Below are 57,671 nucleotides of genomic sequence, written 5' to 3' on the forward strand. Positions count from 1 at the left end.
CATCACCCCATCACCCCATCACCCCTAACGCCTACGGCGACGCTTCGCGAACACCCCATCACCCTGACAAAAAGCTACTCCCCGGACTGCCAGCGGCGATAGAGATCGGGGCGGCGCTGCTGGGTCCGCTCGATCTGCTGGGCCAGCCGCCAGCGGGCGATCTCAGCGTGGTTACCAGAGCGCAGCACGGCCGGTACAGGCCAGCCCCGAAACTCTGCCGGGCGAGTGTAGTGGGGATATTCCAGCAGGTCGCCTTCAAAGCTCTCAGCAGTCAGCGAGTCCGGCTTGCCCACGGTGCCGGGCAGCAGCCGCACGACGCCGTTCAGCAGCGCTAGGGCAGGAATCTCACCGCCTGTGAGGACAAAATCTCCCAGCGAAACTTCCCGCGTTGCCAGGTAGCGCACCCGCTCATCGACGCCTTCGTAATGCCCGCAGATCAGTACAATCTGATCGCACTGACTGGCTAACTCCCGAAACAGCGGCTGGTCCATCGGCCGGCCCTGAGGCGTCATGAGAATGGTTTGCTGCCGCGCTCCCTGGGGCAGCGACTCTACCGCTGCGTAAATCGGCTCTGGCTTCATCACCATGCCGACGCCACCGCCGTAAGGCTGATCGTCTACCTTGTGATGGCGATCGGTCGTGAAGTCGCGGGGATTGGTCACCTGCACGACGGCGATCCCACGCGCGAGCGCTTTGCCTAACAGGCCAGAGCGCAGGGGGGAAGCAAAAAAGTCGGGAAACAGGCTGATCAGGTCGAAGCGGAGGGCATCCATGGCAGGCCCGGAGGTGGCGGCGCTAAAGGGGAAAAACAGGTGAAATTAATTGGGCTGCGGCAGCAGATTGGACATAGCCCTGTGCTGACCGTCAGATTGAGCGGTATTCTAATCAGTTATAGCTACCGTTCGCTGATGGCTTACCCGCCATAACCAGTTTACCTGGCAGCTGATTGGCAGCTCGTCAGCCCTTAGCTGGCCTGGCCAAAAACGTCCGCAATACTGTCTATCATGCAACAATCGGAGACTCTGTTGATTGAAGAGAGGATGACGCCGGTTAAGAATCCCTCTGTTCTCGTCATTGGTGGTGCCGAAGATAAGGTCCAAGGACGAGAAATTTTGTCTGCCTTTTTTGAACGGTCGGGGGGAAGCCAAGCTCACATCGCGATTATTCCCTGCGCCTCCCGCGAACCGGAAGCGACGGCTGAGCGCTACCGGCGTATTTTTTACGATATGGGCGCAGCCGCGATTGACGTCTTAGATATTCGCGAGCGATCCCAGGGCGAAGATGCCGACTGGGAAAAGCAGATCGACCATTGTACCGGGGTGTTTATGACCGGCGGCGACCAGCTCAGGCTGTGCGGCCTGGTCGCCGACACGCCGCTGATCGAGCAGATTCGCCGCCGGGCGCAGCTGGGCGATCTCACCCTGGCCGGGACCAGTGCCGGAGCCGCTGCCATGGGTGAATATATGATTGCCGGGGGCGGCAGTGGGGAATCCCCCAACCGCGCCCTGGTGGATATGTCTACCGGGCTCGGGATCATCCCTGAAGTCGTGGTCGATCAGCATTTTCATAACCGCAATCGGATGGCCCGGCTGATTAGCGCGATCGCGATTCAGCCCGATCGCATCGGCATCGGCATCGATGAAGATACCTGCGCCCTGTTTACCGGCGATGGCTGCTTCAGCGTTTTAGGGAAGGGTGCGGTCACGGTAATTGACTCCAGTCAGATGACCTACACAAATCAGCCGATCGTAAGTGCGACCGACCCCGTGAGCGTCCATAATCTTAAGGTACATATCATGGTCCATGGGGATCGATATGATTTAAGACATCACCGCATTGCTGCCCCGATGGGCTAAGTTGCTTTCTCCATAGCCGCCTGCTTTTCACCCGCCAAACCGACTCTCCGAGCCGCTCTACCCGTCACCCACCGCCATGAGAATCCTCAAAACCCTAACGCTTCGAGGCCCCAACTACTGGAGTGTTCGCCATCCCCAGCTAATCGTGATTCGGCTTGATTTAGAGGTCTTTGCCGATCAGCGATCGGACCAGATTGACGGACTTGCCGAGGGGCTGGCCGAAATTTTGCCCAGCTTAAAAACGCCTGGCCCAAGCTATCGCCGGAGGTTCCTCGAACGGGTAGAGGAAGGTATTAGCCTGGCAGAGGTGGTTGAGCATGTCGCTTTAGAACTTCAGACCCTGGCGGATATGCCGGTCAGCTTCGGCCGCACCAAGGAAACGAAAACTGCCGGTATTCACCAGGTGGTTTTTGAATATGAGAATGAGCAATCCGGTCGCTACGCTGCCCGGGCTGCTGTCCGACTGGCTAACAGCCTGGCCAAAACTGGCGGCTACCCAGCGTCTGAGCTCAAGCAGGACCTGGCCGACCTCAGAGACTTGCAGGCCGAAGCCTCCCTGGGACCGAGTACTGAAACCATCATTCAAGAAGTCGAACGCCGCGGCATTCCCTGGATGCCGCTTCAGTCCAGAGCGATGATCCAGCTGGGGCACGGCGTCTATCAGCAGCGGCTGCAGGCGACCCTGAGCAGCCGCACCGGCATTTTAGGCGTAGAGCTGGCCTGTGATAAAGAGGGAACCAAGCAAATTCTCAAGAATGCCGGTGTGCCCGTCCCGCGCGGTACCGTCATTTACTACCTCGATGAGCTGGCAGACGCGATCGACCGGGTCGGCGGCTTTCCCATCGTGATCAAGCCCCTCGACGGCAATCACGGCCGCGGCATCACTATCGATATCAACGGCTGGGATCAGGCTGAAGCCGCCTATGAAGCCGCTAAAGACGTGTCTAAAGGCGTCATTGTTGAGCGCTTTTATCGGGGCCGCGACCATCGCATTTTGGTGATCAACGGGCGCGTCGTAGCGGTAGCCGAGCGCGTTCCCGCCCACGTCGTCGGCGATGGCCGCTCGACCATTGACGAGCTGATTGAGGAGGCCAACCGCGATCCCCGCCGGGGCGAGGGACATGCTAACGTGCTGACCCTGCTGACCGTAGACCGCACCACCTGGCAGCTGTTCGAAAATAAGGGCTACGACCTGGATACGGTGCTGCCCGACGGAGAGATCTGCTATTTGCGCTCGACCGCCAACCTGAGTACGGGCGGCATCGCCATTGACCGCACCGACGAAATTCATCCCCACAATGTCTGGCTGGCGCAGCGCATTGCTAAGCTGATCGGCCTGGACATCGCTGGCATCGACGTGGTCACCTCCGATATTTCCCAGCCGCTGCGACAGATTGACGGGGTGATTGTCGAGGTCAACGCCGCTCCGGGCTTCCGGATGCACTTCTCCCCCAGCGAGGGAATTCCGCGCAACGTGGCCGAACCGGTGATCGAAATGCTGTTCCCGCCGGGGCAGCCCAGCCGCATCCCGATTGTGGCGATCACGGGCACTAACGGCAAGACGACGACGACTCGGCTGACGGCGCACATTTTTCAGCAGACCCAAAAGGTCGTCGGCTACACCACGACCGACGGCATCTATATCAACGAACACCTGGTTGAACCGGGCGATACGACCGGACCGCAGAGTGCTCAGGTCGTCCTCCAGGACCCCACGGTAGAAATTGCCGTCTTAGAAACCGCCCGGGGCGGCATTCTCCGCTCGGGGATCGCCTTTGACGCCTGCGATGTTGGGGTTGTCTTGAACGTCGCGGCCGATCATCTGGGGCTTGGCGATATCGATACGGTTGAAGAGATGGCCCAGGTCAAGGGAGTGATTGCCGAAGTCACCCGACCCAAAGGCTATGCGGTGCTCAATGCCGACGATGAGCGGGTGGCGGCGATGGCCGAGCGGACTAAAGCCCAAATTGCCTATTTCTCAATGCAGCCCGACAGCGAGCTGGTCCAGCGCCACACCGAGGCCGGCGGACTGGCGGCGGTCTACGAAAATGGCTACCTGACGATTCTCAAAGGCGACTGGATATTGCGAATTGAGCAGGCAGTCCATCTGCCGCTGACCATGGGCGGTCGCGCCCCGTTTATGATTGCCAATGCCCTGGCCGCTAGTCTAGCGGCCTTTAGCCAGGGCGTCAGCATTGAAGAAATTCGGCTGGCGCTGCTAACCTTCCGAGCTTCCGCCGCCCAGACGCCGGGGCGAATGAACCTGTTTGACCTGGGCAATTTTCATGCCCTGGTTGACTATGCCCATAACCCGGCCAGCTACGAAGCGCTGGCCGGGTTTGTTCAGAACTGGCCGGGCCAGCGGATTGGGGTGATCGGCGGGCCCGGCGATCGCCGCGACGAGGACTTTATTACCCTGGGACGGCTTTCGGCCCAGATGTTTGACCGGGTGATTGTCAAAGAAGATGACGATACCCGCGGTCGGCCCCGGGGAGAAGCCGCCGATTATATTATCAAGGGCTTGGAAACGGTCGGCGATTGCCGCTATGAGTCGATTTTGCGGGAGAGCGAAGCCATTGAGGTAGCGCTGGATAGCGCCCCGGCTGGTAGCCTCGTCGTGATTTTACCCGAGAGCGTCCGCCAGGCTATTAAGCTGATCGAGGCTCGCAATCCGGTCCCGCAGGCCCCGCCTAGCCCAGCGGGCTCCCAGCCAATTGCCACGGCGCCGCGACCCACTGCTGCGGTCCATGCCGACCCTAGCAGCCCGGCCTAGGCGAGCGATTCCCAGTCCTACTGCTTTTTTTGGAGCGGTGCGGGTTCAGGTTGGCTGGCGCTGGGGCAGGCTGCTCAGGTCGAAATCGGCCTCTAGCAGGTCGTTAAGTTCTGACCCAAGGCCCAAGCCGGTTTCAGCGGCTGCGTCGGCCCACTCGTAGTCCAAATAGATCGCTCGAATGTCGTCTGGCAAAGCGGCTTCGAGGGCCTGGTAGGCCAGCTTGAGCTGCGATCGCACCTGGTGAGGCGCGATCGCGTCGCCTTCGGCCTGTAGGTAGGCGGCAATCCGGGTTTCACTCCAGTGAAAGGTCTGCGCCATCAGCACAATCAGCCGGTGCAGGGGCGCAAGCTGATCCAGGGCCTGGCTCACATAGCACCACAGTGGCGGTGACGCCTGGGTAATCGAGTAGTGAATCGACTCCACCTCGGGTAGCAGGGACTGATTGATGCAGGCTGCGGTGAGATTGATCAGCCAGCTCTGAAACCAGGGTCGAGCGGCACTGTCCTGCTCGGGCGGCGTTTCTGGCAGCTCTATTCCAGACAGCTCGTGCAAAATGTGCCGCCAGGTCAGCGCGAACAGATAGTCGGACTGAACCGGCGAGCGGGCCGAATGGCGAACCAGGGAGTAGACCACTGGGCTATAGCGGCAAAAGATTGCCGTGAAGTATCGGCCCGAGTCAGGCTGCTGCTGGAACTGTGTGATCAGCCCGTAGTCGCTGTAGTGAGAAAGCGACCCGACCAGCCGGTGGTCACATTCTGGAAAATTAGGAATCTGCACGGTCTAGCCAAATGAATACGATCAGGGCTAGCAGCGCTATCCGCCGGGACTGCTCCAGGCAAACGCTCTGCCTCCGGTAAATAGCTATCACTATACCCAGCAACTTGACAGATGCTCAAAATCTTTAAAGTCTGTGTTTTTAAATTTCTTTACGCCAAGCTGAAAGCGACCGGAAGAAAATTCCCCTGATAAACTAAGAAAAAGTTTGGCTTCTGCTGTATTTACTGTATTCATTAAAAATTTTGTAATCTTCCATGAGCTCTATTCTTCTGGATACCGGTCTTTTGAATACTGGCTTTGCCCCCCTGGTGGCTGGAATCTGGCAGGGGCTGCCGCTAGATAGCCTGTTTTCCACCCAGGGCGTGATGGTGATGCTGCTCGTCGCCTATGCCGGGGCGATGTGGATGTTCCTGACCAGCGCGCCCAAGGTGCATACGGTGATGGTGTCTGACCTGGAGCTGGCCCGGCGCTTCTATGAGGGCATGCTAGAGCTGCCCGCGGCCGACGTGCCGCTCCACTATTACTACAACTACGAGCAAAGCCTGGGGACGGCGGGCCTCGACCCGATGTATATGTCTACCCTGGGGCGGCCGACCGAAGCGGCCTACAGCAGTCCCGACGGGCTTTGGTATCAGCTTAGAAAGAACTACCAGCTGCATATTATTTCAGGAGCTAGCCTGGGCAATAAAAACCGCCAGCGCCATGTCTGCTTCGATCACGACTGTTTAGAATACCTATTGATGCAGGTCCAAACCCGCGGCATTCGCCACAAGCTGCGCCGCAATCGACCGCTCAATTTTCTGGTTGATGCAGGTCCAAACCCGCGGCATTCGCCACAAGCTGCGCCGCAATCGACCGCTCAATTTTCTGGTTAAGGACTACGACGGCGAGGTGATTGAGATGGCCGAGGTAGAGAATTAGCCAGTTGCTTGATTTATTGGCGGAACCCGCATCCCAGCGACATCTAGCGATCGCAGTTTAGAACCTACCCGGCAGATTGTCTCATCCCTGGCACAATAGCAGTAGCGGATTTAGACACAGGCGGTGAATAGTTTGATTGAGTTTATGGGGTCGTCAGCGGCCCTGCTGGGCCGGTTTCAGTCGCCGGGTGCTGAAATTGTCGATATTGGGCCGCTGACGCTGCGCTGGTATGGGCTGCTGATTGCCTCGGCGGTGCTAATTGGCGTCACGCTGTCACAATATCTGGCCAAAAAGCGCGGCGTCGATTCGGAACAGCTGGGCGATCTGGTGATCTGGCTGGTGGTCGGCGCGATCCCCTGCGCTCGGCTGTACTATGTGCTGTTTGAGTGGGAGTCCTATGCGGGCCGTCCTGCCGACATGATTGCCATTTGGAAAGGCGGAATTGCGATCCACGGGGCAATTTTGGGGGGCGCGATCGCGGCTTTGATTTTCGCCCGGCTGAATCGGCTGCGGTTCTGGCAGCTGGCTGACCTGGTGGCGCCGTCGCTGATTTTGGGGCAGGCGATTGGCCGCTGGGGCAATTTCTTTAACTCTGAAGCATTCGGCAGCCCAACCGACCTGCCCTGGAAGCTCTATATTCCGCTATCCCAGCGACCCGCTGGCTACCGGGCTTTTGAATATTTCCATCCCACCTTTCTCTATGAGTCGCTGTGGAACCTGGGCGTATTTGCGCTGCTGCTGACGCTCTTTTTCTGGGGACTGCGGCATCCTCAGAAACTGAAGACCGGCACCCTATTTCTCACCTACATGATCGCCTATAGCCTGGGCCGAGTTTGGATTGAAGGACTGCGCACCGACAGCCTGATGCTGGGGCCGCTGCGGGTGGCCCAGCTGGTTAGCCTGGCGGAGATCGGGCTGGGCAGCTTGGGGCTAGTCTGGCTCTATCTGCTCCGGCGACCGCTGCCAGACGTCGTGAAACAGCCGTCGAAGGCGACCTCAAATGCCCCGCAAACTCCTTCAGAGCGCAAACCCTATGACCCCTAAGACTGCTCCACTGGCACCAGCCGTCTATATCGTTGGCGCTGGCCCCGGCGACCCCAGCCTGCTGACCCTGCGAGCCCAAACCCTGCTTCAGCAGGCCGACGTGATACTCTACGCTAACTCTCTAGTGCCCCCGGCGGTTTTAGAGATGGCCAACCCGAAGGCAGAGAAGGTCGGGACGGCGAATATGACTTTAGAAACCATCCTGCCGCTGATGACTGAGCGGGTGCAGGCGGGGCAATCGGTGGTACGGCTGCATTCCGGCGATCCCAGCCTCTATAGCGCTATCCACGAGCAGATCCAGGCCCTCACTGCGGCAGCTATCCCCGTTGAAGTGGTGCCGGGGATCAGCGCCTTTCAGGCGGCAGCCGCCCGACTCCAGGCCGAGCTGACGATTCCAGAGCTGGTACAGACGATTATCCTGACTCGCATCAGCGGTCGCACCCAGGTGCCACCGACCGAGGAGCTGGCTTCTCTAGCGGCGCATCAGGCCAGCCTCTGCCTCTACCTCAGCGCCCGCCACGCAGCTGAGGCCCAGGCCGAGCTGCTGAAGCACTATCCCAGCGATACGCCAGTCGCCATCTGCTTCCGGGTCGGTTGGCCAGACGAAAAAATTCGACTGGTGCCACTCAGCCAGATGGCCGCCGTCACCGAGCAAGAAGACCTGATTCGAACTACGCTTTACTTAGTCAGCCCAGCGCTGATGGCTGACCCGGCGCGATCGCGTCTCTACAGTCCCAGCCACGACCACCTGTTTCGCCCCCCTGTTTCGACCTAGGATGCCCCTATCATGAGCTATCTCGTCGCTATCCTTGCCGACCGGATCAAAGCAGAGGCGGTCTACACCGCGCTAGAAGAGGCAAAGCTGCCTAAGGACCAGGTTTCGATTGTCGGCGCCGGCTACCAAACGGCTGAACAGGCTAACCTGTTGGACCCCAGACAGCAGACCTGGAGACAGATCAGGCTAATGGCGACCTGGCTGATCCCCTTTGGCTTTGCGGCGGGCATCGTCTTCGACACGATCACCGGGCTGGAGACGTTTCCCTGGGCGGGAACGCTGGGCAATCGGCTGATTGGGGGAGTTTTAGGGGCGGGCTCAGGCGCGCTGGGCGGCTTCTTCATGGGCAACGGTCCAAAGCTGCTGATCGGCGATAGCCTGCTGTCCTACCAGCGCTGTCTAGAGGCAGGGCAGTATCTGATTGTGGTGCGAGGGGCCGATGAGCTCGTGACCCAGGCCGCCCGCATTATTGGCCCTTTTCGCCCAGAGGAGCTGGAGGGCTACAGCGACCCCCTGTTCTAGACCAGTCCGGCGGGCTTTAAACGGCTAGGGCCGCAGCCTTGCTCCCCGGTAGCGCATCTCCGACCGCTGGCGCTGGGCGCGACGACTGAGGGGACGGGGAATATCGTCCTGGTGACCCATAATCATGACCGTATCTCCGGTCATCAGCGGCGTGGTCTGAGCGGGGTGAATCAGCGTCTCACCGGTTTCGCGCTGGAGCGCCACGATGATAAAGGTGCCGCGACCGCTGACTTCAATGTCGCCAATGGTGGCCCCGGACAGGGGCGAGTCGGCCGTAATCGGAATTTCTTTCATCTGAATGTCGATTTCCGCCAGCAGCTCGTTCAGAGTGACGCGGCCGTCGCTCTGGGAAAGAAAATCGACGGCGTAGGGATGGGTCAGCAGGTGGGCCATCCGGGCCGCGCCAATGGTCGCTGGCAAAACCACGTGGTCGGCGCCGGCCAGCCGCAGCTTTTTCTCGGTAGAGGGCATCTCTCCCCGGGCCAGAATCGTCAAATTGGGATTGAGCTCGCGGGCAGTGAGGGTGATAAACACGTTGGCGGCGTCGTCCGGCAGGACGATCGCGATCGCGCGCGCCCGCTGAATTCCCAGCGCCTCCAGGCTCTCCTCATCGGTGGCGCTGCCCAGATACATCAAGAAGCCGTGGGCCTCGCCATCGGCCACCCGCTCGGTGCTATTGTCGAGAATCACAAACGCCAGCTGGTCGCGCTTGAGCCGATGGGCAATCATCTGGCCAATCCGACCGTAGCCGCAGATGATGACATGGGATTCTAAACTGGCAATGGTCTGTGTCATCCGTTTAAGATTGAGCGCCTGGCGTATTTCTCCAGCCGCGACCGACTGCACAACGCCGCTGACGATGTAGGTCACCGACAGCACCCCAGCAATGATCACCAAAATGGTAAATATCTTGAGCGCTGGCGAATCGAGCGGCTTGACCTCGCCGTAGCCGACGCCAAAAATGGTAATCACCACCATGTATATCGCATCGAGCGGCGTCCACCCAGCCAGGATGTAGCCGCAGACCGCGATCGCAACGGTGGCCCCAAAGATGACCAGCCCGGTCGTAATGCGTTTCAAAAAACTGTCCCAAGGCGCATGACGATAGCTCTATCCTAGAGACAGTTGCGTTTGAAAACAGTATGGTAGCGTGCTGCCGGCTGAAGTCAGCATGGTTTCTGTCCCTGAAACAGATCCGATGGGCAGGCGCGACCGGCTATTGTCGCGGATTTATCGCTATGCTAGGACAAATAAAACTCGGAACGACTACGGATAAGAGTCGGAACGACTACGGGTAAGAGTCGCGAATTTCCTATTGAATAGAACGATCTGAATCACCGGCTCGGCGCGGTTTGCTCACAGCTTCATCATTGCCCCAGCTTTCTCCTCTGTTCCTCATCTCTGCTGACATTTATGACTCCTGCCAATGCCACTGCTCAGAAAACGATGAATCCCCTGCTGATTGGGTCGGGCCTGCCGCCCTTTGGCGACATCCGACCGGAGCACATCGAGCCGGGAATTGCCCAGCTGCTGAGCCAGCTGGAGTCGTCTCTGGAAAGCTTAGAAGCAACCGTTGAGCCGACCTGGGCGGGTCTGGTTGAAGCCCTCACCCAAATGAGCGAACGGCTGAGCTGGAGCTGGGGTATCATCGGCCATCTGATGGGGGTGAAAAACAGCCCCGAATTGCGCCAGGCCTACGAAGCCGTGCAGCCTCAGCTGGTGCAGTTTGCCAGCCGCCTAAGCCAGAGCCAGCCGCTCTACAAAGCCTTTAAAGCCCTGCGCCAGTCTGCCCAATGGGAAACCCTGGACCCGGCCCAGCAGCGGATTGTGACGGCGGCGATTCGCGATGCCGAACTTTCGGGCGTGGGTCTAGAGGGCGATCGCAAAGCGGACTTCAACCAGATGCAGCAGCAGCTGGCAGAGCTATCTACCCAGTTTTCCAACCATGTGCTAGACGCAACTAAGGCCTTTAGCCTGACCCTGACCCAGGCGGAAGAGGTGGCGGGGCTACCCCCCAGTCTGCTCAGCTTGGCGGCCCAGTCGGCCCGTGACGCTGGGGAAACCGAGGCAACAGCCGAGTCGGGTCCCTGGCGAATCACGCTGGATCGGCCCAGCTACCTGCCCTTTCTCAAGCACAGCCGACAGCGATCGCTGCGGGAACAGCTCTACCGCGCCTTCCTGACCCGAGCTTCCTCAGGCGAGCTGGACAATTCCCCCCTGATCGACCGCATCCTTCAGCTGCGGCAGCAGCAGGCTACAATTTTGGGCTTTGACAACTACGCCAAGGTCAGCCTGGCTCGCAAAATGGCGCCGACCGTCAAAGCGGTAGAAGCGCTGATGGAAGAGCTACGCAGCGCTAGCTACCCGGCGGCTGAGCAGGAGCTGGAAGACCTCAAAGCGTTTGCCCGAGAGCAGGGCGCAGCCGACGACCTGAAGCAGTGGGATGTAGCCTTCTGGGCTGAGCGCGTTAAGGAATCGCGGTTCGACCTCAAAGATGAGGCCCTGCGCCCCTATTTTGCCTTACCCAATGTGCTCTCGGGGCTGTTTGACCTGGCCCAGCGGCTGTTTGGCGTGCAGATTACGGCAGCTGACGGGCAGGCTCCGGTCTGGCATCCCGACGTTCGCTACTTTCAGATTGCCGATGAGACCGGTGAGCCAGTCGCCTTTTTCTACCTCGACCCCTACAGCCGACCGGCGGAAAAGCGCGGCGGTGCTTGGATGGATGAATGTATTATCCGCGCCAGGCTGACCGCCGAGCCGTCATCGGTGCGGCTGCCGGTGGCCTATCTGATTTGTAATCAGTCTCCGCCGGTAGATGGGGAGCCCAGCCTGATGACCTTTGGCGACGTTGAGGTGCTATTTCATGAATTTGGCCATGGGCTACAGCATATGCTGACCCAGGTAGACTACGCCGGAGCCGCTGGCATTAACAATATTGAGTGGGATGCAGTCGAGCTGCCTAGCCAGTTCATGGAAAACTGGTGCTATGACCGGGAGACCCTGTTCAGCCTAGCCCGACATTACCAAACTGGCGAGGCGCTGCCCGAGGCGGACTATCAAAAGCTGCTCGCTGCCCGTCACTTCATGACCGGCAACGCCATTCTGAGACAGGTTTACTTGGGCTGGCTCGACCTGGAGCTGCACGCTCACTATCAGCCCGGCGGCAGTGAAACCATCTGGGACGTGCGCGATCGCCTAGCCGCTAAAGCGACCGTCCTGCCGCCGCTGCCCGAAGATGCCTTTCTCTGTAGCTTTGGCCATATTTTTGCCGGGGGATACGCCGCGGGCTATTACAGCTACTTCTGGGCAGAGGTGCTCAGCGCTGACGCCTTTGCCGCCTTTGAGGAAGCCGGACTCGATCAGGACGCGCTGGTGGCTGATACGGGCCGCCGCTTCCGCGATACGGTGCTCGCCCTGGGCGGCAGCCGACATCCGATGGAGGTCTTCAAGTCCTTCCGCGGTCGGGAACCCAGCACGGAGGCGCTGCTCAGGCACCGGGGCCTGGTTGCGGTCTAGCCAGACCGGGACCCTATGCCTGCGAGACCTGCTTTGCTGACCTTCAGAAAGAAATTTTTGCAACACCGTAGCTTCATCATTTCAAGATCTCGGATACGTTTAGCGGTGAACCTGGGCCTCAATGGCTGTGGCCGCTGTCGGCAGGGCCGCCGTCAGGACTTCCGCTCCAGCTGCCGTGACCCGCACGTCATCCTCAATTCGGATGCCGCGCACATCGGCGAACTGGGCTAGCCGCTCCCAATTCACCATGTCCTCGTACTGACGGCGACGCTCTGGCTGATTTAGCAGCGCGGGCACCTGGTAGAAACCCGGCTCAATCGTAACGACCATGCCCGCCTCTAGCGGTCGGTCTAGCCTCAGAAAGCTAAGGCCAAAGCGATCGCTCCTTTCCCTGCCAGCGGCGTAGCCCGCCAGATCGCCCAGGTCTTCCATATCATGTACGTCCAGGCCCAGCAGGTGACCGACACCGTGGGGGAAGAACAGCGCATGGGCATCCTGCTCGACCAGGCTGTCGGGCTGCCCCTTGAGAATGCCCAGGTCTACCAGCCCTTCGGCAATGGTGCGGCAGGCCAGCAAATGCAGACTGCGATATTCAACGCCGGGCTTGACCTGATCGATGCAGGCGTCATGGGCCGCCAGCACTATCTCGTAGAGGTCGCGCTGGCTGCTCGAAAACTGACCGGAAACCGGCCAGGTGCGGGTGATGTCAGCTGCCCAGCCGGTCTCCGTCTCGGCCCCAACATCGGCCAGCAGCAGATCGCCAGGCTGAAGCGGATTATGGTAGTGATGATTGTGCAACACCTCACCGTGGACGGTGACGATACTGCCGTAGGCGCAGGCCATGTTATTCGCGGTAATCACCGCCTCCATCGCGGCTCGCACCTGGGCTTCGGTCTGGGCCTGGGCAGTCACAGCCATGCCCGCCTGATGGGCCTCAATCGAGACCTTCGCCGCCTGTCGGAGCTGCGCGATCGCGCCCTCATCCTGAATCATCCGCAGCTGCACAATGGCCTGTGCCAGCGCTAGATTATCGGCCACCTTACCGGCCAGCGCCTGGGCTAGGTCAACCTCCTGCGCTCGGAGCAGCGCCACCATTTGCTGAAAGGCCCCCATCTGCGCCCACAGTACCGCTGCCCCCTGCAGGCCAGCAGCCTGCGCCGCGAGGGGATAGGCCGCATCGGCGCCAATCTGCTCAGCCACCTGCTGCCGAGTCTGGCTGGGGCCATGCCACAGCGCTTCCGTCTCCGTCGCATCGTCCATAAACAGGGTGAGTCGGCCGGCCTCCAGGCGAATCGCTGCATTCGCTAGCGGCAGACCTGCAAAGTAGAGGAAGTGACTGCTGGCTCGGTAGGGATAGACGTTTGCCGGAAAGTTACGCGGCTGATCTCCCCCCGACCACAGCATGACTGGAAACGGCACCCGCTCTGCCAGCTGCTGCCGCCGCTGCCGTAGGGTTTCGGCCAGATTCTCTGCCAGAGTATCTGCTAAAGAAGGGGTTAAAGTCTGCATACGCTGTCCAGAAAAGCTTCTCTACATCTTAAGATCGACTCAACCTGTTTGCGCTTTCTCGTTGCGCCGTCTCTATGCTCACCGCTGACCAAGCCGAAGCCCTGATTTTCGATCTTGTCACCCCCTTACAGCCAACCCAGGATACTGAGGTCGTTGCCCTCACCGCCGCGCTAGGGCGCATCCTGGCCGTCCCCGTCAGTAGCTCGCTGGACTTTCCCCACTGGGACAATTCAGCGATGGACGGCTACGCGGTACGCCATCAGGACGTCCAGCAGGTGCCGACGACCCTTCAGATTGTAGAAAAAATTCCAGCAGGGCAAGCCCCCCAGCGCACGCTCCAGGCCGGGCAGGCAGCGCGAATTCTAACCGGGGCGATGATGCCGGACGGAGCCGATACGGTGGTGATGCAGGAAGAAACCCAGCGTCAGGGCGAGCAGGTGACGATCTTGAAAGCCCCGTCGCCGCAAAACTTCGTCCGCCAGCAGGGCAGCTATTATCAAGCCGGAGCGACGCTTTTGCCTGCGGGACAGGCGATCGCGCCGCCCGCAATTGCCGTCCTAGCCGCTGCCCAATGCCCCCAGGTGACCGTATTTCGCCGTCCCCGGGTAGCCATCCTCTCCACTGGAGACGAGCTGGTAGAACCCGATCAGCCGCTCCAGCCGGGGCAGATTGTTGACTCCAATCAGTACGCGCTGACGGCCCTAGTCGCCCAGGCCGGGGCGGAACCCCTGTCGCTGGGAATTGTGCCCGACCGGCCCGAAGCATTGAAAAGCGCGATCGCGACCGCCTTAGACCAGGCCGACTGGGTAATTTCCTCCGGTGGCGTGTCCGTAGGCGACTACGACTATGTCGATCGCATCCTCAGCCAGCTGGGGGCGACGCTGCATCTGCGGGCCGTCGCGGTGAAGCCGGGCAAGCCGCTGACGGTCGCCTCTTTGCCAAAAGGCGATCGAACTCAGCTCTATTTTGGCCTGCCGGGCAACCCGGTCTCAGCTCTGGTTAGCTACTGGCGCTTTGTGCAGCCTGCCCTGAGCAAGCTGTCAGGCCGGGCTGAGGGCTGGGGTCCCGCCTACGTGAGGGCAGAGACGACCCAGCCCCTGAAGGCTGGCGGTCAGCGGGAAACCTACCTCTGGGGTCGATTGGGTCTGACTGAGCAGGGCTATCGGTTTACCCCGGCGGCCGGGGGCCACAGCTCGGGCAACTTGATTAACCTGGCTCGGACAACGGGATTAGCCATCCTGCCCCAGGGCCAAACCCAGGTCGCAGCAGGCGAGCCGGTTCGAGTCATGACGCTGTAATATCGTTATTCAGCTGGCTTGAGAAGCATTCTATGAATCGCCACTCCCCATCCCGTGATTCCAGGCGTTCTGATCCGGCTGACTTGCCGAAAGACTATGATCGAAGCGGGCAACCATCTAGCCTAGATGCGCCACCCGAGAATACAGACCGTATGCGTAAGGAATCTAAACTAAACCGCTGGGGGCTGCGCTGGCTGAACAGCTGGCCATTTCTACTGCTGACCACGCTGGCGTTGATGAGCACCCTGTCAGTCGCGGCGGCGGTCAGCCTGTTTCGGATTCCCAATTTGCCTAACTGCCGAGCCATTTTCTGGCCTACTGCCTCAGCGGCAATGCGGCTCCAATGCGCCCAGTCCTACGCCGAGCAGGGTAGCGTCGAGAACCTGCTCGGTGCCATTAAACTGGTCGATGCGCTGGCGGATGATCACCCGCTGCGGGGCGAAATCAACAATCGGATCGAAGCCTGGGCGAACCAGATTCTAAATTTAGCCAGCAGCTCGTTCCAGCAGGGCGATTTGGACGGCGCGATCGCGACTGCCCGCCAGATTCCAGCCCAGACCACGGCGGCTCAGCAGATAGAAGAGCGCATTCAGCAGTGGCAGACGATTTGGTCTGAGGCCGAGGGCATTTTTGAGCAGGCCCGAAAAAAGCTGGAGGCCCACGACTTTCAGAGCGCCTTTAGCCTCTCAGTGCAGCTGCTCGATGTCAATAATGACTACTGGTCCCAAACAAAGTACAACCAGCTGACGCAGCTGATTGCCCAGGCCCGGGCCGACAGCAGCAAGCTGGCCAAGGCCAAAAGTCTGGCCCAGCAGGGTGGGATTGACGGCTATCGGGAAGCGATCGAGCTGCTGCGCTCGATTGAGTCAGACAGCGTTCTTTATAAAGAGGCGCGTAAGCTGCTGCGCCAAACCGCTAGGGCTATGCTCGATGCGGCTGAAAGCTATCTTCAGCGGCAGCAGCTCACCGATGCCCGCAGTCTGCTGAGAGCAATTCCTCGCAACGTGGGGCTGAATGAGGAAGTGGCCGACTTCCAGGTCTTTGTCGATGCCTATCAGCGGGCCTGGGCGGGCGATGCGCTGGGGCTAGACGGCGCGATTAATCGGCTACAGAGCATCGGCCGCGATCGCCCCCTCTACGCCCGCGCCCAGGCTCTGACGCAGCAGTGGCAGGACGAGCTGAGGGCGGTCAATCAGCTCGAAACGGCCCGCGCTCAGGCCGAAGCCGGGGGTATTGCTAACCTGAGAACCGCGATCGCGACCGCTGAGCAGGTCTCTCGCCGCAATCCGCGTTGGGATGAGGTGTCTGGCGAAATCGAGCGCTGGCGCACCCAGGCCGAAACGCTGGAAGACCGGCCAATCTTGGCGAAGGCCGACCGGCTAGCAGACCCGGGCCAGCCCGACGATCTCCGCGCCGCCATTCAGGAAGCCCGCAAGATCAGTTCAGGCCGCGCCCTTTTTGACGAGGCCCGCAGCCGCATCCAAGGCTGGACCCGCCGGATTCAGCAAATCGAAGATCGACCCATCCTAGAACGAGCTCGTCAGCTGGCGGCGATTGGCAACCTGAGCGACGCGATCGCGACCGCTGACCAAATCGGTGACGGTCGAGCCCTCTCTGACGAAGCCCAAGACCTGAGCCAGACCTGGCGCGACCAGCAGCTGGGCCAGGCGCGGCTGCGAGAGGCCCTCAGCGTGGCTGAAGGAGGATCGACAGAAGCACTGATATCGGCGATTGGGCTAGCCCAGCAGGTCCCCTCAGGTAGCCCCAACAGCTCCAGCGCCACCACCCAAATCGGGCGCTGGAGCTGGGAACTGCTCAGCCGGGCCGAGGCGGTTTCTAACCGTGACTTGGAGGAAGCCATTGATATCGCTGAGCGCATTCCTGCCCAGGCTGAGGCCTTCAACGCGGCCCGCCTGCGCCTGCGCGACTGGCGCGCCCAGCTGGAGCCAGCCCCGCTTGACGAGGAGCTGAACTCTTCAGAGGCGGGTGAATAAGCTGGCTTTAATGCGGCGCGAATCATGGCTTCTATCTGGGACTAAAGGATGAGGTCAGCGTGGGCTGAGACTATCCTACGAGCGAGTAAAAATCCGATTTGGTTGATTATCTTAAATAAGGAGGAGCTTTCTGCTGAGCGCGTGCAGGAAATCACCCAGTCGCTGCCCAAGGAAATGAAGCAGATCTGGGAGCAGTCCTAGCTGTCTGAAGCGCGATTAGCAACTGGCCAGGATTGAGCCCAGAAAGGGATCTAATGCCTGGAATAATCTGTCTGGACTAACCCCCAGCTCGCTGTTGCGATCGCTGGCATAGCGTCCGGCCTGAGCCTGCCACCAGACCGCAGCCAGGGCGGCCGCAGTGGCCGCAGAAATGACATCAGAGGAGTCTGAGTCAGGCTTTGAATCGAGCATTTTTTGCGCCAGCAGGCCGCCTAGCAAGCCGGTGAGCACATCGCCGCTGCCACCTCGAGCTAGGGCAGGCGTACTTTCTGGATTCACCCAGAGCCGCTGCGAGGTCGGACAGGCGATCGCGGTTTTGGCCCCTTTCAGCACCACTATCGCCTGACTCGCCTCAGCTGCCCGCTGAGCCTGCTCGCCCGGGTCGCCCTTAATTGCGGGAAACAGTCGCTTAAACTCGCCCGGATGCGGTGTCAGCACCGTCGGTGCGGTTCTTTGCTGGAGGGTCGCAACCGGATCCTGCTGGGCCAGCAGGTTTAACCCGTCGGCGTCGAGCAGGAGAGGACAGTCAGCCGCTAGAACGGATTTAAGTAAGGTGGGAACTGCGGTGGTCAGTCCTGGCCCCAAGGCGATCGCGTCGTACTTGGACAGGTCTTCAGGCAGATTGGCGATCGCGCCTGCCTCAGTCTCCGGGCAGCCCAGCAGCAGCGCCCCCGGCAGCGACGGCAGCAGCGCCAGCCGAATGGTCTCAGGAATCGCCAAGGTCAGCATGCCGACACCGCTGGCCACCGCCCCTTTAGCACTCAGCAATGCCGCCCCGGCATACTGCCGCGACCCGGCGATCAGCAGCAGATGGCCGACCTTATATTTATGGGCTGTGGCACTCCGAGGTAGAGGAAGCTGCGCGATCGCGACCTCGTCAGTCAGCCGCTGCACCGTTGGCGTCTCCCCCAGAACGGCCCGAATATCCGCCAGCGGCAGGCCAAAGTCAATGAGCTCTGGCTGCCCCAGATAGGCCAGGGCCGGAGCCTGAACAAAGGCTCGCTTCCACAGCCCTAAGCAGCCCGTCCGCTCAGCCCGGATGGCGATGCCCATCACCTGACCCGAGTCAGTGTGGATACCGGAGGGCAGGTCGATGCTGTAGACCGGACAGGCAAGCCGGTTGATCTGCTTGACGAGAGACGCCAGCTTTCCTTCAATCGGCCGTTCCAGCCCGAAGCCAAAGAGGCCGTCGATGATTAAGTCGCGATCGCGCCATTCCGCCACAGAGGGGACAAATGGAATGCCCAAATGCTGCGCATACCGAGCCTGGTCAGCGGTTAGCTGCTTAGCCTTGTCTAACGGCTGACAGATCTGCACCTGATATCCCTGAGAATGCAGCTCTCGGGCCACCACTAGCGCATCGCCACCGTTGTGCCCCGGCCCCACCAGCACGCCAACTCGGGCCGCCTGACTGACTGGATAATGCTCGCTGATCTGGCGTGCGATCAGACCCGATACCTTCTCCATCAGCGCCGAGACCGGCATCCCCGCTGCAAACACCCTGCCTTCAATCTGCTGCATCTGCTCGGCAGTGACTAAAAAACGGGGAATGTGTTGAGTTCGGTGCAGCATTTTGAATCTCGTTAAAATATCGGCCTTAGCCGCATTATGCCGACTTTACCTAGCCTCAGCATCTCCTGCTGGATACAAGGTCAGGGGCTAAAATTAGGGCTGGCTGACGGGGACAAGAATGTGTAGCTAACTGACCTAAAGATGGACTGCCATGAGTGACACCGCCCAACCCTTCGAATAGGCCATGCAAGTGTCAGAAGCCGATATCGATGTCTGCCTCGATGCCGACAGCCGCCGTCCCCAGCGCATCAGCCTGCAAATGATGGCTCACTTTCGCGAAGGCTAAGTGCATCTACTGAAACAGCCATGAGCCCTAAAAGAGCTGTCAAGTTGCAACATTTGTGGTAACATGAAAGCGGTAAGGGTTAACGAGTCCGCTGGACCAGGAAGTCAGTCATGCGCCTAAATATTAAAAAACGCGGTAATTCACTTAGCGTGATTGTTCCGAAGGAAATGGCGACGAGTATGAATGTGGACGATGGAGATAGTCTCTTTGCAACGAAAACACCTTCAGGCTACGAGATCTCAGCCTACGATCCTGATTTTGTAAAAAAAATCGAAGCGGCTCGGCGGGGCATGAAAAAATACCGCAATGCTTTAATCGAGTTAGCTAAATAAATGGCGCCTTGCTGGCTAGATATCCGTGACATCTGCGCTATCCATGATGAAATCCTGGCAGAGTCAGGGGGCACGTCAGGGATATTAAACGAAGGTGCGCTTGATTCAACCTTAAACAAGCCCCAAAATTTATATCACTATGGTGATGACGTCAGCCTATATGACTTAGCTGCCGCTTACGGATATGGGCTTGCGAAAAATCACTGTTTTGTAGACGGCAACAAAAGAATTGCTCTGATTGCTGTTTATACTTTTTTGTCAATTAACGGAATCGAGCTTGATGCTTCAGAGGTAGAGGCAGCCAGTTTTTTCCTAGAGTTAGCTGCCAGCACCGAACCACAAGCGGAAAGCATGAAGAAGCTGGCAAGCTGGCTACAGCAGAATAGCGAACCTATTTGAGCAGCGTAACCAGGGCAGGACTAGGTATTGAACGATAAAGGCCATACAGGACAGGTTGAATTTGATCATGAAGCCGGTATTTTTGATGGCGAAGTGATTGACCTGCGCGATGTCATAACGTTTCAGAGTAAAAGCGTTGATGAATTTGAACGGGCTTTTCGAGAATCCGTTGACGATTATCTCGCGTTTTGCGAAGAGCATGGGGAAGTGCCGGACAAGCCCTTCTCGGGCAGGCTGATGCTTCGGTTGCCGCCTGAGCTTCACCGTAAGGTTGATATGTCTTCCAAGCTAGAAGGTAAAAGCCTCCAGCGGGTTGCTGAGCGTCTCATGTGTGCCACCTAAGTGACGGATCTCATGCCTATCCATACCTGGTTTGAGCGACAGGGGTGGCAGCCGCTGTCCTTTCAGCGGGCAACCTGGGACGCCTATTTGGCGGGACAGAGCGGCTTGATTCAGGTGCCGACTGGCTCGGGAAAGACCTATGCGGCGGTGATGGGGCCGATGGCGGAGATGTTGGCCGCACCGGGGAAAGGGTTACAGCTGCTCTACCTGACACCGCTGCGGGCGCTATCTCGCGATATTGAGCTATCGATTCGCCGACCGATCGAAGAGATGGGCTGGCCGCTCCGAGTCGAGTCACGAACCGGTGATACCAGCTCTGCCCAAAAGGCTCGGCAGGTTAAAACCATGCCGGAAATTCTGATTACGACGCCTGAATCGCTTTCGGTGCTGCTGTCCTATAAAGATTCGCAAAGGCGGTTTGGCTCGCTGCGGGCGGTCATTCTGGACGAATGGCATGAGCTGATTAGCACCAAGCGCGGGACGCAGACCGAGCTGGGCCTGTCTCAGCTGCGCCAGCTCAGCCCCCAGCTGCGCACCTGGGCCGTCTCAGCGACCTTAGGTAACCTCGAGGAAGCCGCCCAAACTGCCGTTGGCTTGGGGACTCAGCCAGCGATCGTCCAGTCCAATCTGCGGCGGCAGACCGTGATCAAAAGCGTCCTACCGGAGTCGGTGGATAGCTTTCCCTGGGCCGGACATCTGGGGCTGCGGATGTTTGAGGAGCTGGTCGAAGCGCTGGATTTGCAAAAGTCTACGCTGGTCTTTACCAATACGCGATCGCAGGCCGAACGCTGGTTCCAGGCCCTAAACTTTGCCCTGCCCGACGCCGCTGATAAAATTGCCCTACACCACGGCTCGATTGACTTTAAGCAGCGGCAGGCAATCGAAGCGGGGCTCAAGGCCGGAGAGATTAAATGGGTGATTTGCACCTCTTCTCTCGACCTCGGCGTCGATTTTCAGCCGGTTGAGCGGGTGGTGCAGATCGGCAGTGCCAAAAACCTAGCTCGCCTGCTCCAGCGGGCGGGGCGCTCGGCTCACGTACCTGAAGGGACCTCGGAAGTCTTCTTTCTGCCGACCCATGCGCTGGAGCTGTTGGAAATCTCTGCCTTCCGCCGGGGACTAGCGGCGGGGATGATCGAGGCCCGCCATCCCCTAAGGCTGTCCTACGACGTGCTGCTCCAGCATCTGGTAACGCTGGCCTGCGGCGATGGCTTTGAGCCGCAGCAGACGCTGGCGACGGTTTGCGGTACCGTGGCCTTTCAAGATTGCCCAGATGAAGCATTTAGCTGGATTCTCAACTTTCTGGAGAAGGGGGGCAAATGTCTCCAGGCCTATCCGCGCTATCAGAAAATTGGGTGGGAGCGCGATCGCTACCGCATCTCCACCGCTCAAATTGCCCGGATGCACCGTATGAGCATCGGCACGATTACTTCCAGCTCCCAGATCCAGATTGCCTACGCCCAGCGCGGTCGAAAAATCGGCACGGTAGAAGAGAGCTTTGTCTCCCGGCTGAAAAAAGGCGACGTATTTTTCTTTGCGGGTCGCCAGCTAGAGTATTTCATGATCAAAGACATGACGCTCTACGTTAAAAATACCCGCAAGAAATCAACCGTGGTGCCCGTCTGGGGCGGCAGTAACCTGGCTATTTCGGGCTGCCTGAGCGAATTTCTGCGGCAGGAGATCACCCAGGTCAAGGCCGGTAACGTCAGCCCAGAAGTGGAGCGGATTATGCCGGTGCTGGCCGCCCAGGATCGGCTCTCACAGCTGCCCGCCGCCGATGAATTTTTAATCGAAACTTGCAAAACCCGGGAGGGCCAGCATCTCTATGTCTTTCCCTTCGAGGGTCGCTACGTTCACGAAGGGCTGGGCTATCTCTGGGCCTACCGTTTTGCTCGGGCCAAGTCGGCCACCTTCACCGTCTCAGTCAACGACTACGGGTTTGAAATTTTAGCGCCCAAAGCCTATCCCTTCGAGTCGCTGTTCTCCGAGCAGTTTTTTGAATTCACTCATTTGGCCACGGAGATTAAGTCCAGCTTGAATATCTCTGAGCTCATCCAGCGGCGGTTTCGCGGTATTGCCCAGGTGGCGGGGCTGGTCTTTCAGGGCTATCCCTCAGCTCGCAAAACGGCCAACCAGGTACAGGTCAGCGCCTCTCTGCTGTACGAGGTATTCACCAAGTACGAACCCGACAACCTGCTGCTCCAACAGGCGGAGCGAGAAGTGGTCGAAGTCCAGCTCGAAGCCCATCGGCTACGGGCCGCCCTTACCCGCCTGGCTCAGCAAAAACTGGTATGGCAAACGACTAAACGCCCCTCCCCCTTCGCCTTTCCGCTGCTAGTCGAACGGCTGAGCTCGCGACTCTCCAACGAAAGCCTGCTCGACCGGATCGAACGTCTAAAGCAGCAGTGGTCAAAGCGTTAGCCTTTTAAGCTCTGTTCTGAGCGGCTATCGAGCAGCGCTGCTGCTGTGATGGGTCATGTTTACTAGGCCAGCGTAGCCAGACTCTGCCGGTCTGCTTTGAGCAGGCGCTCAGCCGCATGGGCGGGTGATAGATTAGTAAGCTTGCAGTTATTTCTATATTTTACCGAAACAAGGAAATTCGGTAGCGGTACAGTTTGTCCTTCGGGAATATAACGTGCCTGATACAACTTTTCCCAGAGGAATGACTCATCTTCTATCGTAAGTGGTCGAATGATACAGTCCATTCTGTCTAGTTTGCCTCAATGCTGGACCCTGCGATCGCAGGGCATCACTTTTGGCCTGAAAGCTATAACTGGTCAGTGGTTCAGGCGCTAATTTCAAGGAGCGATCGCCGCCTCGCCGACCTGCTAGAGCTGACCCGCCGCTACGGCTCTGGAATCATCTGCAAGGTTCATTGCCGAAGACGACGCTGCTAACACATCTAGCCGAATCGCAAGCCGCTTAAACTTAAGCAGGAAATCTAATAGCTTAAATCAGCGGTCGCAAATAATCTCGAATTCTGAACCAGCGGCTTTCGTCCATCCGCTAGGTTTGAATGATGAGACCGAACCTCAGTAGTCATCTTGCTCTACTTTAAAGCCTCAATTTTAACAGTACCGCCCTCAATCGTCTCGATCTGAAGCTTAAAACCATACAGCAAACCCATTCCTACTAACGGATCTGCATCGGAAGCCGCCACATCGACAATCTGGTTCTGACCGTCCCATATCACACTTGCCTTATATATTTCAAAAACGGCTTCACTGCCGTCGCCTAACATACCAACGTTGCGGTAATGCCAAGGCAAGCCTAGTGCATCGTCAAAACTTAATTTTAGGGTAGATAGAAGTGAGCTTACAGCGGGCATCATCAACCTTCATTTGCCAATCAACTCCGCGCTGTGTGTTGTTGATGTCAGTTGACCAAGCCCGGGTTCCGGCTTGCAGTGTGTCGATGTCGCCAAAGCGCCTACCCTCCATACACTGGCGGGTCATCGCACTCAACTCGTTCTCGGCGATGTTAAGCCAACTCCCATGCTTTGGGGTGTAGCAGAACTCAATACGCTGCACCAGCTGACGCGCTCGCTCTGGTTCAAAAGCTTCGTAGAAAGCGCCTTTGGTATGTGTGTTGCGGTCTACCGCTGCTGCCGCCGTCTTGATGGAGTTTGATGAAACGATTGCCTTCTTCTTCTTCAGTTGATATGGATACGCTCAAGACTAGCGCCGTCACATCCTTTGAACCCGTCTGTGCCGAACTACCGGCGGACGATCTGTCTACACCGGAGCGATTGGACCAGCTGCAAATGGTGGTAGATTCGAGTTCAGCCGCGATCGCGCAGGTCCGCCCCGCCTTTGACACCTTCTACGCATCCCTAACCGAGGCTCAGCAGCAAGCGCTCAATCGCTCCATTTCTCAGTGGCAAGACCAACGCCATGGCAGTTTAGAGTAAAATGCAGCTCTCGGCAGCAAATTATCTCTTAGTCCAACAGCGCCTCTATGACGGATTTGGCCAGGTGCTTGGGCCGATTGAAATGGGATCATTACTCAGCGTGATTGGATTCACCTTCCTGGTGAGAAAACGTGGTTTAGTTTGCCGATTAGGCGCTGCTGCGTCTGTGTGCATAACAGCGGCCCTGGTAATCTGGCAGCTACACAACGGCCCAGTCAATGCAGCAGTCAATACCTGGACGATCGGCTCGATACCAACAAACTGGATGACCTATCGCGATCGCTGGGAATATGCTCACGCTGCGCGGGCTGGGCTTTACACACTCGGCTTCACGGCCCTGGTTCTGGCAGTTTTGTCGTTGTCTCGGCCAAGGCGGGAGTCTATCGGCTCTAAGTGAATGCTGCTAGCTCTGCCGCTAGCGTTTCTACCGTCTCTCGAATTTGTTCAGGCATATGGAGAGCGGTGATGAAAAAGCGCACTCGGGCGGCGTGTTGAGAGACCGAGGGGTAGACCATCGGCTGGGCGTTGATGTCTCTCTGGAAAAGAGTTTGGGAAAGCTGTACGGCTTTTTCGGTGGGGCCGACGATAATTGGGATGATCGGGGAGTCTTGACTGGCTCCGGTATTCAAGCCGCTTTCCTGAGCAAGCTGGAGAAAGAGCCGCGATCGCGCTTGCAGCTCGGCCACTCGCTCGGGTTCAGCCTCCAGCAGGCGCAGTGCGGCTAGGGCCGCAGCGGTATTGGCCGGAGACATGCCGACGCTAAAGACAAAGCCAGGGGCGGTGTACTTGAGATATTCGATCAGGGCGGCGCTGCCTGCGATATAGCCGCCGCAGCTGGCGAGGGACTTGCTCAGTGTCCCCATCCACAGGTCAACTGCGCTGGCGGGGAGGTTGAAATGTTCGCCGACGCCGCGACCGTGGGAGCCTAGAACACCCAGAGAATGGGCTTCATCGACCAGCAAAAAGGCGCGATGGGTGGTTTTAACCCGGACAATTTCGGGTAGGGGGGGCAGGTCGCCATCGGCGCTATAGATGCCTTCAACCGCGACAAGGACTTTTTGATAGTGGCGGCGATGCTGATGCAGCAGCCGGTCGAGGGCCTGCCAGTCATTGTGGGGAAACGCGATCGCGGTTGCCTCCGAGAGCTGACAGCCTTCTCGAATACTGTTGTGGCTCAGCGCGTCATAGAGAATCAGATCTTTCTCTTGAAACAGATGGCCGATTGTGGTCACGTTAGTCGCATGACCACCGACGAACAGCAGGCAGTCCTCAGTTCCTAAAAAGTGCGCCAGGGCCTGCTCCAGCTCCCGATGCAGAGCCCGCTCTCCCGACACAATGCGGCTGGCTGAAACTGAGGTGCCATACTGGTCGATGGCGGCTTGCGCAGCGGCAGAGACGCGCGGATCGCCGGAGAGTCCCAAATAGTTGTAGTTGGCATAGTTAATCAGCGATCGCCCCTGGCGCTGAATTATGTTGCTGGCAATCCCCTCATAGACGGTAAAGAAAGGATTGCGCGCACTGGCCTGTTCAATCTGGTCGCGCAGGCGGCGATATTCAGGCATCAGCTGAAACTGATAGTATTCGGGCGGAATCACAGGCTGAGAACAATCAGCCGTCGTCGAGTCTCGTAAGCTGTCCTGCAAGTTTGCGCCATGCCCTGAAGTCGGCTCATGGGCTATCGTTTCGGCTAGGGATTGGGAAGCGGATTGAAGCAATGGTTCTGAGGTTTGCAAAGACTCATCAGCCAGCTCAGGCGTCAGCTGTTCGGACAGATAAGCCGCTAGGGCGTCAACTGTGGGATGGTCAAAGATCAGCGCCTGCGAGATAGGATAGTCCAGCTGGGTTTGGAGCTGGCTGCTCAGCTCTACCGCCATCAGCGAATCCATGCCTAAATCACCGAAGGATTCAGCTGGGTCGATCAGGTCGGGGCTGCTAAAGCCCATGACCCGCGACAGCAGGGTTTGGATATCCGCGGCGAGCAGAGCCGCGCGGTGTTCTGCAGAGGCAGTTGCTAGCCGCTGTCTTAATAGCGCAGGAGTTTGCCTGTTCTCTCTGTATTTCTCATTCTGCTCGTGCTGTCCGTTTTTACCATTCTGCCCGTCTTGCCCATGCTCGCTAATGGCCTGGACAGGTTGTTCATAACCGTTCTGTTGACTTTCAAAGTCAGTCTTCCGACCGCTGTTTGCGCCGTTAAGGCGATGCTGGATTTTGTCCTGTTCCTGGGCTGATTTTAGGTTCGTTAGAACCGGATCCATCGCTGCCAGCTGTGGGAAAAACCTAGCCCAGTCGATATCCATCACGCCAACTTGGACTCCAGGCTGGCGCATCAGGTCCGACAGCATTTGCAGTCCCCGCTCTGGCTCAATCGGGTTCAGCCCCTGGGCGATGAACTGCTCAGTCAGCCGCGCCGCCATCCCAACGGCCCAAGGTCCCCAGTTGAGGCTCAGTCCCGGCAGACCCAGACTGCGGCGATGGTGGGCTAGCGCATCGAGAAAGGCGTTCGCGGCGGCGTAGTTGCCCTGTCCTGGCGAGCCCAGTAGGGAAGCGATGGAAGAGAAACAGACAAAGTGATCCAGGTCTCGCGATCGCGTCAGCTGATGCAGATTCCAGGCTCCCGTAAGCTTGGGTGCTAGCACGGGGGCAAAGCGTGCCCAGGTCTGGTTCGTCAACAGGCCATCGTCCAGGCATCCGGCCAGATGAAAGACCCCTTTTAGCGGATAGGGCAGCGTGGCCTCCGAAAGGGCAGCTTCCAACGCAGTCAGGTCGGCCACATCAGCTGCTACCGTCCGCACAGTGACGTCACTCTGCTCCATTTGCTGGAGAAAGGGCTGAACTGCTGGCTTCATCGTGCGACCGATCAGCACAAGATGTTTTGCGCCCTGAGCCACCAGCCACCGGGCGACGAGCTGCCCCAGCGCGCCGAACCCGCCCGTAACAGCATAGGTCGCCCCGGCCCGAATTAGGGACTGCTGCGGGGCTACCGGCGGCAGCGTGAGTACCACTTTGCCGATATGCCTGGCCTGGGCCATATAGCGAAAAGCCTGCGGGGCAGCTTCGATTGGGAATACGGCCTTCGGCAATGGACGGAGTGACCCGGCCTGGAACTGGGCTAGCAGCTGGCTGAGTAGAGCTGAGATCAGGTCGGGCTGGGCCTGGGAGACTTCCAACAGATCGAAGGGAAAGTATTCAACATCTGGTCGGTGTTCGTGGATTTGTTCGGCCTGCCAGATGCCGATTTTGCCAATTTCAACAAACTTTCCGTTCGCTGCTAGCGCCCGCAGATTTTGCGGAATGGCTTCCCCATTCAAGCTGTTGAAAACAACGTCCACGCCCTGGCCATCGGTCGCGGCCAGAATATCGTCGGCGAAGTCGAAGGTGCGCGAGTTCATCACCTGCTGAATGCCGAGTCCGTGCAAAAAGTCCCATTTGCCGGGGCTGGCGGTTGCGAAGATTTCGGCCCCGCACTGCTGGGCAATTTGGACTGCGGCCTGGCCAACCCCACCAGCGGCAGCGTGGATGAGAACGCGATCGCCTTTTTGAAGCTGGGCCAGATGGATCAGGCCATAGTAAGCCGTCAAGAAGGTCGTGGGCAAAGTCGCCGCTTCAGCGTCAGTTAGGCCGGAGGGCTTGGGAACAACAAAGGCCGCCGGTACTGTGACAAACTGGGCCAGACTGCCCAACGCCTGGGCCGCAATCACCGAATCGCCCACCTGCAGACCGGTGACGCCGCTGCCTACTGCCGTAATCACCCCGGCGCATTCCCCCCCGAAGGGCACCTGAGTCGCGTCGGTGAAGCCCATTTCTTCCAGAACCGGCTTGAGTAAGCCAAGCGCGTTGAGCACGTCGCGGAAGTTGATTCCTGCCGCCCTGACCTGAATTTGCACCTCGTTTGACTGGGGCGCTCGCCACTGACTCGGGAGCAGGGTGAGCTGATCGAGGTTGCCATAGCGAGCCATACCTAGCCGATAGGCTGCCGTTTCCGGCAATGGGAGAAAGTCAGCTGTTTGGGAAGACAGCCGAGCCACGTAGCGATCGCGCCGTCGGTAGGCAATCTGAGTTTCGTCGGAGCCCGCATAAAGCTCATTCAGCAGCGCTTCCCGGCTCTCTGGGCTGGCGGCGCGATCGAGATCTATACAGGTGCATTTGAGCTGGGGCTGCTCCTGTCGCAGGCTGCGAGCCAGTCCCCACAGCGGCGCTTGTTGGAGCTGTACCGGCACAGAGCGCTCAACCGCCTGGGCCGCCTGGGTTATCAGCCAGAGCCGTGCCTTCAGAGCAGACTGTTTGAGCATAGCCTGGACGAGGTGGAGCAGGCTGCCACAGCTGCGCAGCTGGCTGTCAGGCTGACCATCGGCAGGCGTATCGAGGCTCCATAGATGTAAAATGTCGCAGGTCGTTTTCCCTAATGCCTCTAGCGACGCAGCGAGCTCAGTTAGCAGCTGCTGGAAGTTCTCGGGGCAGGCGGGATTGAGAATGTAATGGTCGGGGGCCGCGATCGCAAATTCTTGCCCAGGCTCTACCCTAATGCAGCGATCGCCCCTGGCCTGTAGCGACGCTACAAGTTTCGGACTGACAGAAGTATCGGCAAACACCAGCCAGGTTCGCGGCTGTAAACCTTGAGCTACCGTCGGCAGCGGCTGAGCCTGCCAGGCGAGATGGTAAAAGGCCTGGGTCGATTCGGTCTGGCCCAGCAGGCGGCGCAGTGAAGCGGGGCTGACGGACTGGAGCGTCATGCCGATGATCTGGGTCGCGATCGCGCCTGCCGCATCCCAAATCGTAATATCGGCCTTGAGGGTTGATGAGGACTCCAAATCCGCGGTCTGCGACGGATGTAGGCTTACCCCGCACCAACCGCTGCCCGAGATTGTCCGATAAAACTGGAGGCTTTCCAGGCCAACGGGAAGATAGGTATGCTGAGCCGCCGATGTATCCAGAGCGGCTCCAATGCTCTGCAAGCAGGCATCGAGCAGGGCCGGATGGAGGTGATAGCCATCGCTCGTCAGGTCAGCGGGCAGCTGGATCTGGCTGAGGGCGCGGCGGTCGCCCGGCCAGAGCTGCTGAATGGCTTGGAAACTGGGGCCATAATTAAAGCCTTGTTCGGCCAAACTTTGGTAGTAGGCGACCGGGTCAGCGGGGGGATGTGGAAAGGCCGATTGAAAGTCTGTAAGGGAAACTTGTGGGGCTGCTGCTGTCAGGTCAGAGAGCCGACCTACGGCGTGGCGCGTAAATTCGGCAGCCTGATCTGACTGACTGAAGATTTGGATCTGGACCGTGCCATCGACCTGGGGAGACCACACCGTCTGTAGTACCGTTTCCCTATCCGACAGCAGCAGCGGCTGCTCGATCGAGGTCGCAGACAGCGTAAAAGAGCCTTGCTGTGCTTGTTGGCCAGCCGCGGTAAGCGAAGCCATGCCGCAGGCTATCGCGATTTCAAAAAAGGCGGCGGCAGGCAGCAGGGCCTGGGATAAAATCTGATGATCGGCCAGGTAGGCCAGTCGTGAGGTATTTAGTGAAACCTGAAAGCGCTGCTCAGTCGTGCCTGCCAGTGGCAGCGGCTGTCCCAGCAGCGGATGCCCTGAGTCTGTTGGCTGCTTCGGATTGGCGGGAGCCAGCTTGGATACTTCAGCACCAGGCCACCAGTAGCGCTGCCGCTGGAAAGGATAGGTCGGCAGCGAGATTGGTATAGCCGGTTCCGAGACCGCGTCCCAGTCTACCGGAAAGCCTTGGACATAGAGCGCTGCCAGACTCTGGAGCGTTACCCTCCGACCAGAGCGTTCGGGCTGGAGGCTGGGCAGCCATTGGTGCCCACGATTCGCTAAACAAGTTCGTCCCAACCCTAAAAGAATCGGCTTTGGCCCAATTTCTAAAAAGGTCAGATTGGCTTCACCCAGCGCTGTCATCGCGTCTAGGAAGCGAACCGGCTCGCAGACATGCCGCACCCAGTAATCCGCCGTCGCGATGTCGGCGGTGGCCATGGCTCCCGTTAGGGTGGAGACGATGGGCAGCGTCGGCGGGGAGTAGGTCACCCCCTGGGCAATCTGGCGAAACTCGGCCAGCATCGGCGCCATCAGCGGCGAATGGAAAGCATGGGAGACGTTGAGTCGCTGATGTTGGATGGATTGGCTTTCCAAGTGAGACTGTAATTCTGCGATCGCGGTTTCCCGGCCTGAAATTACGGTACTCTCAGTGCCGTTTAAAGCCGCGATCGCGATCTCACTCTCGTAGGGCGAAAGCATCGGCTGAAGCTGTGCCTGACTGGCCCGTATGGACAGCATCGCGCCGTCAGGCGGCAGAGCCTGCATCAGGCGACCCCGAGCGGCAATCAGCGCTAGCCCGGCTTCCAGGCTGAAAACGCCTGCCAGGCAAGCCGCCACATATTCCCCAACGCTGTGCCCCAGCAGTCGGGTGGGACGCAGACCCCAGGCGAGCCAGAGCTGGGCCAGGGCGTATTCGAGGGCAAACAGGGCAGGCTGCGTGTAGGCCGTCTGGTCGAGCAGGGACGCATCATCAGCAAAGAGCACTGCGGTCAGCGCCGGCTGGAGGTGGGCCGCTAGAATCGTCTGGCAGCGGTTCAGGGCCTGACGAAAAATCGGCTGCTGCTCGTACAGCTCGCGGCCCATGCCCACAAACTGAGCCCCTTGGCCAGTGAATAGCCAGACCAGCTGCCGCTCGGCTTGGATAGAGCCAGCTAGGGTTCCAACCGGTGTGCTTCCTGCTGCCCAGTCCCGGAGCTGTCCCCGAAGCTGCCCTGCCGAATCCGCAACGCAGGCTAGCCGATGGGAAAAGTGCGATCGCCGCGTATTTGCCGTGGTGCAGATATCGGCCAGCGGTAGCTCTGGATTCGCAGCTAGAAAGGTTTGATAGCGCTGGGCCAGGGCTTTGAGCGCGGGCTGGCTTTTGGCGGACAGGGTGAGGAGCTGGGTCTGATTGGGGCTAGACGACTCGACGGGGCGTACCGGCGCTTCCTCCAAGACCACATGGGCATTGGTGCCGCCGAAGCCAAAGGAGTTGACGCCGACATAGGCGGGGTGCGATCGCGCCGCTAAAGGAGCCAGCCGGGTCTGCACCTGAAGCCGCAGTCCGGCGAAGTCAATGTTCGGATTGAGCGGGTGGCAGTGTAGGCTCGGCGGCAGCTCTCGATGCTTGAGGACGAGGGCCGCCTTAATTAACCCGGCAATGCCCGCTGCCGCTTCGGTATGGCCAATGTTGCTCTTGACTGAGCCAATGGCGCAGGGATCGTCTGCGGCCCGTCCGGCTGAGAAGACTTCTCCTAGGGCCTGAGCCTCAACCGGGTCGCCCAGCTTCGTGCCGGTGCCATGGGCCTCGACATACTGCACCTCAGCCGGGTTTACTCCGGCCTGCTGGTAAGCGGCTCGCAGAACGGCGGTTTGCGCTTTGGGATTGGGCGCAGCGATGCCATGACCAAACCCGTCCTGATTGACCGCGCTGCCCCGGATGATGGTATAAATTGGGTCGCGGTCGGCCAGTGCCTGGGCTAGGGGTTTGAGAACAACGGCACCGGCCCCCTCGCTGCGGACGTAGCCATCGGCGGCGGCGGCGAAGCTGCGGCAGCGTCCGCTGCTGGACATGAATCCGCCCTGGGCAAACCCAGCGGTGATATTGGGGACTAGCAGGATGTTGACGCCAGCCGCGATCGCCAGGCTAGACTCGCCGGTGTATAGACTCTGACAGGCCAGGTGTACGGCGACTAGCGAAGACGAGCAGGCGGTATCGATGGCCAGGCTCGGCCCCTTGAAGTCAAAAGCATAGGAAATTCGGTTGGCGGCAATGCAGTTCCCCGTCCCCGTCGTCGCGTAGGGATTATCGACCGGCTGCTGCCACAACATGACCGAGTAGTCGTGGGTACTGATGCCGACAAAGACGCCGGTTTTCGAACCCCGCAGCCGGTCGGATCGCTGCCCGGCATCTTCCAGCGCTTCCCAGGCGACTTCCAGCAGCAGCCGCTGCTGAGGGTCCATCGTTATCGCTTCGCAGGGCGCAATCCCAAAAAACTGTGGATCAAACTGGTCGATCTGCTCTAAAAAACCGCCCCGGCGCAGATGGGCCAGCTTTGGATCAAGTCCATTTTCCCAACGACTGGCAGGAACTTCAGTCACGCCGTCCAAGCCGCTGCGGAGCATCTGCCAGAACGCAGCGGGATGGCCTGCACCCGGATACCGACACCCTATCCCAATAATCGCAATCGGCTCAGCTGGCAAGGCTTCTGTCATATGACTGAGGAAAGGCGGCTCTAAACTAACTTGAATACGACTGAGTTGTACACCGTTCTATATGTCTCAAGCCATCCAAGCAATTCAGTTTGCTGATCGGCCTCTAGATAGATTCGGTTAGAGATTGCTCGTTGTCAACATACCTGCTGATTCTATTACCGCATGGTTATGGAACATGGCTTTGGCCAAAAGCAAGCTTGTCTAAGGCTTCCCGAGGATACCTCGATAGCTTTGGATAGGAAGGCGTTTGCCTATCTCATATCTATTTCAGGGGTTTCTGCCACTTCAACACTAGCGCCAACAGAATCACGGGCAGCCCTGTCCCCAGGCATAAAAGTCCTTGAGTCCAGCTCAGCGGCACGGTATTGAAGAGTCGATTGAGCAAGGGCAGCTGGCTGAATAGAATTTGCAAAACAACAACGCAGGCAATGCCAATCGCGGGAGCATAGGCCAGCGGCTGCGGCTGCTGGCGCAGCTTTGCCCAAAGCGACGGCAGAAAGCGACTAATGCAGAGCAAATAAAAGATTTCTGCGGATACCAGGGTTTGCACCGCCATCGTGCGAGCCAGCGCTTCATTCCCGGTTCTCGACGTGATCCATTCAAACATGCCAAAGGTGACGGCCCAGTTGAATAGGGAAATTAGACCGATCCGCCAAAGAATGTGGCCTGACAGCAGCGGCTGGTTTTGACGACGGGGCGGGGTCTGCATAATTCCGTCTGGCTGGGGCTCAAACGCTAGGGGAATAGACAGGGAGCTGGAACTCACCATATTGATCCAGAGAATTTGCAGCGGCAGAATCGGCAAAGCCGTATTCAACAATACGCTGGCAAGAATCGTTAGCGACTCGCCGCCGTTCACGGGCAGGATAAAGGCGATCGCTTTTTTCAGGTTGAGATAAACCGTGCGCCCCTCTTCAACCGCCGACTCAATCGAGGCAAAGTTATCATCCGTCAGGATAATATCCGAAGCTTCCTTGGCCACTTCGGTCCCCATCTGGCCCATCGCGATCCCAATATCGGCCTGCTTCAGGGCTGGGGCATCATTTACCCCATCTCCGGTCATGGCGACGACATGGCCGAGTGCTTGGAGGGCTTCGATCAGCCGTAGCTTTTGTTCTGGCGCGACCCTAGCGAAGACGGCGGTATCGTCCATGCGGTTTCTCAAATCTTCGTCACTCATCTGAGCGATGTCTCGTCCCGAGAGAATGGGCGTTTTTTCGTGCGGGCTGAGGTGCATCATATGGGCGATCGCGCTGGCCGTCACAGCGTGATCGCCGGTCACCATCTTGACCTGGATACCTGCCTCCTGACAGGCATCGACCGCTCGAATCGCTTCCTCTCGGGGAGGGTCAATCATGCCCTGGAGTCCCAAAAAGACTAGGCCCGACTCAATTTGCTCGCGCTCTAACGTATCAAAATCAGCCCCTACCGGCTTTTGGGCAAAGGCCAGCACCCGTAGGCCCTGTTCTGCAAAGGCTTCGACGGTCTGTTCAATTTCGCTGATGTTCAGATCGGCGGTCTCTGCTTTGTCGGTCTGACTAACATCGTTTCCACGGGCTGGCTTTCGAGCCTCACATTTGCTCAATATGGCCTCTGCCGAACCCTTGACATAGATGATTCGCCCCTGCTCCTCCCGATCGTGAAGCGTCGCCATGTACTGGTATTCTGACTCAAAGGGAATGCTATCCCGTCGGGGCAGCTTTTCCTCTAAGTCTGGCCGCTTCAGCCCGGCCTTGTGCGCCACCACAATCAGGGCCCCCTCGGTCGGGTCGCCTTCGACAGTCAGCTGTCCCTCTTCCTCCTGCAGCTCTGAGTCATTGCACAGCAGCCCGCACTGCAAGCAGTCCCGCAGCGTTGGCGCTTGAGCCAGATCAACTGGCTGCTCCTGCTGGAGAATTTCGCCCTCGGTGCTGTAGCCCGCGCCGCTGAGATGGTAGCGCTGGCCACCCGCATAGATCTGCTCAACCGTCATCTGATTTTCAGTCAGCGTTCCAGTTTTATCCGAACAAATCACCGTCGCGCTACCCAGGGTTTCTACCGCGGGCAGCTTACGGATAATCGCGTTTCGCCTAGCCATTCGGGAAACGCCGATTGCCAGGGCAATCGTTACCAGGGGCGGCAGTTCTTCAGGAATGCCACTGACGGTCAGCGCCACGGCCGTTTGAAACACGGCCAGCCAGGACTTTCCCTGCCCCAGCCCAATCGCAAAGGTCAGGGCGGCCAGCCCCAAGATGATATAGAGCAGCTGCCAGCTAAATTTTTCTAGCTTGCGGGTTAGGGGTGTGCTCAGATTGGTTCGCTGCTCTACCAGTTCTGAGATTTGCCCGGTTTGGGTGGCTTCTGCGATCGCAATTACCAAACCTCGACCGTTACCAGACGTGATGACCGTTCCCGCAAAGGCCATATTGGCGCGATCGGCGAGGGGAAGATCGGCGTCGAGGGGCTGGGTTTGCTTATCAACGGGGACAGATTCGCCCGTGAGGGCGGACTCATCAATGCGCAGATTTTTGATTTCAACTAGCCGCAGGTCAGCGGGAACTTTGTCTCCCGCTTCGAGATAGACCAGATCCCCCGGCACGAGCCGATCGGCGGGGAGCTGCTGCCGCTTCCCCCGGCGGATTACCGCAGCTTCGGTGACAATCGATTCGGCTAGAGCTTCCATAGCCTGCTCTGCCTTGGCTTCCTGGACATAGCCGACGATAGCATTGACCAAAACCACCGCGAAGATTACCCCCGCATCGACCCAGTCCTGCAGAAACAGGGTGATCACTCCGGCAGCTAGCAAAATATAGAGCAGCGGCTGGTTAAACTGCTGCAAAAACCGGACCCAGGGGCTGGTCTGCTTTTTGGGAGTGAGCCGGTTGGGGCCAAACTGCTCCTGGCGCTGAGTCACTTCGTCCGCTGCTAAGCCCTGATCGGGGTGGCTCTTGAGCTGTTTGACAGTCTCCTGCACTGACAGATGATGCCAGGACCGGTCGAGGGACTCTGCATTCAGAGATACGGACATTAAAGGGCCTCAAAACGCCAGGACAAGGACACCGTCTAGAATCATGCCTTCCGCGTGTCCCTGTACTGCCATCTTAGTAAGGCAGGGCACTGTTACCCGTCTGACCCCGGACGGATCTACTTCCAGCGGCGATGTCTAAAACCCTCTTGCAACCCCAGTCATGTCTCCAGTCATGTCTGGGGTTCGCCTGCCCTGATCAAACCTCTGGCAAGAGAAGGAGTCGGCTCCAGAATGAAGTCCGCCTAAAGACGGGTTTACCCATAGTCCTATTCCACCATCCTAAAGATCAGGTGGCATCGTGGTTGCCATCGCTGGATTTTCTGGGGCATCAAGCTCATGACGCAGACTAAAAGTGCTACGGCCATTCGCCAGGCAGACTGGGTCGAACACTATCGCCAAAAGCATCCTGCCGCAGAGCGCTGGGCCGTGGGCTACGGGCAATTGGGGAGCCACGTTAACCTCCATAGGGCTGGCGGCCTGGCGGAGGGCGGCTACCTCGGTTTTGTACAGCTGCAGTACATGCACATGCCGCTCCCGGGGGAAAGCCTGATTACTTTTCTCAGCGACGGGGCTTTTGAGGAGCAGCGGGGCAGCGATTGGGCTCCCCGCTGGTGGCGTCAGAAAGACTGTGGCGATATCCTGCCGATCATGATCAACAACGGCCGCCGTATTGACCAGCGCAGCACAATGGCTCAGAAAGGCGGGACTGACTGGCTTGTGCGCCACCTGCGGTTAAATAGCTTTGACCCAATCGTGATTGACGGTACGGACCCTGCCGCCTTTGTCTGGCTGATCTTTGATGGAGCAGCGGCTCCATGCCGCCGGCACAGTCGCAGAGGAGGGAGACGACGGCTATCCCGTTTCCCTCCCCTATGGCATTGCCGTTTCTGAAAAGGGCGCGGGCTTCGTCAACGCTGGCACCAATCTAGCCCATGACCTGCCCCTCGATGTCAGTCCTCAAAAAGACATCGAAAGGGTGAAACTGTTTAACGAATGGGCGCGGAAACTCTGGGTGCCACCGGCGGAAATGCGAGCCGCGATCGCGACTGGCACAAATTTCCAAGGGGCAAACTTGGTTCAGGCAGACCTCAGCCAAGCCGATCTGACCGATGCCAACTTGTCGGGAGCAGATCTAAATCAGGCACAGTTTCAAAGAACAAAACTAAGTCGGGTCAATCTTAAACAAGTCGATTTGAGGATGGCAGATTTAAGTGAAGCTGTTTTGACTGATGCCATCATGCCTGATAATTCAGCAAGGATTTAAATGCACTAGGTCAGGGAAAAACACAGATAAGTAGGTCAGCAAAATTATTTTCCAAATGTTGAGGCTCCCTGAGTCCTCCCATACTGGCGGTGGCTGAATTCAAAGCCCCCAGGATTGGGGGTTGGGGGCCTACGCGAGCAATCAAACTTGCTATTTGTTTTTGTAACCGATTAAGTTGATCTACTTAACGAGCGTCAAGCGTTGAGATGAGCAGGACCAAAAATGCTGTTTAGAGATCGAACTGAAGCAGGACAGAGGCTGGCTCAGAAATGAGCAGCCTATGCCAATCGTCAGGATGTCATCGTGCTGGGGTTGCCTCGGGGAGGTGTACCTGTAGCATTTGAAGTGGCCATGGCACTCAATGCGCCGCTCGATGTTTTCCTAGTGCGTAAGCTAGGGGTTCCCGAGCACGAAGAATGGGCCATGGGAGCTATTGCCAGCGGCGGCGTTCGGATCCTGAATCAGGAAGTCGTCGAAAGGCTAGACCTATCCGAGGTTGCCATTGACCAGGTAGCCGCTGCCGAGCAGCAGGAGCTAGAACGCCGCGAGCAAGCCTATCGGGGTAATCGTCCGCCCCTGAACTTGAGTGACCTCAGCGTAATTTTAGTTGATGATGGCCTGGCAACCGGTGCGACGATGCGCGCTGCTGCCGTCGCCATCAGGCAGCAGCAGCCCAAACAAACTATCGCTGCTGTACCCGTGTCTGCCCCTGAAATCTGCGATGAGTTCCAGGTCGAGGTAGACAAAATTATTTGTGCTGAAACACCAAGACCTTTTTTTGCGGTTGGCCTGTGGTACGAACAGTTTTCACAAACAACCGATGATGAAGTCCGAAACTTACTCCAACAGGCTGCTGAGCGAGAGACGATAGCTACGCGACAGAATTAAGAGACTGAACAATGGCACAGACTAAAACGATTCCAGCGGCCCTGCGCCAGGCAGCCCACCCCCTCACAGGAGAAGCGACCGATTACGATCCCTTGATGGAGCTGATTGGCGACGCTCGTTTTGTTCTAATTGGCGAAGCGTCCCACGGTACTCACGAGTTTTATCGAGAGCGGGCCGAAATTACTAAGCGGCTCATCCAGGAGAAAGGCTTTACCGCCGTAGCCGTCGAAGCAGACTGGCCGGATGCTTACCGGGTAAACCGCTATGTCCGGGCTGCCAGATAAACGGGCAGGTTGTAAAAAGGCGATTCACCTATCGTTCTCAGATAGTCGGGAACTGAGTCAGATGAGCCGATGGGTTGACTGGCCTGACTTAGGCAGCTTTGGGGTGGTACGACTGGACCCGCATTGTATCGATAGAAGTCATTCAAATTAAGTAACAGGCTGCGATATCGAATCCGCTCAGGAGCGGCTAAGCGTTCTGCATAACGCACTTTTAAGAAGCCTTCCTGTCGCCATTCAGTGAAGTTACCCTCAGGCAGCTCTTCAGGAGTGGAGTGATTGCTCGTTAATCGCTCCACCGCCTGCCCGGTGACGGTGTTGTTGTTTACTCTGCCGGTCACGCAAAGGCTAGACCCTTCATAGGGATAGTAGTAATCGCCAACGATTTCATCTCCCTGCTTGCGAAAACGAAAACAGACTCCAGAGACCCGATCGATGCCCTCAGCCTGATCGCTGCAAAAGCGATAGTTCGCATCGGGTAGACTTTCGATGGTGAACTGGCGGTTAGCCGGTCCGCCGATAACCTGGGCCGCCTGGGCTGGGAGACTGGCGATCGCAGCTGCCATAGCTGGAATGGTAAAAAGTGAAAGCGTTTTCATCATTGGATTACAGCCTTTCTCAATCCAGTGAGATACATCCATGCCTAAACTCGATCCCCCCAAATGCTACCTATATTGGTTCTAAAAGGTTTCCCCCCTTTTCAAGGGGGGCAGGGGGGATCAAACCCGTACCTCAATTGATTAGGAACCACTATATTCGAAGGTTCTGGCAGTCCTGGGGGGCCAAAATTCGACCGGCATTGTAGCGATAGAAGTCTCCTATCCAGGCGTTTGTAGCTAGCACACCCAGGCTGTTAGGCCAAATATTTGGTCAATACCTCCACGTATTCTTCGTAGGACTTTTTGCCAACTAAGGTTTCGGCCACTTCCCCTTGCTTGAAGAACATTACAGCAGGAATACTCCGAATCTGGTAGCGATTAGCAATCTCTCGATTTGCATCCAGATCCAATTTTAAGACCTTGGCGCGATCGCTGTACTCATCGGCCAGCTGATCGATCAACGGTGCTACCAGCTTGCAAGGACCACACCACGCTGCCGTGCAATCGATTACCAACAATGACTCGGAACTGAGCAGCTCATCAAACTCACCCTCGTTTTGAATATAGGCAGCAGCCATTGAATGTCCTCAGAATCGGATAGACTCATTATCCCACACAGGGGATTGCTCGCATAGGAAATTGCTGATCGCCGTCAGCCCAGCCGATACGAGAAAACCCAAAAAATTCATACTCATAGCTGTGGTGATTACTTCCGCAGAAAGTGCCGTAGCGATCGCGGCTGCTATCTTGCTCCTAAAGAGATCTACTTCCTTCAGAGCAATCTCCTTGCAAATTCCAGATTTTCGCCATACGATGCTGGGCGACAACGGCTTTCATTGTTGAAGATCTACAATCCGGCCTCTGCCTAGCTTCAGCGCCGAGAGCTGGCTATCCCAGTCATTTAACTCATTCCCTTAAAATTTTTCGTCTACCTGCGGATCCGGCGTTTGAGAAAAGATACGCTGCCCCGCAAAGCCGCCCACCTCGCTGTCATGGGCAATCCCATGAACGCAGATTCCGCGCTCACTATAGGGCTCAAAAAACTGTCCAACAATCTCATCGCCCTGTTTTCGGAATAAAAAGCAAAGTCCTCTCATTCGCCCGTCCTCAGACTGAGGCTCACTACAGACACGATGATTGGCATTGCGAAAGGAATCGAGCGAGCCGACCTGAGCGCTCTGATCTTGAGCAACCAAGGCAGCGTGATTAAGTAGATGAGCAAAATTATTTTCCAGATGTTGAGGCTCCCTGAGTCCTCCCATACTATTGCAGGCTGAATTCAAAGCCCCCAAAATATAGCCCAAGGGGCATTCAAGAAAGGGGGTTTGGGGGCCTGCGCGAGCAATCCAACTTGCTACTTGTTTTTGTAAACGATTAAGTTGACCTACTTATTATGGACAGCTTGGAGTATTGTAGCTGGTTAGGTTAGATAGGCTGCAAGCTTGGAGTATATCTAGCTGATTTTTGGGTAGATATACTGTAAGAGTAGATCTAATCAGTAGTTATGTGCCAAATTTCTTCTCATTGCGAGCAATGCCAGTGAAGTCAAAAGAACCTTGCGTGATAGTGGGTGCGGGTCCAACGGGACTGGCTGCAGCACTACTGTTGGCAAAGCGCGGTACTAAGTCCCGCATTGTGGAAAAGCGTCTTGAACCGTCAGCGCATTCCAAGGCATTCGGTGTCAATCCACGAACACTCGAACTGCTCGAGGGCACTGGAGTGACTGAGCGTTTATTAGAACACGGTCGTCGTATGCAAGCCTTAAACCTCTGGCGCAAAGGCGATCGTCTGTTTCACCTAGATTTATCGAAGGTAAGACACCGCTTCCCATTCATGCTCATTTATTCACAGGCTAAGACAGAGGCATTACTTGCCGAAACGTTAACTGACCTGGGCGGCGAGGTAGAACGAGGTGTCGAGTTTCTGTCACTGAATGACGAACAAACACGCTGTCTCAGCCGCCTTCGACACGCCAATGGCAGAGAAGAAGAGATAACAACCTCAGTCATTCTCGGTGCCGATGGTCCCAGTAGCACCGTCCGCAAAACGCTCGACATCCCATTTGATGGGTCCGACTATGATAACGATTGGTACCTATACGATGTGGAGCTTGAAACATCGCTGAATGCGGATGAAGCCCACGTCTTTTTGCTGAACGATGGTGCAATGTTTATGGTCCGTATAGAGGACAACGTTTGGCGTGTCCTCGGCAATGTTTCAGAACTGCTCGGACGGCTACCACGAGGCTCGAGTCCTGGTAACGTGGTATGGGAGTCTGATTTCAATATCGCGCATCGCATTGCGCAAAGGTTCCAGCAAGGTTGCGCTTATCTGGGTGGTGATGCTGCGCATATCCATTCCGGTCTGGGCGCACGCGGTATGAATCTGGGTATCGAAGACGCATACGTATTCGCAGAACTTACCGCAGTAGATCAGCTGAGTCGCTACCATGACCTGCGCCACGGTACAGATTATCGTGTGCTGCGACAGGTTCAACGCATGACCGAAGTGCCAAAAGGTAAATCCGCATTCTCCCAAGTTGTGCGTCGAGTTGCTCCACTCATAGCACCTTTCCTTCCTCTCGGTGCTAGCAAGATGCGTAAGTGGATTCTGGGCTTGGAGCATGAGGTAATCGCCACAAATGGCTCATAACCACACAGTGGAGCGGATAGCATAAGGTCTCCTCGCGTCGTTTTAGTCATGTTTGCCGCCGCTCACTTTAGCCATTAGCTGGCTCCGCACAAAGATCTTGCACTCATTCTTCAAGGGTATCGGTAAGTGCGAAAACATTCAGAAGGTGATGTCTTAAAGCACTCAGCCATAGGCTGGGTTGACGGCAGAAAACCCAATCACTTTTTAGTAACTACTCAGGCTGAGGGAGAAGAGAGGGAGCACTATAGTGGACCCCAAAAACTGGACAGGTAGCTAAGCTCCGAATCACTCAAAAAATGATAGGAGTTATTCATGAGCAGAAAACGCAGACAGTATAGTCCAGAGTTCAAAGCAAAAATTGCGATTGCAGCTCTCCGAGGCGACAAAACCGTCGCTGAGCTAGCTAGCCAGTATGAGATCCATCCGACGATGCTGAATACATGGAAGCGTCAGCTGCTAGAGAACGCTAGCGAGCTGTTTGACAATGGGAAGACAGCCAGCAAGGCTCAATTGTTAAATGTCAAGGCCGTAGCGGTGACGTGACAGTCAGTTGACAGCAGAGCCAAACACCCCAGTTCAAATTTCTGGACTGCCGCCTGGAATACTGACGGAAGCAGAGGAACCGGTATTTCAAGCCCCTTGGCAGGCCCATGCCTTTGCCCTTGTGAATCAGCTAACAGCAGCAAAACAGTGTAGCTGGGCTGAGTGGACAGACTATCTGGCCAACGAAATCTCTGCGACAGAGCAGGTATCCCCAGGGTCAAAAAGCTACTACGAGCAGTGGGTCGGTGCCTGTGAGAAGCTGCTTGTGGCAAAGGGGCTGCTCGACCCGACAGCAATCGACCAGAAGATGACGGACCTGCTGGCTGAGCGTGAAGGGGAACATCAGCATTAGGATGGGATAGAGGCAGAAGCCGCTACGGCCTGACTCGAAGCAGACAGGGCTTCGATAAATTCCTGATGGATCAGTCGCGACTCCCGCTGCAAATATTCCATAGACTTGAGGGCAGCCCAGTGGGCCTCCCAGTCTGACCCCATGCAGCAGTCTTCAATCACGAAAAAGTGATAGTCGTGTTGATGGGCATCAACGGCGGTGTAGTGGATACATACATTAGTCAACGAGCCCATAATCACTAACATTTTGACCCCCAGCCCGCGCAGCAACAGATCTAGGTCGGTAGCAAAGAAAGCGCTGTAGCGGCGCTTGGCGATGGTGAATTCGCCATCGCGGGGGTAGAAGTCGGAATGGAAATCGGTACCGGGCCAGCTTTCAAGACAGTGAACCGGTTCGGTGCCGTCTAGCTCCCGGCCAAAGTCTACCATTTCTTTCCGATGGACTTCCTTGGTATGGATAATCGGCATTCCAGCTGCCCTAGCGGCGGCTAATGTTTTCTTAGCCAGCGGCAGCACCTGTGCCGAGCCCACAATGGGCAGGGGACCATCGTCAAAATTATCGGCTTGAAAGTCAACAATCAATAGAGCGGTTGCACTCACGTCAAACGCTGAAACCATACAGGCGTCATCCTTACGATGGGTCTACCGGCAAGCGATCTCTCCCAGGCAGAAGGGAAAATTACAATCTACATCTAATTCAAACATTAGATTAGCGAATTAGCAATGAATGTCCTTGCAATTGCTTTTCTGGCAGTCAAATTGGAAATTAATTTGCTTATTCTGTGTATAAAACTACAAAAGGTCTCGATCGGATGACCTAGTCTATAAGACATTAGCGATCTGTTATCTCTAGCTCCCTCCGATCAACCTGCTTAACTGTCGTCGGCGTAGGATTCAGTCATGTGGTTTCAAAAGTCTATCACCCTGTTTTTGATCAGTGCGGCGATCGCCTCATGTAGCTCCACTGAACCGGAAACCTCTGCAACATCGCCATCTGAAGCTGACTCGGCTGAAGCGCAAGAGCTGATTCCGGTTAAGGCCGGACATCTGGTTGCGCTGGATATGGCTCCTCTGTTTGTTGGCGTCGAGTCTGGTTGCTTTGAAGAAAACGGGCTGGCGGTGGAGACCGTATTTTTCACCAATCCAGGCGACAACAATTCGGCCTTAGCGGGCGGATCTATCGACTTCAGCACCAATCCGTTTACCCTGCCCTTCTTTGCCGCCAGCAGCGGCGTGCCGATTAAAACTATTGCTGCTGCGGGGGGATGGGGCGTGATGCAGGTGATCGCCAAAAGCGAATATGAGATTGCTTCCGTTGCCGATTTGGCGGCCTATATTGAGGCCAATCCCGATCAGCAACTGCGCATCGCTACCCTGCGGGGAGACACGCTGGAGCTGATCTTGCTGGATGCCTTTGAGCAGGCAGGAATTTCAGCTGACGATGTTGAAATGGTCTATTTTGACGATCTGCTGGCCATGGTCGATGCCTTTAGACTGGGTGAGGTTGACCTGCTGAGCCATATCAAGCCCTATACGACCCAGTTTGTAGAGAACGGTGAGGCGACAGTGGTTACCGATAATGCCGAGATCTGGTCCCCCACCACGCCGAACACGGTGGTGAGTGTTCTAGAACAAACGCTAACGGAGCGGCCTGAGGTGGTAGAGGCTTACCTGAAGGGGCTCCAGTGCGCGGCCGAGATGATCAACGAGACGCCAGAAGACGCGATCGCGCTCCTACAGGGCGGCAACTACTATCGGGTTGAAGATGACGTCATGCTAGAGGCGTTTACGTCTCAACCGTCCCCCATCACCTTTACGCCGGACCTGAAAGCGGTTCAGGGCGTGGTCGATCAGATGGTCGCGCTGGACTATATCAAGGCTGACGTCCCCGCGAGTGAGATCTTCGATACTTCCACGATTAAAAAGCTAGAGCAGTGATGTCAGCGGTCGGTTTCGCCATGTTTAATCCCAAGTTTGATCAGAGTTGGAAACGGTCGGTCTTGTCAGTCACCTGTGGGCTGATTTCCTGCATCGTGTTGATTCTGCTGTGGGAATGGATGGGCTCAAGCCCTGAAAATCCGGTCACGCAGGTGCTGCCGCCGCCCTCTAGATTCTTGCCGGTGCTGTTTGAAAGCGATTTCAAAATTGGCCTGGGCTCCCAGTCTGCCTCGATCTATCAGTCGATTTTTGTCACCCTGCTGCGCGTGCTCACCGGCATGACGCTGGCCTTTGTGGGCTCGGTGCTCTGCGGGATGCTGATTAGCCTTTCCAAATGGTCTGAGCTTTTTATCCTGCCGATTTTAGGGCTGATTGCGCCGATTGCGCCCATTGCCTGGGTGCCGCTGGCTCTAGTTGTCTTTGGGATTAGCAACCTGACGGCGGTATTTATCGTATTTATGGGGGTCTTTTTTACCCTGACGATTGCAACGGTAGCCGAGATCAAGCGCATCCCTGACAATCTCCTGATCACCGCTAAGAACCTGGGCGGTCAAGAGTTTAACGTTTGGCGAATGGTAATTTTACCCTCAGTTCTGCCGGGGGTGTTCACGCTGCTGCGGCTCAACTTCATTGCCGCCTGGATGGCTGTACTGGCGGCTGAGATGACCGGCCTGCGAGACGGGCTGGGCGCGGTGGTGATGACCGGCCGCAATTTATTCAACAGCAATCTGATTCTACTGGGGATCTGCGTCATTGGGATTACGGGCTTTGCCGTCGATCGGCTGCTGCTGCTGATCCAGAAAAAGTTCTTCTGGTGGCAGGTGTAGGCGGATGAGTCAGGTCCCTTCTGCGGTGTTATCCTGCCATAACCTCGGCAAAAGCTTTGGGCGCGATCGCAGGCGCGATACCGTGCTGGCCGACATCAATCTCAGCCTTCAACAGGGAGATTTTGTCACCATTCTGGGCCAGTCCGGAGGGGGTAAGTCTACCCTGCTGAAGCTAATGGGCGGCTTTCTGGCCCCCTCGTCGGGCAGCGTTTCCTTTCACGGCCAGCCCCTAAAGGGGATTACGCCGAAGATTGGCATGGTCTTTCAGGAGCATAGCCTGTATCCCTGGATGACCGTCGAGCAGAACATTGGGTTTGGCTTCAAAGTCAGGGGCGAGCTGCCCCAAAGCTACCGAAATCGGGTTCAGAACATGATCGAGCAGGTAGAACTTGACGATGCCCGCAAGCGCTATCCGCATCAGCTGTCGGGTGGGATGAAGCAGCGAGTCGCGATCGCCCGCTCGCTGGTGGTCAAGCCCGATGTGCTGCTGCTGGATGAGCCCTTTTCAGCCCTAGATGTTCAGCTCAGGCGGCAGCTCCAGGCTTTTTTGCTAGCGATCTGGCGAGAAACCTCCACCCCCATGCTATTGGTCACCCACAATGTGGAAGAAGCCATTTTGCTGGGTCAACGGCTGATCGTTGTAGGCGATCGGCCTGGGCAAATTATTGCAGAAGTCTCCACCGCTGCGGCTGAGTTCCGGGGTCGGTATCATCCCAAGTTTTTGAAGCTTCAGCGCCATTTAGAGTCTGTACTCGAATACAACTCAGCCACCGCTGACCTTGAGTACCATCCAGAGGAAACGGCGTCGGCCTGGCAAAACTAGCCCGTTCAACAAGGCAACACATTTGGAGTAAAACAAAACTATGACTTTAGCCGAATCGGGTACTGGGCCTTATGAATTTTAAGAATAGTTCTGGAGTGAATTTTGACAATCTCTGACTTGCCTTTCATCCAGTTAATAAAATCTATCAGGTCATCGTTATCTTCATAAACGTATTCCATCATGATGTTAAATTCTCCGGTCACAGAGGCGATGTAGCTTACCTTTCTGATCTCGACCAGTGCATGCAGCGTGGATTCAAAAAACAATGGGCTAACATCAAGCTCAAGATAGGCAACATTTTCATACTTCAGCTTGCCCGTATCAATAAATGCGCTAATTCTAATGATTTCTTCATCTAGCAGCCGCTTCACCCGATATCGCACCGTCGCTTCTGGAACGCCAATCTCGCGGGCGATATAGCTATAGGAAATGCGGCCATCGGCCTGGAGGTATTCGGTAATTTGTAAGTCAAGCCGATCGATTTCATGATCTTGAATGCTAACGGTATCCTTATGATTTGACTCAGACACTCCCGCTCTCCTGGCTAGTATGGCTCCCTTTAGTGTAATCGAAATATAAAAACGGTTAGATATCAACAATGCCTGTCTCAAAAGCTGCACCATCAATGAAAAAACCTCAGGAGGCCAGCATATCGATTACCGGACTCGCTAAACGGTTTGAAAAGAGCCCGCTATACCAGAATTTTTCGCTTGAGATCCCCGGCGGTCAAATCACCTGTATCTTTGGCCCCAACGGCTGCGGTAAATCGACCCTGCTGAACATGATTGCGGGGCTGATTCCCCTCGACTCGGGCCAGGTCCGGTTTGGCGGCAGGGCTTTGAAAGATATCAAAATTGGCTATGTCTTTCAAAACTACCGCGATGCGCTGTTTCCCTGGCTGCGGGCCATCGACAACATCAAGTATCCCCTCTCCAGCACGGGCGTATCCAGCCGTCAGTGCCGCCTGCGAGCAGAAGAGCTGATTCATCAGTTCGACGTTGGGTTTGACTTAAATCGCTATCCCTACGAGCTGTCAGGCGGACAGCAGCAGCTGGTTTCGATTATGCGATCGCTAGCCACAAAGCCAAAGATTTTATTTTTAGACGAGCCTTTTTCGGCGCTGGACTATGAGTCAACGCTGTCTATTCGAGACAAGCTTCAGGACGTGTTTATCTCTACGGGGGTCACAATCGTGATGGTTAGCCATGATTTGGAGGAAGCGGTTTATCTGGCCGACAATATTGTGCTGCTGACCAAGCGACCCACTCAAATTGCTGAGGTGATTACCTTCAACGCCGGACGCCCCCGGACGCCCAATATCCTATCGGACCCTGAGTTTGTTCGGCTCAAAGCCTATAGTCTAGATGTCTTTCGCAGAGAGGCCAATCGGTCATGAGCAGTAGCTCTTTAAATCGCCTTTCAAAAGCTGCAACTTCCCTTTTGTCAGTTAATATTGGCACCCTGATTCTCCTAGCAATTTGGTGGATTGCAGCCGCCCTAGAGCTGATCGACCGGGTGCTCTTACCCACCCCAGCGGAAACTTTCGTGAGCCTCTGGAATGCCTTAATCTCTGGAGACATCCTCCAAGATTTTGGCCTGACGCTCTACCGCAGCCTCTATGCCTTTATGATTGCCCTGGTGATTGGCGTACCCATCGGCATTATTCTAGGCTCCAGTGAAAAGATTTATCAGTCATTTGAGTTCCTAATCGATTTCTTTCGCTCCACTCCGGCCACGGCCATGTTCCCGCTGTTTCTAATTGTTTTTGGGATTGGGGATTTCGCCAAAGTCGCCGTAGCGGCGTTTGCAGGAGCGCTGATCATTTTCTTTAATACCGCTTACGGGGTGATGAATGCTCGCAAGACTCGGATTATGGCGGCCAAGGTGATGGGGGTACCCCGCTGGAGAGTGTTTCGGGACGTGATTTTTTTCGAGTCCCTACCGCAGACGTTCATCGGCCTGAGAACCTCGATATCCCTAACGCTGGTGGTGATCATTGTGGCCGAAATGTTTGTCGGCTCTACCAACGGCATGGGTCAGCGGATTATCGACGCTCAGCAGGTGTTTGATATGCCCCAGATGTACGCCTCAATTATTGCCACGGGAGTGATGGGCTATGGCCTCAATCAAATCTTTTTAATTACCGAAAACAAGTTTGTCCATTGGAAAGGAAGGTAATCATGTCAATGTTTAACCGTCGTCAGTTTATCCAGTACGGTGCCCTGGCAGCGGGGTCAGGCGCGATCGCGGCCTGTAGCGGCAGTCAGACTGCGCCCAGTAGCGACAGTTCCAGCAGCCCTGAAGTCATCGTCAAAAAGGAGAAGGTCGTTGCATCCTGGCTGCCGATTATGCAGACGACCGCCTACTACGTCGCTCTTAAGGAAGGTCTGTTTGAACAGGCGGATATCGAAATAGAGTCCGTCAAATTTGAGAACCCCAATCAAATCATTGATTCGCTGGTCTCCAGTCGGGCTGACTTTGGTCCTCCAGGCGCGGCAGCCGGTATCACCGTCCTGGCTGAGGCGAAAGCGCCGGGTACGTTTAAGGTGTACGGCTTGCAGGGCGGGGGAATTAAGAGCGGCTTTATCAACGATGGGCTAATTGTCAAACCGGATTCTTCAATTCAGTCTTTCAAAGACTTGAAAGGGCTCAAAGTGGGTACGATTCCAGGAGTGCAGTGGGAAACCATCCTAACCTACATTCTCCATAAGAACGGTCTAGAGCCAGGCTCAGATGTCACTATCGAGCAGATGGCGGTTGGTTTACAGCTGCCCTCGGTAGTTTCGGGGGCAGTCAATGCGACCCTTTCGCTGGAACCGGTCGGTTCGATTGCCGAGGCGACCCAGCAGGCCAAAAGGGCGATGACGAATCCAGTAGCGATGTTTATCGCCGATCCCTTTTATTCAGGGGCGGCGGTGCTGACCACGAAGTTTTTGCAAGATCGTCCGGAGACAGCAGCCAAAGTGGTTCAGGTGATTGATGAAGCGACCCGGCTAGCCAATCAAAACTTTGACCAATATCGCCCCGTGATCTCTGAATATACGGCCCTCAAGTCTGAGCAGGCCAGCTATGTCGCTCAGCCCCGGCTGCGCAGCTTTAGCGAGCTGGATTCAACCGATATTGACTCTTACCAAAAATTTGTCGATGTGTTCTATGAGGAAGGGGTGTTAGATCAGCAGATGGACGTGACGGAAATCATGCTTGATAAATCGGAACTGGCCTGATGCGATGCCCTTGGCCTCATCCTAAATCCTTCTCCCAAAACTGTGAGAAGGATTTAGGATGAGGGCCAAACACGAACAGGGCAGGGGTTTCAGAGGTCGTGTATACACGGTAGCCCCTGGGAGAAGGGGAGCCATCAAACCCATCGTTTGTTTTGTCACTGTTTAGCTGCACCGACTCACAGCTCCCGCTGTTCATTCGATAGAGGACTCTAGCATTTACGCATGGTAAAACCTCAGTTTCGAGCGTCCATTGTTCAAACCCTGGCTGCGCTAGGAGATTTACAGCACAATATCCGGCTGCTTGAGAAATATACGTCACAGGCGGTACAGCAGGGAGCTGAGCTGATCGTATTTCCAGAATGTATGAACACCGGCTATCTATTCGATAGCCCTGAGCACTGCTTGGAACTCGCGGAATCCCTTCAGGGAGAGTTCGTCAAAGCCATGGCGCGCCTGTGTCAAAAGCACGGTATCTATCTCGCCAGCGGCTTTACTGAAAAGTCAGCGACCGATGCCAAAGTCTATAACAGCGCCATTTTACTAGACCGCTCGGGAAACCTTATCCTGCACTACCAAAAGCAGTTTCTGGCGACCCACGATCACAACTGGTTTGAATGCGGCACCAAGGGCTGTCCCGTTGTCGAAACAGACCTGGGCCGGATCGGCGCGATGATCTGCTTTGATGGGCGGATTCCAGAAATCGTGCGCTGCCTGAAGCTGAACGGGGCGGACGTCATTCTCGATATGGCAAACTTCTTCGCCATGGACCAGGCGGAACTCTGGGTGCCTGCCCGCGCCCTGGAGAATCAGGTGTGGATCGTGGCGGCAACCAAGTCTGGGGTGGAGCGCAGCATCTATTATCCCGGTGGCAGTATGATTGTGGCTCCAACCGGGCAGGTCATGGCCAAGATTCCCTATGACACCCACGACGTTGCATTGGCAGACATTTTTATTTCTCAAGTGCCCGAGCCAGGACTGATCTGCGATCGCCGTCCCGACACCTATGCCATCTTAGAAAAACCGTTTGAAGATACGCCGCTGGCGCCCCTGCTCGCCGCCCCGCTGGTTCCCGAACGGTCCACGGTCAAAGTTGCCGCCGTACAGGCCCATCGAACATCAGAATCGGGCAGCCTTGAAGCAGCGTTTGAAATGATCTCCCATGCGGCTAAGCTCGGTATTCAGCTGCTGGCGCTACCGCTATATTTTGGGCTGGATACCTGGTCGCCAACCGTAGCTGAGGCCAAAGCCGCTGCGGCTCAAGCAGCCATGCTCATCGAGCAGGGACAGAACATTGCTAAGCAGTACGGTTGCCTAATGGTGCTGCCGCTGATTGAGCAAATTTCGAGCGTTCTAGCGAGCTCGGCCGTCCTGATTGGCCCAGATGGCTCAATCATGGGCAGCTACCAGCAAGTCCATTTAGATGCCGCCACCCGAGCCTGGGCCAGTCCGGGAAATAATCTGCCTGTCTTTGAGACGCCCTGGGGTCGGATTGGCATCATCCTGGGATACGACGGGTGGTTCCCTGAAAGCACAAGAGTGCTAACGCTGAAGGGAGCTGATATCATCGTCTGGTCTTCAGCCTGGCGTCAGGCAGAGGAAAGGACGCTGCTGACCGTTCCCAAGGCAGAAGATAATCGGGTTTATCTGGTTTGCGCCAATCGTACCGACTGCCCCTACCCGGGAGGTTCTTTCGTTGTTCCCCCGGATGGCTTCCCCAGCTGGAATTTAGATATTGCAGCGCCGCCGGTGACCCGTCAGGGTGCCGTCATGCCAATGTTTGCAAACTTAGCACTGTCCCGGCAGAAGCTGATGATTCCCAAGGTAGACCTGGTGCGCAATCGCCCCATCGCTCAGTAGGTAGGTTTAGTTGTCTATATACCGTCACCCGTAGCCTCTCTAACTTTAAAGAAAGCGTATCTTAGGGCACAGGGCTGCCTGCCTTTTTTGTATAGATATAGTGCTAGCGATGACGACAAAAAGGACGAGATGCTCAATGGTTGCCTCTAATCCCCACGCTAAGACAGAGCCCGTGCAGCTGATTCGAGGCCGCTGGGTGTTTACGGAAGCTGGCGTCCTCACCGATGGGGCGGTAGCGGTCCAGGCCGAGTCAATTTTCGAGGTCGGGGACTGGGGCAGGCTGCGCGATCGCTATCCCGACGCCGCTGTTCTAGGCTCTGACCAGCACGCGGTACTGCCCGGCCTGATCAACGCCCACCACCATAGCAACGGCGTCCCCAATTCGCTGCTGGGCGTAGAGGATGACTTTTTAGAACTGTGGCTGTTCGCCAATATTGGACTGCGATCGCAGGATTCCACCCTCAAAACCCTGCTCAGCGCCGCCGCCCTGCTGAAAAGTGGCGTCACCACCGTACTCGATGTCGCCACCGTCGGCGGCTCAGCGGAGGCCAGCCAGTCCGCGCTGCAAAAACGGCTGAGGGCCTACGAGCAGGCCGGGTTGGGGGCTGTCTTAGCCCCCGGTGCCAACTATGACAGCTTTCTAGTCCACGGCACCGGCCAGGATGACGCCTTTTTAGCCAGGCTGCCAGAACTGCTGCAAAATCAGGTTCAAAGCCTGAAGCCGCCCGAACAAGGGCTCTCCCCTTCCGACTACCTGGAGATAGTCAGTGATGCGGTGCGGCAGTATCAGTCCCATCCCCACATCGACGTCTGGTTTGGTCCGCCCGGCCCGCAGTGGGTAGGCGACGAGCTGCTGCAAAAAACGGTCGAGACCGCAGACCGCTTAGAGACGGGCGTCCAGACCCACGCCCTGGAATCATTTTATGAAAAGCTGATCGGGCCGCGTTTCCATGGCCAGTCGGTGATTGCCCATCTGCATCAGCTGGGGGTGCTGAGTCCCCGCTTTTCGATCGCCCATGGGGTCTGGGTGACTGAGGCGGATATCGAGATTCTGGCCGAAACCGGCGCTTCAATTAGCCACAATCCCAGCTCCAACCTGCGGCTGCGGGCGGGCATCGCGCCCCTCAACGCGCTGCTGGCCGGCGGCGTCACAGTCGGCCTGGGGATGGACGGCACCACCCTGAACGACGACGAGGACATGTTCACCGAGATGCGGCTGGCGGCCCGACTGCAGCGAACCCCTCAGATTGGGAAACCGGCCCCGACGTTTGCCGAAATTTTTCAGCTGGCGACGGCGGGCGGCGCAAAGCTGCTGGGCAAAGCACAGACGCTGGGCCGGCTGGCCCCGGGGTACCGGGCTGATATGGTGCTGGTGAAGTGCGATCGCATCACCTGGCCCTGGGTGGCCCCAGAAGCTGACCCGCTGACGGTCGTGATGATGCGAGCCCAGGCGGCCGATGTGGATACGGTGCTGGTGAACGGTCAAGCTGTCGTTAAAGCCGGTCAGCCTACCGGCTTTGACCTGCAAGCCGTCGGCCAGGAGGTCGCTGCTCAGCTGGAAGCCGCGCCGGATCGTTTTGCCTATCGCGCTCTGGCCCAGGCAATCCGACCCTATCTGGCAAAATGGTATGCCGCCTGGGAGTTTCCTGAGCAGCAGCCCTACGCAGCGTTTAACGCTCGAAATTGAGCGGCTTATCCTGAACGCGATCACTCAGTCATGCCCTGGGGTTGACATTTCTCTCTGGCATCCTGGCCAAAGGTTTGGTTCAGCCCCAGTGCAATCTGGCCAAAGATCTGGCTGATGGGTGCGTCGGGTACCTGTAGGGGCAGCGGCATCCCGGCATCGGCCTGAGCACAGATGCGAGGATCGATGGGCACCTTTCCCCATAGCGGCACCTGGAGCTCGGCGGCAATCTGCTCGCCGCCGCCAGCCCCAAAGATGGGCGTGGGTTCGCCGCAGTGGCCGCACAGCAGGTAGCTCATGTTTTCCACCAGCCCCAGCACCGGCACCCCGACCTGCCGGAACATATGAACGCTGCGGCGGACATCGGCTACTGCCACCTGCTGCGGTGTAGTCACCATCACGACGCCGCAAATCGGGCTTTCCTGGACGATGGTGATCTGAGCATCGCCGGTACCGGGGGGCAGATCGATCAGCAGATAGTCCAGCTCGCCCCAGTCTACTTCGTGGATAAACTGGGTCAAAATTTTGTGCATCACCGGTCCCCGCCAGGCCAAAGGATGGTCTGACTGGGCCAGCAGGCCCACCGACATTAGCCTAATGCGGTGGGCTTCCAGGGGAATAAACCGCTGACCGTCAGGAGTCTCTCTGACCTGTACATTGGACTGTCCCAAGCCCAGCATCTGGGGCACGTTAGGGCCGTAGATGTCGGCATCTAGCAAACCCACGCTGGCCCCGGTCTGGGTCAGGGCCGCCGCCAAGTTGACCGCCGTTGTAGACTTGCCGACGCCGCCTTTGCCGCTGGAGACCGCCAGGGTAGTGCGCACTCCCGAAATTGTGCAGAGCTGCACATAGACTTTCTTGCACCAGGGCAGACCTGCTAGCTGCTGCTGCACTCGATCTTGCAGCTGATGCTGGTGAGACCCGACGTAGAGTCGTAAGTAGACGTAGTCATCGACGACTCGCAAATTGCGCACCATGCCCAGGCCGACGACATCGGCGCTGAGCTGGGGTTCCATGACTCCCTTAAGCAGCTGCGTGACTTCGGCCTTGCGGGCCAGGGCCTGGGGGTCGGGGGAAGCTGATTCGGGCTGGCTCGCTGCGTCGGCGGGCTGGAAGGGGGAAGCATGGTTAGGCATTAGACGTTTCTGATTGGGATGCCTGAATATTTACGATCGCGCGTTCTGAGTAAATCCGCACGTCCATATCCGGGTCGTCCAGGGTTTGCTGGAGGGCAGAAAGGGTGCTGGGCTGACCCAGGTTGCCCAGGGCCGTGGCAGCATCGCGCCGGACGTCGGAATATTCGTCAGAGAGCGCCTTAATCAGGGCGGGAATGGCTCGCTCGTCAGCCGTCTGCTGCAGGGCGCGGGCGGTGAATTTACGCACCTGCCATTCCGGGTCGGCCATGGCCGCGACCAGGGAATCAATAGCCGCCGGGTCGGCCAGCAGTTCTAGAGACTGGGCCGCATTGCGCCGCACCTGCCAGTCGGGGTCGGCAGTCAGCAGCCGACAGAGTAAAGGAACAACCTCCTGATCGCTGAGATGGCCCAACGTTAGTGCCGTAGACCGGCGGACGCTCTCCACCGGGTCCTCTGCCAGCGCCAGCGCCGGTTCACAGCGCACCACCTGGTTCAGGTAGCGCAGGGTCGTGACTGCCGCTTCCCGCAGCTCGGGCCGCTCGGACTGGAAGAAAGGCAGGATAAACGGCAGCGCTTGGGCGTCGTGAATCTTACGCAGCAGCACCAGCACATTCAGCTGGGCATGGGCATCCTCCTGCTGGAGTACGTCCAGCAGCTTCATCAGGTCTTGGGTCGAAACCAGCTCCTTCAGGGCCGACAGGGCCTCATCCCGGACTTCTGCATGGGGAGAGCTGAGACATTCAATCAGGGGCGGAATCGCGACGGGATTCGCCAGCTCCCACAGGGTCGTCACCGCCAGGGTCTGAACAGTTGGGCTTTCGTCGTTGAGGGCTGCGATCAGGGGTTCTATCGCATCTTCATCGCCCAGGTGCTGCAAAGATTTAATCGCGACCAGGCGTTCGTTTAGCTCAGGAGATTGCAGCATCTCCACCCACTGAGCGACTTCTGGGTCCATATTGGGGGTTTGCATGGGCTGTTCTCCATATAACGGCTGGGTGAATAACGGCTGGCAGCACCATCAGCGCAGCAAAAAGGGAATTTGCACCGTGATGGCGTTGGTCGGACATTCCTTCTCGCAGGGCAGGCAGAACCAGCATTCGTCATACTTCATGTAGGCTTTGCCCGTATCTGGATTCTTCACTAGAACGTCTAGCGGGCAGACCTCAATGCAGGCGACGCATTTCTCCAGACATTTCGATTCGTCTACGATCACGGGGACATCGACGCGCTGAGTGGTTAACGCCATAAAACTCTCCTTTGGTTGGTTATCGTTTAACGGTTGCCTAACAGTTGCTCACAGAAATAAAGGTCAGCGCACCGCTACGTCGTAAACTTCCTCCTCCAGGTCTACATTGACGACGTAGGGTTCGACCGGGCGTTTGAACAGCTCCATCTGCCCGGCCTTATTCTTCTTGATGTTGACGTGGCAGAACCATTCTTCGTTGTTCTTCTCGGGATAGTCCAGCCGGTAGTGATACAATCCCCAGCGGCTTTCTTTGCGGTACAGAGAGGCCCGAGCGGCCATTTCTGCACAGTCACGGATGAAGTGAACCTCCATACAGCGCATCAGCTCATGGGGATCTTTTGCGCCCATCTTCTCCAGGGTTTGCTCATAGGCAACAAACTTCATCAGGCCAATATCCATCTTGTTAGGAGACTTAGGCGGCTGCAGGTAGTCATTCACCAGCCGCCGCAGTTTGTACTCCATTTGAGTATGGGGGACGCCCTCAGGCTGCTGGAGCGGCTGATAGATGCGCGCCTGCTCGGCGGCTAAGAATTCTGCATCGGGTTCCACATGGTCAAGGGACTGAATATGCTCCATTGCGTTCTGCCCGGCGATGCGCCCATAGACAAAGGCCCCAATCATATAGTTATGGGGAACGCTAGCCATGTCGCCAGCGGCGTAAAGTCCTGACACCGTGGTTTCGGCCTTTTCGTTAACCCACACCCCCGAGGCGCTGTGGCCGCTGCACAGGCCAATCTCTGAGATATTCATCTCAACGCCGTGGGTGCGGTAGTTTTCTCCCCGTTCCTGGTGGAACCTCCCGCGGCTAGGCCGTTCGTTGTCCCACAGAATGGACTCAATTTCAGAAATGGTGTCGTCGTCCAGGTGGTACATCTTCAGGTGGACCGGCCCTTTGCCTGAGTTTAGCTCCTTCCATACCTCCAGCATCATCTGGCCGCTCCAGTAGTCACAGTTGATGAAGCGATGGCCCTCGGCGTTGGCGGTGTAGGCCCCAAAGGGGCTGGCGACGTAGGCACAGGCCGGGCCGTTGTAGTCTTTAATCAGGGGATTGATCTGGAAGCATTCAATGTTAGTCAGCTCAGCCCCAGCATGATAGGCCATGGAGTAGCCATCCCCGGCATTGGTGGGGTTCTCGTAAGTGCCATAGAGGTAGCCCGAGGCTGGTAGCCCCAGCCGACCGCAGGCCCCGGTGCAGAGCACGACAGCGTTGGCCTGAATCACCACAAAGTCGCCGCTGCGCACGTCTAAGCCGACCGCGCCGGTGACGCGGCCATCCTGCACCATCACCCGGGTTGCCATCACCCGGTTAGTGACGTTTACCTTGTGGCGCTTCACCTGGCGAGACAGAATTTTCTTCAGGTCCTTCCCTTCGGGCATCGGCAGCACATATTTTCCCACCCGATGCACCTGCTTCAGGTCGTAGTTGCCCTCGTGGTCTTTCTGAAACTTGACCCCCCAGCTTTCCAGCTCCTGAATCACCTCGAATCCCAGGCGACCCGTTTCGTAAACTGCCTTTTGGTTTAAGATGCCGTCGTTGGCAATGGTAATCTCGCGGGCGTACTGCTCTGGGGTAGAATTGCCGGGAATGACGGCGGTGTTGACACCGTCCATGCCCATCGCGATCGCGCCGCTGCGCCGAATATTCGCCTTCTCCAAAATCAGCACGTCGCTTTCTGGACTGGCCTGCTTAGCCTTGATGGCGGCCATCGTTCCGGCGGTGCCACCCCCCACAACTAAAAAATCTGTTTTCAAATACTGAGTATTCACTCAACCCCTTCCTCAATATGTACGGCTGACTTGTCCGGCAGCAAAGCCCAAAAGCGCAGATTGATTTTAGTGACGCTTGAAATCCGCGATCGCGCCTCGGGGCTTTGCTATTCACATTTTAAAAGAGGCTCAGAAACCGTAGAATTCTCTTTGTAACACTGACTACGGTTTTTGAATCAAAGCTCTCTATACACTCATAAATAACTTTCATAGGATCAACATCGGCGTTCAGCGCTCCGGCTTTAGTCATTTTCGAGTGAACCGTTTAAGCCTGTGCTCAAATTGACAGAAGCATGGGGAGTAAGTCATATAATTCAAGTCTTAGGACATGGATTATTTATTCATTAAAAAAATCTAAACTGGCGCTGTATCCCTCTTTAAAAATGTGGAAATCTATCAGCTTAACGTCTTCCTGGAAGTTGCCCGCTGTCTAAGCTTTACTGAAGCCGCCGACGCGCTCAATCTCACCCAGCCCGCAGTCAGCGCCAAGATTAAATCTCTAGAATCGGCATTGCAAACGCCTTTATTCAATCGATTAGGCAGGCGAATTGAGCTGACTCAGGCAGGCCAGTATTTGCTGGAGGAAGGTCCCCAGCTGATTGATTTGGCAGACCAGCTCGTCGCTGAAATAGATGAGATTAAGCAAGGCAAGCTGAGCTCGCTGAAAGTGGGCTGCATGGCAGATATCAGCAGCCACTGGCTGCCTTCATTTCTGTTTAAATATCGGCAAAAGTATCCGCAGGTTCAGGCTAAGTGCATCCAGTTTGACGCGGTCGAAGACCTCTATCGGGCGATTAAAACCGGCGAGGCCGATATCGGCATTTCTGAACTGAGCTTTTCGGCCTTTGATGAAATGGCTGAAACGATTATTGATACGGTCCAATATTCACTGGTTGTTTCTCCCAGCCATCATCTGGCTCAGCAGCCCTGGCTCAGTCTCAAAGAGCTGTGCAACCAGTCCTGGGTGTTGCTATCCGAGCGGGCCAGCAGCCGCATTATCTTAGAAAAACGGATGGCAGAACTGGGCCTTAGCCTGGCCGATTTTGCCCAGGTAGAAATCGTCGATTCTCCCAGTTTGGTTCGCACCTACGTGATGCAGGGCCAATATCTGAGCTTTGCCTCGGAGGTTGAGTTTCAGCTAGAGCAGCAGGCGGGGCTGATGAAGCGCGTTGCCCTGGAAGAATTTGCCCTGGGACTGCCGCTCTATTTGGTGATCTCTAAACGGCTGAGTCGAGCCCTAGAGACGCGGGCGCAGCAGCCGTTTCGGGGGCGGCAGGCGCTGGAGCCGATTCAGCAGCTGATCGAAATGCTAGC

At 57.0% G+C, this 57,671-nt stretch carries 45 protein-coding genes and 5 pseudogenes (1 of these 50 running past the window's edge); 32 read left to right on the forward strand and 18 right to left on the reverse strand.

All coding sequences use genetic code 11. The features are described 5' to 3' along the window. Nucleotides 1-74: 74 nt before the first annotated feature. Nucleotides 75-773 (reverse strand): tRNA (guanosine(37)-N1)-methyltransferase TrmD, encoded by a 699-nt coding sequence (trmD, locus tag IQ241_RS10595; protein WP_193906830.1) that lies wholly within the window; start codon nt 771-773, stop codon nt 75-77. A gap of 231 nt (nt 774-1,004) precedes the next feature. Here trmD and IQ241_RS10600 point away from each other — a divergent pair, with 231 nt between their 5' ends. Together IQ241_RS10600 and cphA are read left to right on the forward strand one after the other, a co-directional pair. Further along, nucleotides 1,005-1,856: a cyanophycinase gene (locus IQ241_RS10600; protein ID WP_193906832.1), complete on the forward strand. Its 852-nt coding sequence runs from the start codon at nt 1,005-1,007 to the stop codon at nt 1,854-1,856. A gap of 76 nt (nt 1,857-1,932) precedes the next feature. Beyond that, nucleotides 1,933-4,629, forward strand: coding sequence for a cyanophycin synthetase (cphA, locus tag IQ241_RS10605; protein ID WP_193906834.1), 2,697 nt, complete (start codon nt 1,933-1,935; stop codon nt 4,627-4,629). Nucleotides 4,630-4,674: 45 nt separating this feature from the next. Here cphA and IQ241_RS10610 read toward each other — a convergent pair whose 3' ends face one another. Continuing rightward, nucleotides 4,675-5,406, reverse strand: a complete 732-nt coding sequence (locus IQ241_RS10610; RefSeq protein ID WP_193906836.1) for an RNA polymerase sigma factor — start codon at nt 5,404-5,406, stop codon at nt 4,675-4,677. A 254-nt stretch (nt 5,407-5,660) separates the two neighbouring features. On the opposite strand from IQ241_RS10610, the pseudogene IQ241_RS10615 reads away from it, so the two are divergent. The 4 genes and pseudogenes from IQ241_RS10615 to IQ241_RS10630 all read left to right on the forward strand — a co-directional run bounded on the left by IQ241_RS10615 (nt 5,661) and on the right by IQ241_RS10630 (nt 8,668). After that, nucleotides 5,661-6,327, forward strand: a pseudogene (locus IQ241_RS10615) (glyoxalase-like domain protein). Nucleotides 6,328-6,471: 144 nt separating this feature from the next. Beyond that, a complete protein-coding gene (lgt, locus tag IQ241_RS10620) occupies nt 6,472-7,371 on the forward strand; it encodes a prolipoprotein diacylglyceryl transferase (RefSeq protein ID WP_193906944.1) in 900 nt (299 codons plus the stop codon). Then, entirely contained in the window at nt 7,361-8,146 is a 786-nt protein-coding gene (gene cobM / locus IQ241_RS10625; RefSeq protein WP_228021574.1) for a precorrin-4 C(11)-methyltransferase, read from the forward strand. The genes lgt and cobM overlap by 11 nt, the downstream gene beginning before the upstream one ends. A gap of 12 nt (nt 8,147-8,158) precedes the next feature. After that, nucleotides 8,159-8,668, forward strand: a complete 510-nt coding sequence (locus tag IQ241_RS10630) for a hypothetical protein (protein WP_193906840.1) — start codon at nt 8,159-8,161, stop codon at nt 8,666-8,668. Between the two features lie 24 nt (nt 8,669-8,692). Here IQ241_RS10630 and IQ241_RS10635 read toward each other — a convergent pair whose 3' ends face one another. Further along, entirely contained in the window at nt 8,693-9,748 is a 1,056-nt protein-coding gene (locus IQ241_RS10635) for a potassium channel family protein (RefSeq protein WP_193906842.1), read from the reverse strand. A gap of 333 nt (nt 9,749-10,081) precedes the next feature. Between IQ241_RS10635 and IQ241_RS10640 the strand changes: the two genes are divergently transcribed. Beyond that, nucleotides 10,082-12,184 carry a M3 family metallopeptidase gene (locus tag IQ241_RS10640; protein WP_193906844.1) on the forward strand — a complete coding sequence of 701 codons (2,103 nt, stop codon included), beginning with the start codon at nt 10,082-10,084 and terminating at the stop codon, nt 12,182-12,184. Between the two features lie 99 nt (nt 12,185-12,283). Here the strand turns inward: IQ241_RS10640 and IQ241_RS10645 are convergent, their stop codons facing one another. Then, on the reverse strand, nt 12,284-13,693 hold the full coding sequence (locus tag IQ241_RS10645) for an aminopeptidase P family protein (RefSeq protein ID WP_193906846.1): 1,410 nt from the start codon (nt 13,691-13,693) through the stop codon (nt 12,284-12,286). Nucleotides 13,694-13,767: 74 nt separating this feature from the next. Between IQ241_RS10645 and IQ241_RS10650 the strand changes: the two genes are divergently transcribed. The 3 genes from IQ241_RS10650 to IQ241_RS10660 all read left to right on the forward strand — a co-directional run bounded on the left by IQ241_RS10650 (nt 13,768) and on the right by IQ241_RS10660 (nt 17,186). Continuing rightward, on the forward strand, nt 13,768-14,991 hold the full coding sequence (locus tag IQ241_RS10650; RefSeq protein ID WP_193906848.1) for a molybdopterin molybdotransferase MoeA: 1,224 nt from the start codon (nt 13,768-13,770) through the stop codon (nt 14,989-14,991). Nucleotides 14,992-15,143: 152 nt separating this feature from the next. Further along, nucleotides 15,144-16,985, forward strand: coding sequence for a coiled-coil domain-containing protein (locus IQ241_RS10655; RefSeq protein ID WP_193906850.1), 1,842 nt, complete (start codon nt 15,144-15,146; stop codon nt 16,983-16,985). A 48-nt stretch (nt 16,986-17,033) separates the two neighbouring features. Continuing rightward, on the forward strand, nt 17,034-17,186 hold the full coding sequence (locus IQ241_RS10660; RefSeq protein WP_193906852.1) for a hypothetical protein: 153 nt from the start codon (nt 17,034-17,036) through the stop codon (nt 17,184-17,186). Between the two features lie 15 nt (nt 17,187-17,201). On the opposite strand, the gene IQ241_RS10665 is transcribed toward IQ241_RS10660, so the two are convergent. Further along, complete coding sequence (locus tag IQ241_RS10665; RefSeq protein WP_193906854.1) at nt 17,202-18,776, reverse strand: NAD(P)H-hydrate dehydratase; 1,575 nt, start codon at nt 18,774-18,776, stop codon at nt 17,202-17,204. Nucleotides 18,777-19,172: 396 nt separating this feature from the next. On the opposite strand from IQ241_RS10665, the gene IQ241_RS10670 reads away from it, so the two are divergent. From IQ241_RS10670 to IQ241_RS10690, 5 genes are all read left to right on the forward strand, one after another. After that, nucleotides 19,173-19,394 (forward strand): AbrB/MazE/SpoVT family DNA-binding domain-containing protein, encoded by a 222-nt coding sequence (locus IQ241_RS10670; protein WP_193906856.1) that lies wholly within the window; start codon nt 19,173-19,175, stop codon nt 19,392-19,394. Next, a complete protein-coding gene (locus IQ241_RS10675) occupies nt 19,395-19,793 on the forward strand; it encodes a type II toxin-antitoxin system death-on-curing family toxin (RefSeq protein WP_193906858.1) in 399 nt (132 codons plus the stop codon). Nucleotides 19,794-19,820: 27 nt separating this feature from the next. After that, nucleotides 19,821-20,135: a type II toxin-antitoxin system HicB family antitoxin gene (locus tag IQ241_RS10680; RefSeq protein ID WP_193906860.1), complete on the forward strand. Its 315-nt coding sequence runs from the start codon at nt 19,821-19,823 to the stop codon at nt 20,133-20,135. A gap of 12 nt (nt 20,136-20,147) precedes the next feature. Then, the gene (locus IQ241_RS10685; RefSeq protein WP_193906862.1) at nt 20,148-22,553 is read left to right on the forward strand and encodes a ligase-associated DNA damage response DEXH box helicase; all 2,406 of its coding nucleotides are present in this window, start codon (nt 20,148-20,150) and stop codon (nt 22,551-22,553) included. Between the two features lie 302 nt (nt 22,554-22,855). Further along, a complete protein-coding gene (locus tag IQ241_RS10690; protein ID WP_322743626.1) occupies nt 22,856-23,029 on the forward strand; it encodes a hypothetical protein in 174 nt (57 codons plus the stop codon). A 152-nt stretch (nt 23,030-23,181) separates the two neighbouring features. On the opposite strand, the pseudogene IQ241_RS10695 reads toward IQ241_RS10690, so the two are convergent. Together IQ241_RS10695 and IQ241_RS10700 are read right to left on the reverse strand one after the other, a co-directional pair. Further along, a pseudogene (locus IQ241_RS10695) lies at nt 23,182-23,406 on the reverse strand (clan AA aspartic protease); the annotation flags it as partial. A gap of 7 nt (nt 23,407-23,413) precedes the next feature. Continuing rightward, a complete protein-coding gene (locus IQ241_RS10700) occupies nt 23,414-23,662 on the reverse strand; it encodes a transposase (RefSeq protein ID WP_322743627.1) in 249 nt (82 codons plus the stop codon). Nucleotides 23,663-23,760: 98 nt separating this feature from the next. On the opposite strand from IQ241_RS10700, the gene IQ241_RS10705 reads away from it, so the two are divergent. Continuing rightward, the gene (locus IQ241_RS10705; protein WP_193906864.1) at nt 23,761-24,042 is read left to right on the forward strand and encodes a Spy/CpxP family protein refolding chaperone; all 282 of its coding nucleotides are present in this window, start codon (nt 23,761-23,763) and stop codon (nt 24,040-24,042) included. A gap of 389 nt (nt 24,043-24,431) precedes the next feature. On the opposite strand, the gene IQ241_RS10715 is transcribed toward IQ241_RS10705, so the two are convergent. Both IQ241_RS10715 and IQ241_RS10720 read right to left on the reverse strand, forming a co-directional pair. Beyond that, nucleotides 24,432-32,270 carry a type I polyketide synthase gene (locus tag IQ241_RS10715; RefSeq protein WP_193906868.1) on the reverse strand — a complete coding sequence of 2,613 codons (7,839 nt, stop codon included), beginning with the start codon at nt 32,268-32,270 and terminating at the stop codon, nt 24,432-24,434. A 262-nt stretch (nt 32,271-32,532) separates the two neighbouring features. Next, nucleotides 32,533-35,277: a cation-translocating P-type ATPase gene (locus tag IQ241_RS10720; protein WP_193906870.1), complete on the reverse strand. Its 2,745-nt coding sequence runs from the start codon at nt 35,275-35,277 to the stop codon at nt 32,533-32,535. Nucleotides 35,278-35,718: 441 nt separating this feature from the next. Here IQ241_RS10720 and IQ241_RS10725 point away from each other — a divergent pair. From IQ241_RS10725 to IQ241_RS10740, 4 genes and pseudogenes are all read left to right on the forward strand, one after another. Then, nucleotides 35,719-36,322, forward strand: a pseudogene (locus IQ241_RS10725) (xylulose 5-phosphate 3-epimerase); the annotation flags it as partial. Beyond that, nucleotides 36,305-36,541 carry a pentapeptide repeat-containing protein gene (locus IQ241_RS10730; RefSeq protein ID WP_390622451.1) on the forward strand — a complete coding sequence of 79 codons (237 nt, stop codon included), beginning with the start codon at nt 36,305-36,307 and terminating at the stop codon, nt 36,539-36,541. The pseudogene IQ241_RS10725 and the gene IQ241_RS10730, both read left to right, overlap by 18 nt. A gap of 222 nt (nt 36,542-36,763) precedes the next feature. Next, a pseudogene (locus IQ241_RS10735) lies at nt 36,764-37,429 on the forward strand (phosphoribosyltransferase). Nucleotides 37,430-37,440: 11 nt separating this feature from the next. Next, nucleotides 37,441-37,701: pseudogene (locus IQ241_RS10740) on the forward strand (erythromycin esterase family protein); the annotation flags it as partial. On the opposite strand, the gene IQ241_RS10745 reads toward IQ241_RS10740, so the two are convergent. From IQ241_RS10745 to IQ241_RS10755, 3 genes are all read right to left on the reverse strand, one after another. Continuing rightward, entirely contained in the window at nt 37,692-38,351 is a 660-nt protein-coding gene (locus IQ241_RS10745; RefSeq protein WP_228021577.1) for a hypothetical protein, read from the reverse strand. The pseudogene IQ241_RS10740 and the gene IQ241_RS10745 overlap by 10 nt on opposite strands. A gap of 212 nt (nt 38,352-38,563) precedes the next feature. Further along, complete coding sequence (gene trxA, locus IQ241_RS10750) at nt 38,564-38,887, reverse strand: thioredoxin (protein WP_193906878.1); 324 nt, start codon at nt 38,885-38,887, stop codon at nt 38,564-38,566. 336 nt (nt 38,888-39,223) lie between these two features. Then, nucleotides 39,224-39,505 carry a hypothetical protein gene (locus IQ241_RS10755; RefSeq protein ID WP_193906880.1) on the reverse strand — a complete coding sequence of 94 codons (282 nt, stop codon included), beginning with the start codon at nt 39,503-39,505 and terminating at the stop codon, nt 39,224-39,226. Nucleotides 39,506-39,842: 337 nt separating this feature from the next. On the opposite strand from IQ241_RS10755, the gene IQ241_RS10760 reads away from it, so the two are divergent. From IQ241_RS10760 to IQ241_RS10770, 3 genes are all read left to right on the forward strand, one after another. Then, nucleotides 39,843-40,961 carry an FAD-dependent oxidoreductase gene (locus IQ241_RS10760; RefSeq protein WP_193906882.1) on the forward strand — a complete coding sequence of 373 codons (1,119 nt, stop codon included), beginning with the start codon at nt 39,843-39,845 and terminating at the stop codon, nt 40,959-40,961. Between the two features lie 312 nt (nt 40,962-41,273). Continuing rightward, the gene (locus IQ241_RS10765; RefSeq protein WP_193906884.1) at nt 41,274-41,504 is read left to right on the forward strand and encodes a transposase; all 231 of its coding nucleotides are present in this window, start codon (nt 41,274-41,276) and stop codon (nt 41,502-41,504) included. Between the two features lie 7 nt (nt 41,505-41,511). After that, a complete protein-coding gene (locus IQ241_RS10770) occupies nt 41,512-41,856 on the forward strand; it encodes a nitrile hydratase accessory protein (RefSeq protein WP_193906886.1) in 345 nt (114 codons plus the stop codon). Here IQ241_RS10770 and IQ241_RS10775 read toward each other — a convergent pair. Continuing rightward, on the reverse strand, nt 41,853-42,473 hold the full coding sequence (locus IQ241_RS10775) for a cysteine hydrolase family protein (RefSeq protein WP_193906888.1): 621 nt from the start codon (nt 42,471-42,473) through the stop codon (nt 41,853-41,855). The two genes, IQ241_RS10770 and IQ241_RS10775, sit on opposite strands and share 4 nt — an antisense overlap. 282 nt (nt 42,474-42,755) lie before the next feature. On the opposite strand from IQ241_RS10775, the gene IQ241_RS10780 reads away from it, so the two are divergent. From IQ241_RS10780 to IQ241_RS10790, 3 genes are read left to right on the forward strand one after another with little or no spacing between them, the layout of a single operon-like run. Beyond that, nucleotides 42,756-43,793, forward strand: a complete 1,038-nt coding sequence (locus IQ241_RS10780; RefSeq protein ID WP_193906890.1) for an ABC transporter substrate-binding protein — start codon at nt 42,756-42,758, stop codon at nt 43,791-43,793. A 20-nt stretch (nt 43,794-43,813) separates the two neighbouring features. Continuing rightward, on the forward strand, nt 43,814-44,620 hold the full coding sequence (locus IQ241_RS10785) for an ABC transporter permease (RefSeq protein ID WP_193906947.1): 807 nt from the start codon (nt 43,814-43,816) through the stop codon (nt 44,618-44,620). Between the two features lie 4 nt (nt 44,621-44,624). Continuing rightward, nucleotides 44,625-45,443: an ABC transporter ATP-binding protein gene (locus IQ241_RS10790; protein ID WP_193906892.1), complete on the forward strand. Its 819-nt coding sequence runs from the start codon at nt 44,625-44,627 to the stop codon at nt 45,441-45,443. A 38-nt stretch (nt 45,444-45,481) separates the two neighbouring features. On the opposite strand, the gene IQ241_RS10795 is transcribed toward IQ241_RS10790, so the two are convergent. Further along, complete coding sequence (locus tag IQ241_RS10795) at nt 45,482-45,973, reverse strand: Lrp/AsnC family transcriptional regulator (RefSeq protein ID WP_322743628.1); 492 nt, start codon at nt 45,971-45,973, stop codon at nt 45,482-45,484. A gap of 95 nt (nt 45,974-46,068) precedes the next feature. Here IQ241_RS10795 and IQ241_RS10800 point away from each other — a divergent pair, with 95 nt between their 5' ends. The 5 genes from IQ241_RS10800 to IQ241_RS10820 all read left to right on the forward strand — a co-directional run bounded on the left by IQ241_RS10800 (nt 46,069) and on the right by IQ241_RS10820 (nt 52,211). Continuing rightward, nucleotides 46,069-46,839 carry an ABC transporter ATP-binding protein gene (locus IQ241_RS10800; RefSeq protein WP_228021578.1) on the forward strand — a complete coding sequence of 257 codons (771 nt, stop codon included), beginning with the start codon at nt 46,069-46,071 and terminating at the stop codon, nt 46,837-46,839. Further along, on the forward strand, nt 46,836-47,621 hold the full coding sequence (locus IQ241_RS10805) for an ABC transporter permease (protein WP_193906898.1): 786 nt from the start codon (nt 46,836-46,838) through the stop codon (nt 47,619-47,621). The genes IQ241_RS10800 and IQ241_RS10805 overlap by 4 nt, the downstream gene beginning before the upstream one ends. Nucleotides 47,622-47,623: 2 nt before the next feature. Continuing rightward, nucleotides 47,624-48,667, forward strand: coding sequence for an ABC transporter substrate-binding protein (locus IQ241_RS10810; RefSeq protein ID WP_193906900.1), 1,044 nt, complete (start codon nt 47,624-47,626; stop codon nt 48,665-48,667). Nucleotides 48,668-48,889: 222 nt separating this feature from the next. Further along, nucleotides 48,890-50,524: a carbon-nitrogen hydrolase family protein gene (locus IQ241_RS10815; RefSeq protein WP_193906902.1), complete on the forward strand. Its 1,635-nt coding sequence runs from the start codon at nt 48,890-48,892 to the stop codon at nt 50,522-50,524. Nucleotides 50,525-50,660: 136 nt separating this feature from the next. After that, nucleotides 50,661-52,211: an amidohydrolase family protein gene (locus IQ241_RS10820; protein WP_193906910.1), complete on the forward strand. Its 1,551-nt coding sequence runs from the start codon at nt 50,661-50,663 to the stop codon at nt 52,209-52,211. Between the two features lie 20 nt (nt 52,212-52,231). Here the strand turns inward: IQ241_RS10820 and IQ241_RS10825 are convergent, their stop codons facing one another. From IQ241_RS10825 to IQ241_RS10840, 4 genes are all read right to left on the reverse strand, one after another. Continuing rightward, a complete protein-coding gene (locus IQ241_RS10825; protein ID WP_193906912.1) occupies nt 52,232-53,344 on the reverse strand; it encodes an Mrp/NBP35 family ATP-binding protein in 1,113 nt (370 codons plus the stop codon). Further along, entirely contained in the window at nt 53,337-54,314 is a 978-nt protein-coding gene (locus IQ241_RS10830; RefSeq protein ID WP_193906913.1) for a HEAT repeat domain-containing protein, read from the reverse strand. The genes IQ241_RS10825 and IQ241_RS10830 overlap by 8 nt, the downstream gene beginning before the upstream one ends. Nucleotides 54,315-54,362: 48 nt before the next feature. Further along, on the reverse strand, nt 54,363-54,590 hold the full coding sequence (locus IQ241_RS10835) for a 4Fe-4S dicluster domain-containing protein (RefSeq protein ID WP_080811359.1): 228 nt from the start codon (nt 54,588-54,590) through the stop codon (nt 54,363-54,365). A 63-nt stretch (nt 54,591-54,653) separates the two neighbouring features. Continuing rightward, on the reverse strand, nt 54,654-56,357 hold the full coding sequence (locus IQ241_RS10840) for a fumarate reductase/succinate dehydrogenase flavoprotein subunit (RefSeq protein WP_193906915.1): 1,704 nt from the start codon (nt 56,355-56,357) through the stop codon (nt 54,654-54,656). A 385-nt stretch (nt 56,358-56,742) separates the two neighbouring features. Here IQ241_RS10840 and IQ241_RS26170 point away from each other — a divergent pair, with 385 nt between their 5' ends. Further along, nucleotides 56,743-57,671, forward strand: the beginning of a protein-coding gene (locus IQ241_RS26170; RefSeq protein WP_193906917.1) for a LysR family transcriptional regulator. 1,072 nt of this gene lie beyond the right edge of the window; only the first 929 of its 2,001 coding nucleotides appear in the window; the start codon lies at nt 56,743-56,745; the stop codon falls past the right edge of the window.

This window comes from Vasconcelosia minhoensis LEGE 07310 (assembly GCF_015207255.1).
In the GTDB taxonomy this organism is placed as follows: Bacteria; Cyanobacteriota; Cyanobacteriia; order Phormidesmidales; family Phormidesmidaceae; genus Vasconcelosia; species Vasconcelosia minhoensis.

Bases quoted from the DNA above. Each gene is read 5' to 3' on its own strand.
- trmD (WP_193906830.1), bottom strand. From the start codon at position 773: ATGGATGCCCTCCGCTTCGACCTGATCAGCCTGTTTCCCGACTTTTTT.
- IQ241_RS10600 (WP_193906832.1), top strand. From the start codon at position 1,005: ATGCAACAATCGGAGACTCTGTTGATTGAAGAGAGGATGACGCCGGTT.
- cphA (WP_193906834.1), top strand. From the start codon at position 1,933: ATGAGAATCCTCAAAACCCTAACGCTTCGAGGCCCCAACTACTGGAGT.
- lgt (WP_193906944.1), top strand. From the start codon at position 6,472: ATGGGGTCGTCAGCGGCCCTGCTGGGCCGGTTTCAGTCGCCGGGTGCT.
- cobM (WP_228021574.1), top strand. From the start codon at position 7,361: ATGACCCCTAAGACTGCTCCACTGGCACCAGCCGTCTATATCGTTGGC.
- IQ241_RS10630 (WP_193906840.1), top strand. From the start codon at position 8,159: ATGAGCTATCTCGTCGCTATCCTTGCCGACCGGATCAAAGCAGAGGCG.
- IQ241_RS10640 (WP_193906844.1), top strand. From the start codon at position 10,082: ATGACTCCTGCCAATGCCACTGCTCAGAAAACGATGAATCCCCTGCTG.
- IQ241_RS10645 (WP_193906846.1), bottom strand. From the start codon at position 13,693: ATGCAGACTTTAACCCCTTCTTTAGCAGATACTCTGGCAGAGAATCTG.
- IQ241_RS10650 (WP_193906848.1), top strand. From the start codon at position 13,768: ATGCTCACCGCTGACCAAGCCGAAGCCCTGATTTTCGATCTTGTCACC.
- IQ241_RS10655 (WP_193906850.1), top strand. From the start codon at position 15,144: ATGCGTAAGGAATCTAAACTAAACCGCTGGGGGCTGCGCTGGCTGAAC.
- IQ241_RS10660 (WP_193906852.1), top strand. From the start codon at position 17,034: ATGAGGTCAGCGTGGGCTGAGACTATCCTACGAGCGAGTAAAAATCCG.
- IQ241_RS10665 (WP_193906854.1), bottom strand. From the start codon at position 18,776: ATGCTGCACCGAACTCAACACATTCCCCGTTTTTTAGTCACTGCCGAG.
- IQ241_RS10670 (WP_193906856.1), top strand. From the start codon at position 19,173: ATGCGCCTAAATATTAAAAAACGCGGTAATTCACTTAGCGTGATTGTT.
- IQ241_RS10675 (WP_193906858.1), top strand. From the start codon at position 19,395: ATGGCGCCTTGCTGGCTAGATATCCGTGACATCTGCGCTATCCATGAT.
- IQ241_RS10685 (WP_193906862.1), top strand. From the start codon at position 20,148: ATGCCTATCCATACCTGGTTTGAGCGACAGGGGTGGCAGCCGCTGTCC.
- IQ241_RS10690 (WP_322743626.1), top strand. From the start codon at position 22,856: ATGCTGGACCCTGCGATCGCAGGGCATCACTTTTGGCCTGAAAGCTAT.
- IQ241_RS10705 (WP_193906864.1), top strand. From the start codon at position 23,761: ATGAAACGATTGCCTTCTTCTTCTTCAGTTGATATGGATACGCTCAAG.
- IQ241_RS10715 (WP_193906868.1), bottom strand. From the start codon at position 32,270: ATGACAGAAGCCTTGCCAGCTGAGCCGATTGCGATTATTGGGATAGGG.
- IQ241_RS10720 (WP_193906870.1), bottom strand. From the start codon at position 35,277: ATGTCCGTATCTCTGAATGCAGAGTCCCTCGACCGGTCCTGGCATCAT.
- IQ241_RS10730 (WP_390622451.1), top strand. From the start codon at position 36,305: ATGCGAGCCGCGATCGCGACTGGCACAAATTTCCAAGGGGCAAACTTG.
- IQ241_RS10745 (WP_228021577.1), bottom strand. From the start codon at position 38,351: ATGGATGTATCTCACTGGATTGAGAAAGGCTGTAATCCAATGATGAAA.
- trxA (WP_193906878.1), bottom strand. From the start codon at position 38,887: ATGGCTGCTGCCTATATTCAAAACGAGGGTGAGTTTGATGAGCTGCTC.
- IQ241_RS10760 (WP_193906882.1), top strand. From the start codon at position 39,843: ATGCCAGTGAAGTCAAAAGAACCTTGCGTGATAGTGGGTGCGGGTCCA.
- IQ241_RS10765 (WP_193906884.1), top strand. From the start codon at position 41,274: ATGAGCAGAAAACGCAGACAGTATAGTCCAGAGTTCAAAGCAAAAATT.
- IQ241_RS10775 (WP_193906888.1), bottom strand. From the start codon at position 42,473: ATGGTTTCAGCGTTTGACGTGAGTGCAACCGCTCTATTGATTGTTGAC.
- IQ241_RS10780 (WP_193906890.1), top strand. From the start codon at position 42,756: ATGTGGTTTCAAAAGTCTATCACCCTGTTTTTGATCAGTGCGGCGATC.
- IQ241_RS10785 (WP_193906947.1), top strand. From the start codon at position 43,814: ATGTTTAATCCCAAGTTTGATCAGAGTTGGAAACGGTCGGTCTTGTCA.
- IQ241_RS10790 (WP_193906892.1), top strand. From the start codon at position 44,625: ATGAGTCAGGTCCCTTCTGCGGTGTTATCCTGCCATAACCTCGGCAAA.
- IQ241_RS10800 (WP_228021578.1), top strand. From the start codon at position 46,069: ATGAAAAAACCTCAGGAGGCCAGCATATCGATTACCGGACTCGCTAAA.
- IQ241_RS10805 (WP_193906898.1), top strand. From the start codon at position 46,836: ATGAGCAGTAGCTCTTTAAATCGCCTTTCAAAAGCTGCAACTTCCCTT.
- IQ241_RS10810 (WP_193906900.1), top strand. From the start codon at position 47,624: ATGTCAATGTTTAACCGTCGTCAGTTTATCCAGTACGGTGCCCTGGCA.
- IQ241_RS10815 (WP_193906902.1), top strand. From the start codon at position 48,890: ATGGTAAAACCTCAGTTTCGAGCGTCCATTGTTCAAACCCTGGCTGCG.
- IQ241_RS10820 (WP_193906910.1), top strand. From the start codon at position 50,661: ATGGTTGCCTCTAATCCCCACGCTAAGACAGAGCCCGTGCAGCTGATT.
- IQ241_RS10825 (WP_193906912.1), bottom strand. From the start codon at position 53,344: ATGCCTAACCATGCTTCCCCCTTCCAGCCCGCCGACGCAGCGAGCCAG.
- IQ241_RS10830 (WP_193906913.1), bottom strand. From the start codon at position 54,314: ATGCAAACCCCCAATATGGACCCAGAAGTCGCTCAGTGGGTGGAGATG.
- IQ241_RS10835 (WP_080811359.1), bottom strand. From the start codon at position 54,590: ATGGCGTTAACCACTCAGCGCGTCGATGTCCCCGTGATCGTAGACGAA.